This window comes from Aminipila sp. (genome assembly GCF_032051575.1).
Classification (GTDB): domain Bacteria; phylum Bacillota; class Clostridia; order Peptostreptococcales; family Anaerovoracaceae; genus Aminipila.
Window position 1 is genome coordinate 403,701 of record NZ_DAMBYD010000001.1, and the last position, 51,379, is coordinate 455,079.

The window sequence follows — 51,379 nt, forward strand, 5'->3', positions numbered from 1 at the left end:
GCAGCTAAAATTGTTGAGACAGCCAAGAAGACAGGTGCTGATGTTTCAGGCCCTATTCCGCTTCCAACAGAAAAAGAAGTGGTAACAATCTTAAGAGCAGTTCATAAGTATAAGGACAGCAGAGAGCAGTTCGAACAGAGAACTCACAAGAGATTGATTGATATCACAAACACTACACCTAAAACAGTTGATGCTTTAATGAAGCTTGACTTACCAGCTGGTGTAGATATTGAAATCAAACTTTAATAGTGATAAGGGTACTCCCCTTAGAAAGATTGCATGAGAGGGCAAAACGTTGCTTAAGCCAATCCAGGGCAATCCGCTGTAAGTAGAAAAGGAGAAAAATATGAAAACTATCTTAGGAAAGAAAATCGGAATGACTCAGATTTTCTCAGAAGCAGGAGAAGTTATTCCTGTAACAGTTATCGAAGCTGGTCCTGTAGTAGTAACTCAGGTTAAGACAAATGAAACTGACGGTTACGAAGCAGTTCAGATTGGATTCGAAGATACTAAAGCTCACAGAGTGAACAAACCGTTAACTGGTCACTTCACTAAGAATGGTCTTGGATTAAAGAAGCACCTTGCTGAATTCAGACTAGAAGATGGTGAAGCTTATGAAGTTGGACAGACTATCACAGCTGCTGATTTTGAAATCGGCAAGAAGCTAGACGTAACAGGTACTTCAAAGGGTAAAGGAACGCAGGGCAACATCAAGAGACACGGACATCAGAGAGGTCCTACAACTCATGGTTCAAAGCACAAGAGACTTGCTGGTGCATTAGCTGCAGGTACTTATCCTTCAAGAGTATTTAAGGGTAACGATGGTCCTGGTAGAATGGGTCGCGATACAGTGACTGTACAGAACGTTGTATTAGTAAAGGTTATTGAAGAAAGAAATCTTATGCTTGTAAGAGGCGCTGTACCTGGTCCTAAGGGCGGCTTGCTACGTGTTCAGTACGCAGTAAAAGGTCAGGACAAATAGATAAAAACTTCAGAAAGGAGGAAGTAGAAAATGGCAAAAGTAACTATGCTAAACATGGCAGGAGCAGAAGTTGGAAGCGTTGATTTAAATGATGCGATTTTTGGTATCGAACCAAATCAGAACGCTGTTCATGCAATAGTAAAAAATTATCTGGCTAACCAAAGACAAGGTACACAGTCAGCTAAGAATAGAGGCGAAGTTAGAGGCGGCGGCAGAAAGCCTTTCAGACAGAAGGGTACTGGTCGTCACAGACAGGGTAGTACAACAGACCCATCACAGATCGGTGGTGGTGTAGTATTCGCACCAAAACCAAGAGATTACAGATATACAGTTCCTAAGAAGCTAAAAAGACTTGCAATGAAGTCAGCGCTTTCCTCAAAGGTTGCAGAAAAGGAAATTATTGTACTTGATACATTAAACTTTGATGCTCCTAAGACAAAAGAAATGATTAAGGTGTTAGGAAATGTAAATGCTGCTAAGAAGGCATTAATTGTTATGGCTGAAAAGGACGAAAACGTTATTAGATCAGCTGCTAACATTCCAGGAGTAAGAACAGCTTTAGTAGGTACAATGAATGTGTATGAGATTATTAATTACACAAGCTTCATCGTAACTAAAGAAGCAATCAATAAAATTGAGGAGGTGTATTCATAATGAGAACTGCTTACGACGTAATTATTAAGCCGGTTATCTCCGAAACAAGTATGGATAACGCACAGGAAAAGAAATACACTTTCAAAGTTGCTACAGACACTAACAAAACTGAAGTTAAGTTAGCGATCGAAGAAATCTTTGGTGTAGAAGTAGAAAAAGTAAACATCATGAATGTTCAAGGTAAAGTTAAGAGAATGGGAAGAAACGTAGGTAGAACTGCGGCTTCAAAGAAGGCGATTGTTACTCTTACTGAAGGCAGTAAGGAAATCGAATTCTTCCAGGGTCTATAAGGAGGGACGAAAAATATGGGAATCAAAAAGTATAATCCGACCACTCCTGGATTAAGAGGAATGACGGTTTCAACATTTGAAGAAATTACAACAAGTACACCAGAAAAGTCTCTTACAGTAACTCTTAAGAAGCATTCCGGAAGAAATGTGAGAGGTAAGATTACAGTAAGACACAGAGGCGGTGGATACAGACCTAAATATAGAATCATCGACTTTAAGAGAAGTAAGGACGGTGTTCCAGCTAAGGTTGCTACAATTGAGTATGATCCAAACAGAAGCGCAAACATCGCATTAATTGTTTATGCTGATGGTGAAAAGAGATATATCATTGCTCCTAACAAACTATATGTTGGCGATGTAATCGTATCTGGCGCTGATGCGGATATTAAAGTAGGAAATGCTCTTCCACTTGCAAATATCCCAGTGGGTACAATTATTCACAACATTGAACTGAAGCATGGTAAAGGTGCTCAGCTGGTTAGATCTGCTGGTAATGGCGCTCAGCTTATGGCTAAGGAAGGCGAATATGCTCAAGTTAGACTACCTTCCGGAGAAGTTAGAAAAGTGAGAATGGAATGCAGAGCTACTATCGGTGAAGTTGGAAATGGTGAACATTCCAATATTCAAATCGGTAAAGCTGGTAGAAAGAGACACATGGGTTGGAGACCTACAGTAAGAGGTTCTGTAATGAACCCTAACGATCACCCTCATGGTGGTGGTGAAGGTAAGGCTGGTATCGGTAGAGTTAGTCCAGTTACTCCTTGGGGTAAGCCTGCTCTTGGTCTTAAGACTAGAAAGAAGAATAAGGCTTCTAATCAGTATATCGTTAAGAAAAGAAATGAAAAATAGGAAGGAGCATAGATAATGGGTAGATCACTTAAAAAGGGCCCTTTCGTAAACGCTAAGCTTTTGAAGGCTATCATGGCAATGAACGAAGCTAACGAAAAGAAAGTATTAAAGACATGGTCAAGACCATCTACAATATTCCCACAGATGGTGGGTCACACAATTGCAGTGCATGACGGTAAGAAGCACGTTCCTGTATATATCACGGAAGATATGGTAGGACACAGACTTGGAGAATTTGCTCCAACAAGAACCTACAGAGGTCACGTTGCTGACAAAACTACTAAGAAAAAATAAGTAAAGGAGATGTAAGAAGATGGAAGCAAGAGCAATTGCAAAATATGTAAGAATGTCTCCTATAAAGCTAAAGCCGATTACTGACTTAGTAAGAGGAAAAGATTTAAATGAGGCACTTACCATTTTAAAGTTCACACCTGGTAAGGGTTCTGAAATAATTGAAAAGGTTGTTAAGTCTGCCGCTGCAAACGCTGAAAACAACTTTGACATGAATCCAGATAACCTATATGTTGCTGAGGTTTATGCTCATCAGGGACCAACTCTGAAGAGATGGAGAGCTGGATCACAAGGTAGAGCATCAACAATCCTAAAGAGAAGTAGTCACATTGGCGTTACTCTTAAGGAAAAAAACTAAGATAGGAGGTTCATTGAATGGGTCAGAAAGTAAGTCCACATGGTTTAAGAGTGGGAGTTATAAAAGACTGGGATTCCAAATGGTATGCAGGCAAGAATAAGTTCGCTGATTTTCTTGTTGAAGACCAGAAGGTTAGAGAATATACAAAGAAGAAATTATATGTTGCAGGCGTTTCAAGAGTTTTAATTGAAAGAGCAGCAGCAGGAAAAATTAAGGTTATCGTATTAACTGGTAAGCCAGGTATGGTAATCGGAAGAGCTGGAGACGGTATTGACGCCCTTAAGAAGGACATCGTTAAGTTGACAGGTAAGGAAGTTGAAATCAGTATCGTTGAAATCAAGAAGGTTGAGATGGATGCACAGCTTACTGCTGAAAGCATTGCACAGGCACTAGAAAGAAGAATTTCTTTCAGAAGAGCTATGAAGCAGGCTATCGGAAGAACAATGAAGTCTGGGGCAAAGGGTATTAAGGTTCTTTGTTCAGGAAGACTTGGTGGAGCTGAAATCGCTAGAAACGAAAAGTACAGCGAAGGTAACGTTCCTCTACACACTTTAAGAGCAAATATTGACTACGGTTTTGCTGAAGCTGATACTACTTATGGTAAGATTGGTGTTAAGGTTTGGATTAACCATGGAGAAATTCTTGACAAGGGACTAAAGAGTCCAATTCCTGAAGAAAAAGAAGGAAGAAGAGATAGAAGAGACAACAGAGATGGTGATAGAAGACCTAGAAGAGACAACAGAGATGGTGATAGAAGACCTAGAAGAGACAATAGGGATGCTAAGCCAGAGCTTCCAAAGGCAGTCAATCCAAGAGTAAGAAAAACTCCAAAGGTTGAAGCTGCACCTGCAGTTGAAACTGCTGTTGAACAAAACGTAGAAGTGACTGAATAATAGATAGAAGAGCCGGGTACAAAATGCTAGGTATAAGTGATTTGTACTGTCGGCAAGAGAAAGGAGGAAGACAGCGATGTTAATGCCAAAGCGCGTTAAACGTAGAAGAGTCCACAGAGGAAGAATGAAAGGCGTTGCAACTAAGGGCAATAAAATTGCTTATGGTGAATACGGTTTAGTTTCACAAGAATGTGGTTGGATCACCTCTAACCAGATCGAGGCTGCCAGAATAGCTATGACAAGATCTATTAAGAGAGGTGGTAAAGTATATATTGATATTTTCCCACACAAGCCGGTTACAAAGAAGCCAGCTGAAGTACGTATGGGTTCCGGTAAAGGTGCTCCTGAGTATTGGGTAGCAGTTGTTAAGCCAGGTAGAGTCATGTTTGAAATAGCAGGCGTTACAGAAGAGCAGGCTAGAGAAGCTATGCGTCTTGCAATGCACAAACTACCTGTACAGTGTAAGTTTGCCATCAAAGGCCAAGAATTAGCAGAGGGTGGTGAAGCATAATGGAATTAAAGAAAATGAGAGAAATGACAGACGCTGAACTAGTTATTGAATTAAAGAAGATGAAAAATGAATTATTCAACTTAAGATTTCAGCATGTAACTGGTCAGTTAGAAAATCCTATAAAATTAAGAGAAGCTAAAAAGCAGATTGCTAAAGTTAAAACCATTATCAGAGAAAAAGAACTTCAGAAGGTTCAGGGCTAATAGAAAGGAGGATGTAATATGACTGTTGAGAGAAACAGAAGAAAGACTAAGGTCGGTATCGTGGTAAGTGATAAGATGGATAAGACTATCACTATTGCAATGGAAGACTTCGTAAGACATTCCCTTTATGGAAAAGCCGTAAAGAGAACTAAGAAAGTCAAGGCTCACGATGAAAATAACGAATGCAATATCGGAGATAAAGTAAGAATCATGGAAACAAGACCTCTATCAAAGGATAAGAGATGGAGACTTGTTAACATTATCGAGAAAGTTAAGTAAAGGAGGCACCAGATTATGATTCAGACAGAAACTAGATTAAAAGTTGCTGACAATTCAGGTGCGAAGGAACTTTTATGTATCCGTATTCTTGGTGGTACTAGCCGTAAGTGTGCGAATATTGGAGATATAATTGTTTGCGCTGTTAAAGAAGCAACACCCGGTGGCGTTGTAAAAAAAGGCGACGTTGTAAGAGCTGTAATAGTAAGAACTAAGACTGGGGCTAGAAGAAATGACGGAAGCTATGTAAAGTTCGATCAGAATGCAGCTGTAATTATTAAAGAAGATAAGAATCCAGTTGGAACTCGTATCTTCGGACCAGTAGCTAGAGAACTTAGAGATAAGAGCTTTATGAAGATAGTGTCATTGGCACCAGAAGTATTATAGGAGGTGTTCGGATGCATATTAAAAAAGGCGATACAGTGTTAATAATCACTGGTAAAGATAAAGGTAAAAAAGGCAAAGTCCTTAAGGCTATGCCAAAAGCAAATAGAGTTATTGTAGAAGGAATTAACATTCAGACTAAGCATCAGAAACAGACAAGAACTGAAAAGTCTGAAATCAAGCATGTTGAAGGTCCTATCCATGTTTCAAATGTTATGTTCTATGATACTAAAGCAAAGGCTCCTACAAGAGTTGGATACAAAGTTGAGAACGGTAAAAAAGTTAGAGTATCTAAGAAAACTGGAGCAGTAATTGATTAAGAAAGGAGGAGACGATTTTGACAGCTAGACTAAGAGAAACTTACAAGAATGAAGTATTTAAATCCATGATGGATAAGTATGGATATAAGAATGTTATGGAAGTTCCTGTACTTGAAAAGATTACAATTAACATGGGTCTTGGTGAAGCGAAGGAAAACGCTAAGATTATGGAAACTGCTGTTGAAGAATTAGCAATCATCAGTGGACAGAGACCTGTAATCACTAAATCAAAGAAATCTATCGCAAACTTCAAGGTTAGACAGGGCATGCCTGTTGGTGCAAAAGTTACTCTAAGAGGAGACAATATGTTTGAATTTGCTGATAAATTCTTCAACATCGCTCTTCCAAGAGTAAGAGACTTCAAGGGAGTTAGTAAGAACTCATTTGACGGTAGAGGTAACTACTCAATGGGTATTAAGGAACAATTAATCTTCCCTGAAATTGAGTTTGATAAGGTAGATAAGACTAAAGGTATGAATATTGTATTCACTACAACGGCAAAGACAGACGAAGAAGCTGCATCATTATTGCAGTTACTTGGATTGCCGTTTGAGAAATAGGAGGGAACCATGGCAAAGACATCTCTCAAAGTAAAACAGGCTAGAAAACCTAAGTTTTCTACTCGTGCATATACAAGATGCAAGATTTGCGGAAGACCACATTCTGTATTAAGAAAATATGGTATCTGCCGTATCTGTTTCAGAGAACTTGCTTACAAGGGAGAAATCCCAGGCGTTAGAAAAGCGAGCTGGTAATTTTAAATTGATTGCGGAGGCCCTACGGGGAACCTCGCAAGGAAAGGAGAACATTCAGAATGACAATGACAGATCCAATAGCAGATATGCTAACAAGAATCAGAAATGCCAATACTGTAGGACATACAACAGTTGATATTCCTGCATCAAAGATGAAGAAGTCAATCGCAGGTATTTTAACTGAAGAAGGATATATTAAAGGCTATGACGTTATTGAAGACGACAAGCAGGGCACTATCAAAATTCAGATGAAGTATGGTGCTGACAAGGAAAGAGTTATTAGTGGAATCAAGAAGATTTCAAAGCCAGGATTAAAGGTTTATGCTAAGGCTGACGATGTGCCAAGAGTACTAGGAGGTCTAGGTATCGCTATTATTTCAACTTCAAACGGAATAATTAGTGATAAAGAAGCAAGAAAGCTTGGAATCGGCGGAGAAGTAATCTGTTACGTTTGGTAGGAGGAATAAAAAATGTCAAGAATAGGTAAATTACCTGTTAACCTTCCTGCAGGCGTAGAGGTTAAGGTTGACAGCAACAATGTGGTTACTGTAAAGGGACCTAAGGGTCAGCTTTCAGAAGCTATTAGCAAACATATAAAAGTTGAAATTGCAGACGGAGTTGTTACAGTTACTAGAGATGGTGACAATAAGAGCTCAAGAGAACAGCATGGACTTGCAAGAACTCTTATAAACAATATGGTTATGGGAGTTACAGCTGGATACGAAAAGAAGCTTCAGCTAGTTGGTGTTGGTTACAAGGCTGAAAAGAAGGGCAAGACTCTTGTTATGAACCTTGGATATTCACACCCAGTTGAAATGGAAGATCCTGATGGAATTACTACTGAAGTTACTACCCCTACAGAGGTAATCGTAAAGGGTATTGATAAGGCTTTAGTTGGAAACTACACTGCTAATATTAGAAAGTGGAGACGTCCTGAACCATATAAGGCTAAGGGTATTCGTTATGAAGGCGAAATTATCCGTCGTAAAGAAGGAAAGACTGGTAAAAAATAAGGAAGGAGTGAAATTAAATGGCAAAAGAAAGTAAGAATGAAAGACGAGTAGCTAGACATGAAAGAGTAAGAAAACACTTACATGGAACTCCTGAAAGACCAAGACTTTGCGTTTACAGAAGCCTTAAGAACATCTCTGTACAGGTAATTGATGATGTAAATGGTGTAACACTTGCAGCAGCATCAACAACTGACAAGGAATTAAAGGCCCAGGGTGCTTATGGTGGTAACAAGGAAGCTGCTAAGTTAGTTGGAGAAGCTATTGCGAAGAGAGCATTAGCTAAAGGAATCGAAACTGTATGCTTTGACAGAGGTGGATATTTATATCACGGAAGAGTACAGGAATTAGCAGAGGCTGCACGTGAAGCAGGATTGAAATTCTAACAGGAGGAAAAAAGGAATGCGACAAAATATGATTGATGCATCCAAGCTAGACTTAAAAGAAACTATCGTTAACATTAGACGTGTTGCTAAGACTGTTAAGGGTGGTAGAAATATGAGATTCAGCGTATCCGTAGTTGTTGGTAACGGCGAAGGCTACGTTGGCGTTGGTCTTGGAAAGGCTCAGGAAATACCTGAAGCTGTAAGAAAAGCTATCGAAGATGCAAAGAAAAATTTAGTATATGTTCCAACAGTAGGAACAACAATTCCACACAGAACTCTTGGAGTATTTGGAGCAGGTAATGTTTTAATCATGCCGGCTTCTCAGGGTACTGGAGTTATCGCAGGTTCATCTGTACGTATGGTACTTGAAGCTGCTGGAATTAAGGACGTTAGAGCTAAGTCTATTGGTTCAAGTAATACAGTAAATATTGCTTACGCCACATTAGAAGGTCTTAGAAACTTAAAGACTGTTGAACAAATCAGCAGATTAAGAGGAAAGACTAAAGAAGAAATTTTAGGATAGGAGGAAGATACAATGGCTAAGAAGATTAAAGTAACTTTAACAAAGAGCACAATTGGAGCTCTTCCTCAGCATAGAAAAATTGTTGAAGCTTTAGGGTTAAAGAAGATGCACAGTTCAAACGAAATGCCTGATTGCCCACAAACTCGTGGTGCTATCAAGAAGGTTGAGCATCTTGTGACTGTAGAAGAACTGTAGGATTGGAGGTGCGGGAAATATGAAACTGCATGAATTGAGAGCAGCCGAGGGTTCAACTAAGAACCGTAAGAGAAGAGGTCGTGGTACTGCTACTGGTCAGGGTAAATCTGGCGGTAGAGGTATGAATGGCCAAAACTCTAGAAGCGGCGGCGGCGTTAGACTTGGCTTTGAAGGCGGTCAGATGCCATTATACAGAAGAATTCCAAAAAGAGGTTTTACTAATATTTGGAGAACAGAATATACAATTCTGAACGTTGATGATCTAAATAGATTTGAAGCGGGAACTGTTGTAACACCTGAACTTTTAGAAGAAGTTGGGCTAGTAAAGCAGGTTAAAGCCGGAATTAAAATTCTTGGAGAAGGTACTCTTGAAAAAGGAGTGACTGTTAAGGCTCACAAATTTAGCAAAGCTGCAATAGAAAAAATTGAGTCTGCCGGAGGAAAGGCAGAGGTGATCTAGGATGAGCATGTTTGGAACAATCGCTCATGCTTGGAAAGTTGCAGACGTTAGAAGAAAGATGGTTTTCACACTTTTAATGTTAGTAGTTTTCAGGCTGGGTTCAAATATTCCAGTTCCGGGCATTGACAGAGCAGTACTTGCTCAAGTATTTGACGGCGGGACAGGATTGTTTGCTTTGTTTGACTTATTCTCAGGAGGTTCTTTTAGTAATTTTACTATATTTGCTTTAAGTATTACTCCATATATCACTGCTTCGATTATTTTACAATTATTAACCATTGCTATTCCTTCATTAGAGCGACTTGCTAAAGAAGGAACAGAAGGTAAGAAAAAAATTGCACAGTACACTAGATATTTGACAGTTGTACTTGCATTTGTTCAAGCTATCGGCTTGTCAGTGGGTTTGTTCAAGAAGGCATTAATCAGCACTGATTTTTTCTCAGTAGCTGTTATCGTGCTTACTCTTTCAGCCGGAACTGCATTCCTAATGTGGTTAGGTGAACAGATCAATGAAAACGGTATTGGAAACGGTATTTCATTAATCATTTTTGCTGGCATTATTGCAAGAATACCAAGTGCAATTCATACAAACTGGGCTAAATTCACTGCAGGTGAATTAGGCACTCTTACTGTGATATTGTTTGCTCTTTTCGCAGTAATCGTTGTAGTGGGAATTATTGAAATCCAACAGGGACAGAGAAGAGTTCCTGTACAGTATGCAAAGAGAGTGGTTGGAAGAAAGATGTACGGCGGACAGTCGACACATATTCCGCTAAAAGTAAATCAGGCTGGTGTTATTCCAGTAATCTTCTCACTTTCATTGTTGCAGTTTCCATTAACAATAACATACTTCTTTCCTAACTCAGGTTTTACAACCTTTGTTACAAAATGGCTTTCACCTCAAGGTGATCCAGGAGTATGGATTTATGCAATATTCAATATCTTGCTAATCGTGTTCTTTACTTATTTCTATACTGCGGTTACATTTAACCCTCTTGAAGTGGCAAACAATATGAAAGCAAATGGTGGATTTATTCCTGGAATTAGACCAGGAAAGCCAACTGTTGAATATTTAAACAAAGTAATGACAAGAATTACTTTTGTAGGTGCTATGTTCTTAGCTATTATTTCTACAATGCCAACCTTACTTAGCAGCTTTACATCGATTGATGCTAGGTTTGGAGGAACATCATTGCTGATTGCAGTTGGTGTTGCACTTGACACAATGAAACAGTTAGAAAATCAGATGGTTATGAGAAACTATCAAGGATTCTTAAAATAGCACATATAATAAAATGGAGGAAAATTAAGTGAATTTAATTTTATTAGGCCCTCCGGGTGCAGGAAAAGGCACACAGGCGACCAGAATAATAGAAAAATATGGTATTCCGCATATATCTACTGGCGATATATTCAGAAAAAATATAAAAGAAGGAACTGCCCTTGGAAAGAAAGCTCAAGAGTATATGAACAAGGGCGAGCTTGTTCCTGATGATTTAGTAATAGAGATAGCGACAACCAGATTACTTGAAGATGACTGCAAGGAGGGTTTCCTTCTTGATGGTTTTCCAAGGACTGTTTATCAGGCTGAAAAATTAGATGAATTCTTAGTAGCTCATGGTAGAAAAATTGATAAAGTTTTAGATATCGCAGTTGAAAAAGAAGAGCTAATGGTTCGTTTGATTGGCAGAAGAGTTTGCAGAGCTTGTGGTGCAACTTATCATGTTGTGAATATGCCTCCTGCAAAAGAAGGTGTTTGTGATGTTTGTGGCGGTGAATTGTATCAGAGAAGTGATGATACAGAAGCAACTGTAGCAAACAGAATTGAAGTTTACAATTCACAGACCATGCCGCTAGTTGACTACTACACTGAAAAGGGAAACATTGCTCACATTGATGGAGCAGCCGGCCTTGACAACGTATTTACTGCTATTGTAAACGTTTTAGGAGAATAAGCAATGATCATCATCAAATCAGAACAAGAGATTAGCATAATGCGTGAATCGGGGAAGGTTACAGGTTACATTTTAAGGGAATTAGAAAATTTTATAAAGCCAGGTATGTCTACTATGGATGTAAATAACTTTGTAGAACAGACAATCCTTAAAAACCATATGATTCCTACTTTTAAAGGATATTGTGATTATCCCGCTGCTGCATGTGTATCTGTAAATGATGAAGTAGTTCATGGAATTCCTTCAAAAAAAAGGATACTTAAAGAAGGCGACATAGTAAGTGTGGATGTAGGCAGTACCTATAAAGGATATGTAAGCGATGCTGCCAGAACTTATGCTGTAGGAGAAATCAGTGAGGAAGCTGCAAAATTAATTCGGGTTACAAGGGAAAGTTTTTTTGAGGGATTAAAATTCTGTAAAGCAGGATACAGACTTTCAGATATATCTCATGCCATCCAAACGAAGGCTGAAGGAGAGGGCTTTTCTGTAATTAGAGATTTTGTAGGTCATGGAGTTGGAAGAAATATGCATGAAGATCCTCAGATTCCAAACTATGGGAAGCCAGGTAGAGGCCCAAAATTAGTAAGTGGTATGGTTTTTGCCATTGAACCTATGATTAATCAGGGAAGCTACGACGTAGAGGTACTTTTGGACAACTGGACAACGGTTACTCTAGATGGTAAACTGTCGGCACATTATGAAAATACTGTTGTTATTACAGATGGTGAGCCCGAGTTGCTTACCTTATAAATAAGGAAGGTGTAAATTATATTATGGCGAAAAAAGACGTCATCGAAGTATTGGGTACCGTTGTAGACGCTCAACCAAACGCGATGTTTGTAGTTAAGCTTGAAAATGGATACGAAGTACTTGCACACATTTCAGGAAAAATAAGAATGAATTTCATCAGAATTCTTCCTGGCGATAAGGTGAAGGTAGAGTTATCTCCTTATGACCTGACTCGTGGAAGAATCACATGGAGAGATAAATAATTAGGAGGTTTAAGATGAAAGTTAGAGCATCAGTTAAACCAATCTGCGAAAAGTGCAAGATAATCAAGAGAAACGGTAAAGTAATGGTTATCTGTGAAAATCCAAAGCACAAGCAGAGACAAGGTTAAAAATAAAAATTTTATTTAGAGTTTAAAATGTAATACCCCGTTTATATTACGCTGCCAAAAGGTTTTGCGTGACGGAAGATGGGAGAAGGAGGAATTTATGGCTCGTATAGCCGGAGTAGATTTACCTAGAGAAAAAAGAGTAGAAATTGGTCTTACTTACATTTATGGTATCGGTAGAAAGACATCAAATGCTATTCTTGAAAAAGCTGGTATCAGTCCTGACACAAGAGTTAAAGATTTAACTGAGGACGAGGCAGGTAAGATTAGAAAGATCATTGAACAGGAATACCCTGTAGAAGGTGATTTAAGAAGAGAAGTTTCTTTAAACATTAAGAGACTTATGGAAATTGGCTGCTACAGAGGTATCAGACATAGAAGAGGTCTTCCTGTTAGAGGACAGAAGACTAAGACAAACGCTAGAACTAGAAAAGGTCCTAAAAAGACTGTAGGTAGAAAGAAGAAGAAGTAAGGAGGTAGGAAATCATGGCTAAAGCTGTAAAGAAAACAGTTAGAAAAAAGAGAAGAGAACGTAAGAACATTGAAAAAGGCCAGGCGCATATCCAATCCACCTTTAACAATACTCTTGTAACTCTTACAGACTTAAACGGTAACGCATTATCATGGTCAAGTGCAGGTTCTCTTGGATTCAAAGGTTCAAGAAAGTCAACTCCTTTCGCAGCTCAGATGGCTGCTGAAGAAGCTGCTAAGGCTGCAATGGAACATGGTTTGAAGACAGTAGAAGTTTACGTAAAGGGACCAGGTTCCGGACGTGAAGCTGCAATCAGAGCATTACAGTCTGCAGGTCTTGAAATCAATATGATTAAGGATATTACACCAATTCCTCATAATGGTTGCAGACCACCAAAGAGAAGAAGAGTTTAATTGAAGGGAGGAGTAATTTAGAATGGCAAGATATACAGATGCTAACTGCAGGTTATGCAGAAGAGAAGGTCAGAAACTATTCTTAAAGGGCGAAAGATGTTATAGCTCAAAGTGTGCTATAGAAAAGAGAAATTACGCTCCTGGACAGCATGGTCAGAGCAGAAAGAAAATCTCTGAGTATGGTTTACAGTTAAGAGAAAAGCAAAAGGCTAAGAGATTCTACGGTATGTTAGAAACTCAGTTTAGAAATTTATTTGATAAAGCTGCTAAGAAAAAGGGAATCACTGGTGAAAACCTTTTAATTATGTTAGAATCCAGACTTGATAATGTTGTATTCAGAATGGGAATGGCATCATCAAGAAAAGAAGCTAGACAGCTAGTAACACATGGTCACTTTACTTTAAATGGTAAGAAGGTAGATATTCCTTCACTAGAAGTAAAGGCTGGAGATGTAATCAGAGTTAAGGAAAAGAGTCAGAACTCACCTAAATTCAAGGAAATGAAAGAAATGGCAATCAGCGTTCCATCATGGATAACAGTTGACATTGAGAAGCTTGAAGGTAAAGTTGTTGCTATTCCTAGAAGAGAAGATATCGATACTCCGATTGCAGAGCATCTTATCGTCGAATTATATTCCAAATAGTATCTTATTCTTAAGATATATATTGGAAGAAAAGGGAGGGTTTTTGAGTGATAGAAATCGAAAAACCAACAATAGAGTGTATATTCTCAGAAGAAGATGCGAATTATGGTAAATTTGTAGTAGAACCCCTTGAAAGAGGATATGGAACTACACTTGGAAATAGCTTAAGAAGAATTCTTCTTAGTTCACTTCCAGGTGCAGCTGTAACATCCATCAAGATTGATGGTATACTTCATGAATTTTCAACAATTCCTGGAGTAAAAGAAGATGTAACAGAGATAATATTAAATCTTAAAAAACTTGCTGTTAGACTTAACGGTGAAAATACGAAGAGAGTTATTATTAATGCTGTAGGACCAAAAGAAGTAACTGCTGCAGATATTATCGGCGATATGGAAATGGAAATCTTCAATCCCGATTTGCATATAGCAACGCTTGAAGAAAATGCAACACTGGTTATGGAAATAAACTTGGCAAGAGGCAGAGGATACGTTCCTGCTGAACAGAACAAGAATGAAAACACACCAATCGCAGTGATTCCTGTGGATTCTATATATACACCAGTTAGAAAAGTGAACTTTACAGTTGAGAACACAAGGGTTGGTCAGGTAACTGACTACGATAAGCTTAACCTAGAAATCTGGACGGACGGATCAATCACTCCAGAAGAAGGTGTGTCAATTGGAGCTAAGATTATGCAGGAACATTTGAACCTGTTTATTGAGCTTACAGATGCAACGGATTCTATGGAAATCATGGTTGAAAAGGAAGAAGACCAGAAGGAAAAGGCCCTGGAGATGACTATTGAAGAACTTGAACTTTCAGTACGTTCATTCAACTGCTTAAAGAGAGCTGCAATAAATACAGTTGAGGAACTTACCCATAAATCCGAAGAGGATATGATGAAGGTTAGAAACCTAGGTAAGAAATCCTTAGACGAAGTAAGACACAAACTTGAAGAATTAGGCCTTGGTCTTAGACCAAGTGACGAATAAGCAATAATTGGTGGCGAAGTATTTTTAATCTATTGCTATGCAACTGATTTGCCAGCAGCGAAGCAGTTGACAACGCAGTAGATTGAAAAGGTGAGTCAAGAAAGGAGAAGAGTTATGCCAGGATATAGAAAACTAGGCAGACCTACTGCTCATAGAAAAGCAATGCTTAGAAATATTGTTACTGACCTTTTTAGGGAAGGACGTATTTCTACAACTGACTGCAGAGCAAAGGAAGCTAGAAGAGAAGCTGAAAAGTTAATCACACTTGCTAAGCGTGGTGATCTTCATGCTAGAAGACAGGTTCTTGCATATGTGTACGACGAAGATGTTGCAACAAAGTTATTTGATGAAATAGCTCCAAAGTACGCTGAAAGACATGGTGGCTACACAAGAATCTTAAAATTAGGACCAAGACAGGGAGACTGCGCAGAAGTAGTATTCTTAGAGCTTGTATAATTAAGAACTGAGGGTGCGCAGGTTATTTGCGCACCCTTTTTTAACATTGAAGCCCTAACCCGATTTGCGAAAGCAAATCGTTGGTAGGTCTTATGCAAGAAACTCACAAATCTCCGATTTGTAGAGTTTTACTGCTCGTCCAGTGCTTTAGCACTGATGACGCAATTTAGGCTAGAAAATCACAAGTAGCGAAGCTGATTGTAGATTTTCATCGTGTAACATGAAGCCCTAACCCGATTTGCTAAGTCAAATGGCGGTAGGTCTTATGCAAGAAACCCACAAATCTCTGATTTGCAGAGTTTTACTGCTAGTCCAGTGCTTTAGCACTGATGACAGAATTCAGACAGAAAAAGATTAATAATTGTATAATGCTAATAAACGATAAATGTGATATTATCTCATTTTTAGATTATGATTTTGAATATAACAAGCAAAGCTTGATTGGAATAGATAAATGAAACAACAAATCATAAAGATAGAAAACTTAAAATTTTGTTATACCAGAGAAGCAGACCAAGTCTTAGTAGAGGCTATAAAAAATGTTAATCTTGAAGTTGAAAAAGGAAGCTTTGTTGCTGTAATAGGCAAAAATGGTTCGGGAAAATCAACTTTAGCTAAAAACATTAATGCATTATTACTTCCAAGTAGTGGAACGGTATATGTGAAAGGTTTTGATACAAAGAATGATGACCACCTTTGGGATATAAGACAAGCTGCAGGTATGGTATTTCAGAATCCTGATAATCAGCTGGTATCTTCAATTGTTGAGGATGATGTGGCTTTTGGTCCTGAGAACTTAGGTATTGCTCCTGAAGAAATCCGACAAAGGGTGGATTCTGCCCTTAAAGCGGTAAACATGTATGAACATAGAAAAAAAGCGCCTCACCTACTTTCTGGAGGTCAAAAGCAGAGAATTGCTATAGCCGGAGTTATAGCAATGATGCCGGACTGCATCATTTTTGATGAACCCACAGCTATGCTTGATCCAAAAGGAAGAGCTGGAGTTATGGCGATTATAAATAAATTACACAATGAAGGAATCACAGTTATTCTTATAACACATTTTATGGAAGAAGCGGCAGATGCTGATCGTGTTATAATTATGGACAAGGGAGAAATCATTCTTGATGGAGCTCCTGTAGAGATTTTCTCAGAGATAGGAAAAATCAGGGAGCTAGGACTTGATGTGCCTGTAGCTGTTGATTTGGCAGATAAATTAAGAAAAAGAGGAATTACTATTCCTAAAGAGATTATTCGAACAGAGGAAATGGTAGAGTATTTATGTCAATACAAGTAAAAAATTTGAAACATGTATATAGTGAAGGCATGCCATTTGAATCCGTGGCCTTAGATGATGTGAGTTTTGAAATAAATGACGGAGAATTTGTGGGGATTATAGGTCATACAGGCTCAGGAAAATCAACTTTAGTGCAGCATTTCAATGGATTGTTGAAACCTAAATCAGGAGCTATAATGATTAGTGGTGTTGACATCACTAATCCAGCTACATCCATGAGGGATATAAGAAAAAAAATAGGATTGGTATTTCAGTACCCAGAATATCAGCTTTTTGAGGAAACTGTAAAGCAGGATGTAGCATTTGGACCGTTAAACCTAGGACTTGATAAAGAGGAAGTAGAAGTCCGGGTAAAAGAGGCTATTGAGTTGGTGGGGCTTGATTATGAAGAAGTAGCAGAACGATCCCCTTTTGATTTATCAGGTGGTCAGAAGCGCAGAGTTGCCATAGCAGGCGTTATAGCAATGAAGCCTGAAGTACTTATTTTAGATGAACCCACAGCAGGACTTGATCCTAAAGCCCATAAAGAACTGTTTGAGGTGATTAAAAAAATTCATAAAGAGCAGAGCAGCATTTTAATTTTAGTGTCTCATAATATGCAGGACATTGCAAATCTAGCAGATAAAATTTTAGTTATGGAAAAGGGCAGACTAGCCATGTCAGGAAGCCCACGGGAAGTCTTTGCAAGGAGAGAAGAGTTAACAGCGATAGGTCTTAGTGTACCTCCAATTGCTGAATTACTATATCAGCTTCGCGATAAAGGTTTTCAAATTAATCCGGATGTTTTAAGTATGGATGAAGCTGTGGAGGAATTAGTGAAAAGATTATGATTAGAGACATCACATTAGGACAATTTTATCCAAGTAGCTCCTTTATTCACAGACTGGATCCCAGGGTAAAGATTGCAGGGACATTTATATATATAATTGCCTTATTCATTATAAATGATTTTATAGGATTTGCCATTGCAGCAGCAGCACTAGCTGTTGTAATAGGGGTTTCTAAAGTCCCATTCAGTTTTATAGCAAAGGGATTAAAACCTGTATTTCTGATTATCGTATTTACTTTTTTAATAAATATGTTTATGACAGATGGTGAAATCATATATAAAATAGGCTTTTTAAGGTTGACTAAAGAAGGTGTGTACAACGCCTGCTTTATGGGAATTAGATTAGTTTTATTAATATTTGGGTCATCCGTATTGACTTTGACTACCAAGCCTATCAGTTTAACTGATGGAATTGAATATATTTTAAATCCGTTAAAAAAAGTGGGCGTACCTGCACATGAACTGGCTATGATGATGACTATAGCACTTCGATTTATACCTACACTACTTGAGGAAACGGATAAAATTATGAAAGCGCAAATGGCAAGAGGCGCAGACTTTGAAAGTGGTAATCTTATAAATCGAGCCAAAAGTTTAGTACCACTATTAGTTCCCTTATTCATAAGCGCTTTTCGCATAGCTCAGGACTTGGCTATGGCCATGGAAGCCAGATGCTATAGAGGTGGTGAACATAGAACACGCCTGCATGAAATGAAAATGTCAGGTCGTGATTTTGGAACTTTAACAATACTTGTTTTGTTTTTGGCATTAATTATTTTCAAATCGCGTATAATGTAATGTTAATATAATAATAAAATACAAAGGATTGATTAAGTGAAGCATTTGAATCTTGTGGTGATAGCCTTATCGTTATCAGTAGTTTTAGTGTTTATTCTTATAGTGGGACCGGACTCTGAGGAAGCATTTTTACAAAAAGATGAAAAATCAGTAGTTAAAACGGAATCTTCACAGGTCAGCGCGGAAATCGAGGAGCCTATAGAAGAACAGCCACTTAAGTATGGATTTAATTTAAAGTATACCAATTATTTGGTACAAGAGCCATACACTTATGTGGTAAATGGCGAAGAACGATGTTTTCAATTTGATGTAATGCGAGAAAAAATAGCTGTTGTAGAGAAGGCAATCGGGAAATATAGGCTGACGTATATTGATAATTACAAAAATAGAAATGGCAGAGCACCCAAATACAAGGGCACCGAAGCAGATAAATTGGGTAATGATAGAAGTGCGGCAGCACCTGCTTACGCAAATATAAACGACTTAAATGAATTTGTGTATTTGACGGATGGTACTTTAGTGGAAGTACTGGAAGAAGATGAGGAATATACATTGGTTGGAGTTGTAGGCACAGATTTGGAATACTCTGTACCAAGTCAATATATTCCTGAGAATGATAACTTAAAAGGATTAAAGAAAGTAATTGCAGTAGATAGAACAAATCAAAACATTGTAACCTTTGAAAAAGAAGATATTTGGAATGTCACATCTTACAGCATGGCCACCACAGGAAAAGTTGGGAAGTATCACCAGGCAACACCTTTAGGATACTTTTATGCTATTGAGAAGAAGCCAAAATTCTTCTATGTAAAAGACGGAACTTCTCAAATAGAAGGATATGCTCCCTATGCTGTGCGTTTTACAGCAGGTGCATATATTCATGGAATATCAACAGCATATAAATATACTAAAGAAGGGACAAGAATGGATCCAGGAATAAACGAATTTTCTAGTAGTATCGGAACTGTACCACTCTCACATAAATGTGTGAGAAATTATACTTCTCATGCAAAGTTTATATATAACTGGTATGAGCATGGAAAGACTATTGTAATAGTAATTGAGTAGATGAGATTTAATAAAATCTAGATAGGAAGAAATGATGAGACAAAGAAAAGTAAAAAATGTGGAAGCACGATTAGCTGCTTTTTCAGAGTTCTCTGTGGTAGATGGGAAAAAGATGAAGGGAAACTGGAAAAATATTTTTGATAATGATAATGATATTTACATGGAGTTAGGATGCGGTAAGGGACAGTTCTCTTTGAAGCTGGCAGAAATGCATCCGGACAGGAATTACATAGCGGTTGAAGGGCAGGACACGGTACTGCTTAGAGCTTTGGAAAAAGCGGCAATAGCCCAACTCCCAAATATTAAATTTATGCAGGCCTTTGTACAGGATGTAACAGAATATTTTGAGGAGGATGAATTAGCAGGTATTTATTTAAATTTTAGTGATCCATGGCCAAAGGATAGGCATGCAAAAAGAAGGCTGACCCATACTAAATTTTTGAAAGGGTATGCAACCGTTATAAAAAATAGTGGCATTGTGGAATTTAAAACGGATAATGATGCACTATTTGAATTTTCAATTAGAGAAATAAAAGCAAATGACTATGAAATACTGGAATATAGCAGGGATATTCATAATTCTGCTTTTCCTTCAAAAGAAATTACAACGGAGTATGAGGATAAATTTAAGGAAGCTAATAAAAATATAAATTATGTAAAATTTGTTGTGTAGAAAATGTATTTACTCTTAGATGTAAAAATAGTGATAAAAAACAACTAGTTTTTTATCACTATTTTTATTGGAGATTTTAAAATAAAATGTTGAAGAACTCAAAATTTAATGTAGTCTGAAGGGTTTACTAATTTATCGTCTTTTTGCATCTCAAAATGTAAGTGAGATTCATCAGAGGATTCAAATAGACTAGTATCTCCTATGCCACCTATAATATCACCTTTTTTCACAACGTCGCCAGCTTCAACAACGGCACTGTCTGAAAGGTTTGAATAAGTTGTAATAAATCCGTTTCCATGATTAATTTTAACAGTATAACCAAGGCGATCATCTTTGTAGGTTTCCACAACCGTTCCCGCGGCAGCTGCTTGAACTCTTGAATCAAGTGGTGCAGCAATATCTATGCCGTTATGAACCATGTATTGATTTAAGGTTTTCGAATAAATTGGTAGTTCTGTGGAATACTCTAGTGTTATAAGACCGTCTACAGGTGCAACCCAAGCTGAAGAATTAGAAGAATTTTTATTTTCATTTTGAGTATTTGACTGAGGATTATCTTTACTATCCACAGTAGGAACTTGTTTTGTTACACTTCTTTCTTCTGGCTGATTGCTTTGGGGAACATTAATATTATTGTTATCTGATAAATTAATTTTGTCCAAACTTGATTTCACAGTAAAAACTGAAGCAAGGGCAACAACGCTGAAACAAAGTACCAGAGCTATAGCAGCTCTATCCATTGGCTTTTTATCTTTTATTTTATGTCGCATAATTTACACCTCCTTATTGTATTATTGCCTTATTGCAGTTTTTCATACTTTGTAGTATAATGTTTTGTAATTTTATATGAGTGAGGTGGATATATGAAAGAATTTATTATGGCCCAGCAAAATGGAAGAAGCATTCCATTAGAGGATAAAATATTTGGAATTAGTAGATTAGCGAATGAAATGATCGCTAAAAAAGGTAGAGAAGCCGTTACAAACGCTACGATTGGTGCATTGTTGGATGACCAGGGCAAATTAGTCGTTTTGTCTTCAGTGGTTGAAGTTTTAAGAAATCTAACTCCTGAAGATTATGCAGAATATGCTCCCATTGGAGGAACACCAGAATTTAAAAAATGCATAAAAGAAGCTGCTTTTGGGAAGTACAAGCCAAACTGCTTTACAGAAGCGGTTGCAACACCTGGTGGTACTGGATCAATTCGAAATACTATATCGAATTATTCTAAAATAGGAGATCAGATTTTAACTTCAGACTGGTTCTGGGCAAACTACAGCTCTATTGCAGGAGAAATAGGCAGGACTTCTACTACTTATAGTCTGTTTGATAAAGAAGGGCATTTTAATATTACAGCTTTTAAGCAAAAAGTTGACGAACTGCTTTCAAAGCAAGAAAGCCTAGTGATAATTATAAATACACCCGCTCATAATCCAACTGGATATTCACTTACACTTGAAGATTGGGATAAAGTGCTGGACACAGTAGAATTTGCGGCAAAGGAAGATAAGAAAGTTGCATTACTTGTTGATGTTGCATATATAGATTTTGCAGGTGATGGAGATAAATATAGAGAATTTATGCCTAAATTAGAGAATTTACCATCAAATATACTGCCAATAATCTCATATAGTGCTTCTAAGACGTTTACTCTTTATGGGATGAGATGCGGAGCTATGATTTGCATGACACCTGTTAAAGAAATTGCAGAAGAGTTTGTGCGTGTATGTCAATTTTCTTCCAGAGCGTCATGGTCAAACTGCACCAGAGCTTCCATGGTAGTTATATCAAAGATATATGAAGATAGTAATCTTTTGACAAAGGTAAATGAAGAAAGAGAGTTTTATTGTGATTTACTTTTGAAGAGAGGAAAAGCTTTTGAAGAAGAAGCTGCTAAGGTAGGATTAGAGATTGTTCCATTCGATGCTGGGTTCTTTGCATCCATTCCATGTGATGATCCAGATACAATTTGTAAAAAACTTCAGGAAAAAGGGATATTTGTAGTGCCACTTGCGAAGGGATTAAGAGTATCCATTGCTTCCATAACAGAAGAAGAGTGTAGAATGCTGCCAGAAAAAATTTTAGCAGCGATGAAATAGAGGCGAAAAAATGCGTACAATAATATGGTTTATATATTTCTGGATTTATCTATTGGGTATTTATCCAAAACAGCGATATTTTGAAAAACGTAGAATTGCTGGAATTCCTAAAGAAGAGGATCTTCCAGAAATTAATCAAATCGTACAAAATTGGGCAAATAGTTTATTGAAAATGGCAGGGGTAAACTGCATAGTAGAAGGCCTGGAAAATATCCCTATGGACAGGGCTGTTCTCTTTACCAGCAATCATCAAGGAAATTTTGATATTCCTTTGATGATTACTAAATTAGGCAAAACTAATTCTATAGTGGCAAAGAACAGTATGGAGAAAGTGCCCATGATATCCAATTGGATGAAATTGTTTGACTGTTTATTTATTGACCGAGAAAATGCAAGGCAATCTTTAGGTGTTTTTGCTCAAGCAGAAAAAATTATAGGAGAGGGACGTTCTGTTATAATTTTTCCAGAGGGAACTAGAAGCAGAGGAGACGAAGTTGGTGAGTTTAAAGAGGGGGCATTTAAAATAGCCACCAGAACAGGAGCACCAGTTGTACCGGTAGCTATAAATGGTTCATATAAGGTAATGGAAGCCAACGGGGTATGGATTCGTCCAGCAGAGGTCAAAATAACAGTATTACCGCCGATAGAGACGGCATCGCTGTCAAGAGAAGAAACCAAACATTTAGGAGTAAATGTTAGAAAAATGATTATGGACTGTAACAATTCACAGAACAGTAAACTTGATAACGCGAAAATAGCAGTTAGTAATTGAAAAATCAATCCTTTAGGAATTTGGGTTTCTAAAGGATTTTTTTTGATTTGTCAAGGAACAAAGAAACATCAATAGTAATATATTGTATTAAAAAGGAGGTCGTTGAATGAGATCGGTTAAGAGGCTACAAGACACTACTATTTCATTAAACCAAACGGAGTTGGTATTTGAATCAAGGATACTTTGGAGAAATTTGGCTAATTGGATTAGGGAGTATTTAGTAAGTGTATATGCGGGCTATGGTATTCAGGCAGAAGCAGAGAAAAAAATAAATGCGGTTTTTTTAGAAAATAGCAATATTATTAGATTAGTATTTGGTGAACAAAATTCTGAACGATATAATATTCTTACATCGGATTTTGTCAGTATTTTAAAATCCTTAGTCGCGGCACAAATAAATGGTGATGTTAACGCAGTAAATGAATATACAAAGCAGCTGTATGAAAATGCAGATCAGAGAGCTGCTTTTGCAGAACAAATTAATCCGTTTTGGTTAGAAAGTGAATGGAAAAGTTTATTATACCAATTTATTCAAATGACAATCGAAGAATCAACAACTTTATTAAAAAAACAATACACAAAAAATATAGTAATATATGATAGTATTTTAAAGCTCACTTCAAAAATGGGCGATTATTATTCAAAAGGAATGCTCGATTATTTGACTTATAATAATCAGCTATGACATTATAATAAATTTAAGGGATTTGGAATTTTCTTTTAATCCCTCTGATATAATTGTACAAGCTAAAAAATAGAATTCGTATATTAAGGAACATTTTACTTGTAATTTTAAACTTATTTTGATAAAATATTTATGTTAACAGGATAATCTAATATGCGGAAGTGGCTCAGGGGTAGAGCATCGCCTTGCCAAGGCGAGGGTCGCGAGTTCGAATCTCGTCTTCCGCTCCAAAATATTTGTCCAAAATAGATGTTCAGAGGTCATGCCAAAATGGTATGGCCTTTTTTCATACATTCGAACCAAATTTGTGCTGCAAGATTGTCCTATGTTAGTTTTGCGGCCTGCCGTTGGTCATTGTCATGAGTGTTTCAGTATTTCTGTCCAGCACATGTTAGTCTGATTTGGTATTGACAAAAGGAATAATATGCACTATACTGAACGTAATTTGAACATGTTCAAGAAAGGAGACTATATCATGAATGAACAGGATGCACGGCAATCAATTATAGACGCCGCAAAGGCCATTTTAGATGAAGAAGATGATATTGAAAAAATAACTGTGCGGCAGATAGCCAAACGCGCTGGTGTAGGCACAGGCTTAATTAACTATCATTTTAAGAGTAAAGATAATTTGTTAAGCATTGCCGTCGGAGATGTTATGTCAAAGACGATTTCAGGCTTTCTTCAAGGAAACCTTCAGCATGATTTAGACCCGGTCAGCAAACTGAAAGCGTTGATGAAAGAACTTTATATTGTAGCAGGTGATAAGGAAAAACTAATTCGGTTCCTTCTGACCCGTGAAATTATGGAGGGGAATATGCAGACTCCCTTATATCTGATTCCACTGTTAAGAGATATCTTTGGAACTAGTAAGAATGACATGCAGCTTAGAATAATAGCTTTACAAATTCTTAGTCCAATACAAGTGACTGCCTTAAATTGCTCTGCTTTTCTTATGTACAGCGGTATAAATCTGAATGACAGAGATCAGCGAAGTTGCTTTATCGATATGCTGATAGACAATTTATTATATAAAACTATGGGTAAAGGAGAAAAAACAAATGAAAATTGTAACAATGATTAGCTCTATCATTACCTTTCTGCTCCTACTATCAACTATGATTTGCGGCCTCTGGATGAAAGCAAATAACGTTATTGATCCAAGTTCATTCTCTTTTCATATGAATTGTGGAATTGCTTCTGTTGTTTTTTGTTTTATTACCATTGTGTTGTTGGCGGTTACTTTTCGTCAAATGAAAAAGGAAAGGTGATATTGTGCGGATATTAATTTTATATGCAACGAAGTCAGGCGCCAGTCAATATTGCGCAGATTTGCTGGCAAGGCAAATAAAAGGTTGTACCGTATGTGATTTATTAAAAACGGATCCAGATATTACACCTTTTGATATGATTATTATTGGTTCTGGCGTAAGAATGGGGAAATTTTACAAACCCGTACTGAACTTCATAAGAAAGAATGAAATTCTTCTGATGGAAAAGAAAATCGCATTTTATTTATGTAACGCGTATCCCGAGGCACTGCAAAAGGCCATTGAAAAAAATATACCTCAACAACTTGCCAAATCCGCCACTTGTATAAAATCTTTTGGCGGCAAGCCGCCTTTCAGAACCTCAAGTGATACCCACTGGCTCGTGGAGGAAAATGTCAATGCCTTTATTCATGCAATCTTTGAATCCTTGGATGAGTTAAATACAAACAGAGTGTAATATTATGGGTATTTTCTGGATTATTTGAAATACTATACATGAAATAAAATAATTCAAGGAGAGTAATGATGTCAGATCCTATAACAAATTTAAATGCATTATCTGCAAAAGCGGCTTATCAACTTACGGACGCAGTTAAAACTCCACCGCAATTTGAATCCATAACTCCGCGATGGCTTTGCAGACTGATGGAATTTAAGGCATTAAAAACAGGTGTATTCAGGCTGAATAAGGTAGCAGAAGGAAATACACCATTGGACATGCTATGTAACCGAACCGGAAATCAAGATATTCCAGAAGGTTTTGTAGATTACGTCACTGAACCAAGAGAATACATTTTAAATTCAATTTCAACAATCATTAATATAAATACCAGGGTATCTGATATTTATAATAGTCCCTATGATCAGATTCACGAACAAATCAGGTTAGCAACGGAGAGTATTCAGGAAAGACAGGAGAGTGAATTTATCAACAATAAGGAATATGGATTGCTGCATAATGTGGCAGATTCTCAACGCATTAAAACTCGTAATGGATTTCCTACACCGGACGATTTTGATGAATTAATTTCAAAAGTGTGGAAAGAACCATCGTTTTTCTTGGCCCATCCAAAAGCAATTGCTGCATTTGGAAGAGAATGTACGAAATGCGGAGTTCCCCCTGCCACTGTGAATTTATTAGATTCTCATTTTTTAACCTGGCGTGGGATTCCTATTATACCCACAGATAAGCTGTTTATTGATGATAAAAAAAATCCAAATCAGAATATGGGTAAAACCAATATTCTCCTTGTCCGAACTGGTGAAAAGAAGCAGGGCGTTATCGGTTTATATCAGACCGGTCTTCAGGGTGAGCAATCTAAAGGACTTTCGGTACGCTTTATGGGAATTGATAACAGAGGAATTGGAATTTATCTGTTATCCCTTTACTGTTCAACCGCTGTGCTGGCGGATGATGCACTAGCTGTTTTGGAAGATGTAGAAATCGGGAATTATTATGAAAATAAGTAATACGGAATGGCTTAATAATGATACACAGATTGATAATTATCTAAAAGGTCAGAATGCAAATGATAGCATCTCTATAAAAAGGATTGAACAACTTGCTAATGAATTTTTTCCAGCATTCAAAACAAGCGCTGAAAATTCTATATCAATATATGAAGATAACGATAAGGTTTTTTCTGAAGTTTTATCGCAATTAAACTTATTGCCAGAAGAATGGTCTTTACCGGATTTTCGAAAAGCTTCCTATGATACAGAGCTGATTCGGTCTGATTTTCCAATTTTATCAGAAAAAGTTGGAGGAAAAAAACTAATTTGGCTGGATAATGCCGCAACGACCCAGAAACCTAAGTGTGTTATTGACAGACTTGCTTATTTTTATGAACACGAAAACTCTAATGTTCATAGAGGCGCACATACTATGGCAGCCCGTGCTACTGACGCGTATGAAGAATCACGGAAAAAGGTACGCGATTTTCTGAATGCTTCTTCCGTTGCTGAAGTTGTATTCGTTAGGGGAGCAACTGAGGCAATTAACCTCATAGCACAGACATACGGAAAAACAAATATAAAGGAAGATGATGAAGTGCTGATCTCCTGCCTTGAACATCATGCCAATATCGTTCCTTGGCAGATATTATGCTCAGAAAAAGGTGCTCATCTGCGTGTAATTCCTATTGATGAGGATGGACAGGTTGATTTAGAGGAATATAGAAGGTTACTTGGACCAAAAACCAAAATTGTATCACTTGCCCATGTATCTAATGCACTGGGCACCATTGTACCTGTTAAGCAAATGATTAAAACTGCTCACCAATTTGGAGCTAAAGTGGTAGTAGATGGAGCTCAGGCAGTATCTCATTTGAAGGTAGATGTGCAAGAACTTGATGCGGATTTTTACGTATTTTCGGGGCATAAGTTATACGGTCCAACTGGAATTGGAGTATTGTATGGCAGGCTGGATATCTTAAATGGAATGATACCCTACCATGGGGGAGGGAACATGATTCATGATGTCACTTTTGAAAAAACACAATATCAGTCTGCGCCCCATCGATTTGAGGCCGGAACAGGAAATATAGCAGATGCAGTAGGGCTAGGTATAGCTATTGATTATATAACACAGATAGGTTTAGATACTATCTGGTCGTATGAACATTCGTTATTAGGTTATGGAGAAAAACAAATGAAGAAAGTTCCTGGATTAAAATTAATTGGAAACGCAAAGGAAAAAACAAGCATTTTATCTTTTGTGATACAAGGCATAAACAATGAACAAATTGGTCAGGCACTTAACGCAGAGGGTATTGCTGTTCGTGCAGGGCATCACTGCGCACAACCAGTTTTAAGGAGGCTAGGATTAGAAGGTACAGTACGGCCATCACTTGGTCTGTATAACACCAAAGCTGAAATTGATAAAATGGTAGAAGTTTTAATGGGGTTGCAATAATCTTGTTTTAAAATTTAAAATGACATAATTTAAAACAAACTCTCTTAGTGGGTTTGTTTTTTTACCTTTTTTTGATATACTACAAATAGTAAAAAATTAATGGGGAAGGAATTTTAGATTATGCATAATGAGGATGAAGCGTCCCAAAAAATTGGCGCTATTGAAAAAACCTTACATATACTGAATGCCTTTACAGATAAACCATATATGTATTCTGCAAAGGAATTAAGTGAGAAGTCAGGGTTCAGTAAACCTACAGTGCACCGAATATTAAATACTCTCGAGGAAGAAAATTACGTGAGACGTAATTATGAAGGGAAATATACGATTGGGTACAGGGCATACCAGATGGGGATGGTGTATGCTAATAATATGGATATATATATGGAAATACGAAGGGTTATTGAACATATAGCCAGTGCTACGGGGGAACAAGTTGGGTATGCAGTACTAGAAGGAACAGATGTTGTTAGTATGTACGAATCTCAAATGCAGGATTCCCGGATAAGATATATGGCAGGGGCAATTTATCCAATTAATAGCGGATGTTATGGTAAGGTGCTTATGGCTTTTTCCCATACAGATGAAGAATTGAGCGAAATAGTTCCCAATTTAGTGTTAAAATATGTATCTCCAGGAGCCATTATGGATCATCAAAAATTGTTAGAAGAGTATAGAGCAATAAAAGAACGTGGATATGGAGAAAGTGAAGATGAGTATTTAGATGGAACGGTGGGATTGGGTGTTCCAGTTTTTAAACAGGATGGAAGTCTTGCAGGATGTATAGCCTTAGGTGCTATTAAGTCTTTAAAATTCCATAATGAAAAAAAACATTATTTAGATGAAATTTTTAAGGGAGTGTCTGAATTAAAAACGATTTTGTTGTAATAAATATACACAATAACTATATATTATTAAAAACTGTAGTTTAGCCAAAAGCAGCTAAACTGCAGTTTTTTTATTAGTTAAAATTTTACTTCCGAATTTTCTAAAAATTGTTGACCATAACAAAAAGTGGTGATATACTGTTGTAAAGTTTTATAAAAGTCCATATTGCAAAATAAGGTCCATATTATGGACTGAAAACGATAACCTGCAAGGTCTTTATAAAATGTAAATTAACTTTGAAAGTAGGAAAAACTATGTTAGACATACTTATTTCTGGAGGAATCCATCCTGATTATCAAAAAGAACAAATGGTTCAAAATGATATAGGTATAAAAGATGGAAAAGTTGTTGAAATTGGTCATATTACAAGTGATGCAAAAAAAATAATTGATGCAAGAGGGCAGATTGTATCACCAGGATTTATTGACATTCACATGCATGAAGAGGACTTTATCCATGAAGGTGAGAAGTTTGTTATTGCTGAAATGATGCTGAAAATGGGTGTTACTACTTGCCTTGGTGGAAATTGCGGTGTCCAGCATCAGAATCTAGAATTGTTTAAAAACACAATAAACAAAATTGGAGGATCACCAGTAAATTATCTTATGTTAGTAGGATACAATTCATTTAGAAATAAAATTGGAGTGAATACATATACAAAAGCGGATAAGGAACAACAGAAGAAGCTTTTGGAAATTATGAAACAGGAAATTGATGAAGGAGCTTATGGTTTTTCCTTTGGCATTGAATATGACCCGGGTATGGACGTGGATGAAATAATGAACATTCTAGGAAATTTTAATGATAAAAATTTATTGGTTTCAGTTCATTACAGGTCGGATTCTACCAAAGCTATTCATGCAATAAAAGAAATGATTAGTATTGCAGATAAATCACATATGAAGTTTCAGATTTCTCATTTAAGCAGTTGTTCTGCTATGGGTCAAATGAAAGAAGCACTTGATTTGATTAATCATGAGATTGAAAAGAATCCTAAAATTAATTATGATACCTATCCATATAGTGCATTTTCAACAGAAATTGGTTCCACTGTATTCGATGATGGATGTTTTGAAACTTGGGGGAAATCATATGATAGTATTCTTCTAACGGATGGAGCGTTTAAAAACAAATTCTGTGATAAAAATTTATTTGAAAAAATAAGAAAAGAAAATCCAGAGATGTTAGTAGTAGCATTTGTTATGAATGAAGATGAAATTGCAGAAGCAATTGCCAATCCATATGGAATGATAGCCAGTGATGGCATTATTAATAATGGTAATGGGCATCCTAGAGCGGCTGGTACTTTCCCAAGAGTACTAGGTAAATATGTTAGGGAGGATAAGGTAATATCCTTGCTGGATGCTTTAAGAAAAATCACCCTTGAGCCGGCTAAGCGGTTAGAGCTTAGTACGAAGGGGCAGGTTTTTGAAGGATGTGATGCAGACATTACCATATTTAATCCAGAAACAATAAAAGATGGCGCAGATTTTTCAGACTTAAATATACCGCCTGTGGGTTTAGGTTATGTAATAGTAAACGGTATAATTGCGGTAGACCACAATAATATTATAAATAATCAAGCAGGAAGATTTATTTCATATAAATAATGACCTATGACGTAAAAAAGTCATAATGGAAATTATATATTATCAGTTTATTAAGGAGGAAGTAAAAATGGAAGAGAAGAAGAAATTGAAGGTGCCCCATGTATATGTATTGCTAATAGCCATTATTTTAGTTTGTTCGGCGCTAACGTACATAATCCCTGCTGGAAATTATGACATGATGACTATTCAGACAGAGGATGGAACTAGTAGAGAAGTCGTTGACCCATCTACTTACCACAGTACCGAAAGTTCCCCCGTAAATGTAATGGGATTTTTAACCTCTATTCCTAGAGGAATGAATGAAGCAGCAGGAATAATATTTTTTATATTTATCGTAGGCGGTAGTTTTGGAGTTTTGCAGGACACCGGGGCTATAGAAGCAGGGTTAGGTAGATTAACCCGAATTTTTTCAGGCAAAGAAACGCTGCTTATTCCAGTTATAATGGCCGCTTTTGCCTTTGGGGGCGCTGTTATTGGTATGGCGGAAGAAACCTTACCTTTTATACCCATAATGGTAAGTTTGTGCATTGCCTTGGGATTTGACTCCATAACAGGTACAGCTATGGTACTAATGGGAGCAGGTGCAGGGTTTGCGGGTGCTTTTATGAATCCATTTACGGTTGGTGTTGCTCAGGGTATAGCAGAATTACCGCTTTTTTCTGGACTACAATTTAGACTTGTTGTATTTGTTGTAATGGTGGGTATTGCAATAACCTTTGTGATGCGCTATGCAAGTAAGATTAAAAAAAATCCTCAGCTTAGCTCGATGTATGAAATCGACAGACAGAGGGAAGATAACCTGGATCTTGATAATCTGCATGAATTTGGTGGCAGAGAAAAATTAATACTTTTAGTATTTGTTGCTTCAATTGCCTTACTAATTTATGGAGTTATAAAATATGAATGGTATTTCAACGAAATCTCAGCATTATTCTTAGGAATGGCTATCATTGTAGCACTAATAGGAAAGTTAGGACTAAATGGTTTTGCAGAGTCACTTGGTAAAGGTATGGCAGGAGTGGCAGCGGGAGCTTTAATAGTAGGTTTTGCAAGAGGCATTTTAGTTGTTTTAACAGACGGAAATATTATTCATACTATTTTATATTCTTCTGCAAGTTTGCTTTCCACATTACCGTCTGCAGTTACTGCGGTAGGTATGTATATTTTCCAATGTTTATTAAATTTTATCATTCCTTCCGGAAGTGGTCAGGCAGCGGTATCTATTCCAATTATGGCTCCTTTATCAGATATAGTAGGAGTAACAAGACAGACAGCGGTGCTTGCATTCCAGCTTGGTGATGGTATATCAAATATCTTTACACCTACTTCGGGATATTTTATGGCAGGTCTTGCACTTGCTAAAATCCCTTGGACTAAGTGGGCTAAATGGATTTTACCAGCAATTATGCTTTGGTACTTAGCTGGTGCTATATTTGTTATCATTGCACAGATGATACACTTTGGACCTTTCTAAGTGTAATATAAATGAAACTTAGATAAGTTGTTTATGAAGGGGAATGACATGGAAAATTATGAGCAATTAAAAAAACAAGCCTATTCAAATATTGAATCTTATAAAAAATTATGCAATGATTTAAATGATTATTTGGCGGATAATCCTGAAATTTCAGGAGCGGAATTTGAATCTTCACGTAAAATTGTAGAAATTCTAAGAGAACAGGGATATGAGGTGGAGTTTCCATTTGTAGGATATGAAACAGCATTTAAGGCCACATATGGGGAGGGAAAGCATCGCCGTAAAATTGCAATTATGACAGAATATGATGCATTACCTGGCATCGGGCATGCCTGTGGACATTGTACGAGTGCAGCTATTAGCATACTTGCCGGATTAAGCCTTAAAGAAATGCAGGATGCATTAGATGCAGATATAGATATAATAGGGACTCCTATTGAAGAAACAGAGGGGGCAAAATGCACCATGGTAAAGAACGGTGTATTTAATCAATATGATATGGCCGTGATGGTTCATTTGTTTGGCGAAAACCTTTTAGCCCCCAGACTTCAGGCATTGGATTCATTTATTTATGAGTTTCATGGCAAAGCTGCTCATGCATCGGCAGCTCCTTGGGAGGGAAATAACGCACTGAATGGGGTTCAGCTAATGTTTCATGCCATAGATATGCTAAGACAACATGTTAAACCAGATGTAAGAATCCATGGTGTGGTAAGGGATGGCGGTCTTGCACCTAATATTGTTCCAGAAACTGCATCAGCAGAGTTCTATATAAGGTCTATGAGCAGAGAATATTTAAATGAATTAGTGAAGAAAATAGATGATTGCGCCAGAGGAGCAGCTATAGCAACTCAGACTACTTTTGAAAAGACACCTACTGCAGAGTCCTATGATAATTTAAAGGGAAATCATACAGGTCTGGCAGTACTTGCAGAAATCTATGAAGAATTGGAACTTGAAATAGGTGATACAGAAAGAGTCTTCGGATCATCAGATGCAGGGAATGTAAGTATGGTCTGTCCAACTTTCCATCCTATTTTACAAATAGTAGATTCAACAGTGGCCATTCATACAAGAGAGTTTGCAAAGGCGGTGAAGTCACCTTGGGCTTATGACGGAATTATCAATGGAGCCAAAATATTAATCCTTCAAGTTTTAAAAATTTTCACAGATAAAAAGAAGTTTGAATCTATGAAAGAAGATTTCTTGAAATAGATATAGTAACAGTAAAAGAAACCATATAGCAAAATATGGTTTCTTTTACTGTGTAATAATGTATAATATTATAGGGGTGCTTTTGTATGAGGCTTAGCTATAGTAACTTTTTTAATAAATTAGAAGAGACAGATGCTATAAAATCCATTCGTAACGGCTTAGTTATGGTGATTCCAATCCTTATGCTGGGATCTTTTTCTTTGCTGTTTAAAAGTTTGCCAATAGCACAGTATCAGCAGTTTTTAAAGAATTTTGGTGAAGGCATTTTGGTTGATTTGTTTTCAACCATTTATAATGCGACGTTTGGAATGCTTTCATTGTATATGGTTCTCTCTATAAGTATCAGCTTAAACAGGGTAAAAGATATGAAGGGGGGATCAATAGGAGCTCCATTGACTGCATTAACATGCTTTATACTCATAAGTGGAATTCTAATAGAAGATTCCTCATCTGTTACAGACAATTTTGGTATAGACAGTATGTTTACAGCCATCTTTATCTCTCTTACTTCTACCTATATGTACTTCTTTTTAAAAAAAATCATAGATCATAAATTAAAACTTCTTATAAGTGGTGTAGATACAGTTTTTAATGATACGGTTTCTATTATTTTTCCATTTATATTTGTTGTCCTGATATATTCAGTATTGGACATGTTTATTGTACACAACTTTAATGTGAGTAGCTTTAATGCGTTTTTAATAGGCATAAGCAATAACGCGCTTTCTCATCTTAGCTGTTCCTTAGGCAGTGCAATTTGCTTTGTTTTTATATCAACTTTGCTTTGGTTTTTTGGCATACATGGCAGTGATGCACTTGAAAGTGTTAATCAAAATTTATTTCTCCCAGCAATGCAAGATAACGTGAACCATTTAATAATGGGAATGCCTGCAACAGAGATTTTCTCAAAAACATTTTTTGATGTATTTATTTTAATGGGAGGCTGCGGGTCATCTTTGTGCCTCCTGGCGGCACTCTTACTTTTCAGTAAGAGGAAGAAAAACAGAAATTTAGCTAAATTATCGGTATTTCCAATGATTTTTAATATAAATGAATTGATGATATTTGGACTACCAGTGGCTTTTAATTATTTGTTATTCATACCGTTTATGTTAACGCCATTAGTATGCTTATTTACAGCATATATTGCCATGAAAACAGGGATAGTACCTATCCCCACGGTACAAGTGGAATGGACTACCCCTATCTTTCTTGGAGGGTATCTTGCTACAGGATCTGTGAGAGGATGTGCACTTCAACTGTTTAATTTGATAGTGGGAATATTTATTTACAAACCCTATGTATGTGCTTATGATCAAGAGATATTAAAAGCAGGATATAAAAATCTTGAGTCATTAATTACACTTTTTAAGAATAATGAAAAAAATAATGTGCCAATGGTTTTAACAGATATGTCGGATTCGGTTGGGACAGTGGCTAAACTACTGGCGGCACATTTAAAAAATACAATTGATGAAAAGAAAATTGATATGCATTATCAGCCTCAGCATGATAATAAGGAACACTGTATAGGGGCAGAAGCTTTATTAAGATGGAAGCATCCTGTATTTGGTATAATTTATCCTCCGCTTATAATAAAACTTGCAGAAGAGGCACAGATATTAGAAGAATTAGAAGAATGTATATTTGAAGTTGTGGCACAGCATATAGAACAAATCAACCATAAGGCACAAAGAAAATATACGATTTGTGTTAATGTTTCACCTCAGACTATACAGAGACAATCATTCATTGAGTTTTTAAGACAATTTACAATAATAAATAAAATTAAAAAGCATCAGATTTGTATAGAGATAACGGAACAGGATACATTAATGTTAAATGAAAATCTGCATAAGATTCTTGTTGAAATACATGAAATGGGGTATTTACTAGCCATAGATGATTTTTCTATGGGGTCTACATCAATAAAATACCTTCAGAATAATCGATTTGACTTAGTTAAGTTAGATGGAAGTCTGGTTAAAGAAATAGATTCAAATATCAGAAGCAGAAATATTGTGTCTTCTATCATATATCTGGCGGATTCACTAGGATTTTCTGTGCTTGCTGAATATGTAGAAAGCAGGGAAAAACAAATAGCTTTAGAACGTATAGGCTGTCTGAAATACCAGGGATATTTATATAGTCCAGCAATACCCATCGAAAATTTCATAGATTACTTAAAAAAGAATTAATATAACTTAGACATTTGTAATAAATTTAATTACAAATGTCTTTTTTTATATGGTTTGTGTATTTATGAGTAAAGGGAGACTTTAAGAAAATGAATATCAAACAAATTGCAAAAGAAGCTGGAGTATCAGTAGCTACAGTTTCCAGAGTATTAAATCATCCGGAAACTGTAGCACCAGATACAAAAGAAAAAATTGAGAAGATAATGGTTGAAGAGGGGTATACGCCAAATTGGTTTGCACGAGGGCTTAATTTTAATAAAACAAAGACTATAGGGTTAATGATTCCTCATATTTTAAATCCTGCTAATATGGAAATTGTAAAAGGGGTTGAAGATGTGGCCCATCAAAAAGGCTACATTACTTTTATGTGCAATGTAGAAAATGATGTAAAAAAGGAGAAGCAGTATTTAGAAAGTCTCATTCATAGAAAAGTGGATGGCATAGTTCTGATTTCGTCCAATTTAGATGCAGCCCTGATAGAAAACACTTACAATCACGGTGTACCAGTAGTCATGATAGGAGAAAATAAAGATAAACCTAATGTGCCAGGTGTACGTATTGATTGTTTTGATGCCGCATATAAGGCAATAAGTTATCTGGTTGAAATGGGCCATAGTAAAATAGCAATCCTATATGGAGATACGCCTAGAATTGAAAATATAAGAAAAGTTGAAGGCTATAAAAAAGCTTTGGAAGATGCAGCAATCGATATAAATGAAAATTATATTTTAAAGACAGCCAATGACATAGAAGGAGGATACATAGGGGGCAAAAAGTTTGCAGAGATGAAGGACATCCCGCAGGCCATTTTTGCTACCAGTGATTCTATAGCATTTGGGGTAATTGATGCAATGAAAGATTACAAGATAAAAATACCAGAACAAATTTCTGTAATGGGGTTTGATGATATAAAAATGTCCAATCTTATAGAACCGAAGCTTACCACAGTAGTTAAACCTCACCACAAATTAGGTGTAGTTGGGGCAAGGCTGCTATTTGACATTATTGAAAGTATGAGATTAGAAGACCAGGAGGCAATGGACAAACAACGTAACACGGAAATACTTCTTCAAGCTAAAATAAAAATCAGGAAATCTTGCGGACATACTGACAGACTGCAAGAAATGTTTCCATGCAAGTGAGAGAATGGAATGGAGGCTCAGATGAGAACCGATTTTTTAGGGTTAAAAATGAAAAATCCAGTTTTGCTGGCAGCAGGCCCTTGGAGCAGGGATGGGAAAAGCATAAGAAAAGGTATAGAAGCCGGCGCTGGCGCAGTGGTAACTGAAACAATCATAACAGATTCACTGACAGATATATGTCCAAGAACTGCATATGATGGATTTGGGTTACAAAATATAAAATTGTATAGTGACATACAAGTAGAAGGCTGGCAGGAGGATATGGATTATGCCAAGGAAGCGGGAGGGATTGTTATAGCAAGCATCTCCGCAAGTACGCCTTCAGAATTGGCTTATTTAGCATCAAAAATGGAATTGTTTGGGGCGGATGCACTTGAAATAAGTCTATCAAATCCTATGTGGGAGTCACTAGAAATAGTTGCCTCTGATCCAGAAGCTATTCAACAGATGACAAGGGAAGTTGTATCTAATGTAAAAATTCCAGTTATCGTAAAGCTTTCTCAAAATGTTACAAATATATCAAGAGTAGCAAAAGCAGCAAAAGAAGGGGGAGCTTCAGCGGTCAGTGCTATTAATACCATAAGGTGCATTCTAGGTGTAGACTTAGAAAAATGTGAACCTACACTTAGTACTTATGGGGGGTATTCAGGAGCTCCAATCAGACCACTTGGACTAGCGTCAGTGGCAACAGTTGCGCAAGCGGTAGATTTACCCATCTGCGGTATAGGAGGGATAGAAACTTATGAACATGTGCTGGAATACATATTGCTAGGAGCTTCAGCAGTACAAGTAGGAACAGCCGTAATGCTGAATGGATATGGCAAAATTACAGAGATTATTTCTGGTCTTGAAAATTGGGGGGAAAAAAGAAATATTACTCAGGTGAGCCAGATAAGGGGAAAAGCATTAAAAAATTTAAAGTCATTTGATGAAATGAAAGTCGGTCCGGCAAATTGTGTTGCAGATCAGAAGGGATGCATGACAGATTGTAACAAATGCTTAAATGTATGCGTTTATGGAGCAATAGAAAAAAAGAGAGAAAATGTAAATATAAACAAAAGTTTGTGTGAAGGTTGTGGATTGTGCAGTTCTGTCTGCCCTCAAAAGAAGTTGTCCTTAATGTGGTAATTTTAAAGGGAGGTTTATTTAAAACCAAACTTTAAATATTATAATATTCTGAAAATGAATCCGGCTGAATATACTGTAACTGGTTACATCAAATGAATGTTATATATAGGGTTAAGTATAATAGCTTTTATAATTATGGATTAAAAGGGGGATGACAAAGTTGAGTAAAGTAGTTAAGGGTAAGTATACTTCAGAAGCTGTATGTGGATTTACCCATAGAACAGCAATGGCAGAAGCAGCAAGATGCTTGTTGTGCCATGACGCACCCTGCAGTAAAGGATGCCCTGCAGGAACAAATCCAGCTAAGTTTATACGTTCCATAAGATTTAGGAATGTAAAGGGTGCAGCAGAAACTATTCGGGAAAATAACCCATTAGGTGGCACTTGTGCAAGAATATGCCCGTATGACAGACTTTGCGAAGAAGCTTGCAGCAGATGTGGTATAGATAGACCAATAGAAATAGGCAGACTGCAAAGATATGCCATTGAACAAGAGCAAATTTTTGGTATGTGTACATTAAAAGCATTAGAAATTAAAAAAGAAGGAAAGATTGCCTGTATTGGTGCAGGGCCTGCATCGCTTGTCTGCTCTGCAGAGCTTGCGAAAGCAGGATATCAAGTAACGATATTTGAAAAAGAACGAAAAGCAGGAGGGGTTCTTACTTATGGAATAGTTCCAAGCAGATTGCCACAGGAAGTTGTGGACTATGATATCGAACAAATTCAAAAGTTAGGAGTGAACTTTGAATTTGGGAAGAGTGTGGAACTATCTGAGCTAAGCGAATTCGATGCTGTTTTTGTGGGCATAGGATTATGGGAACCAAACCTTCCAAGAATGGAGGGTACAGATTTAAAAGGTGTATATTGTGCCTTAGATTATTTGAAAGCAGCAAGAACTGATAAAGAAAATTTTGACCAAGGTAAAAAGGTTGTAATCGTAGGTGGTGGAGATGTGGCAGTGGACTGCGCTGTTACGGCTAAACTATTAGGTGCAGAAGAGGTTCGTATTGTTTATAGAAGAACTTTGGAGGAAGCCCCAGGTAACATGGCAGAGTTTCAATATGCACTCTCTCTTGGTATCGGGCTAACAACAAATATGGCGCCGGTGAAAGTAAAAGGATGCACCTGTGTAGAATTTGCAAAATTTAAAGGAAGAGATAATCTTTCAGAACTAAAAATTTCTTGTGATACAATTGTATTTGCAATTGGACAGCAGGGCGCAGATATTAGTAAGGACTTGGAGGCTGCTCATGTTTTTGCAGCAGGAGATATTGTTAATGGTGGAAAGACTGTTGTGGAAGCGGTGGCAGAGGGAAAAGAATCAGCAGCATCTATTATTGAGTATATGGAAAAGAAAGGAGTGAAGTAAAATGGCAGTTAAGAAAGATCTATCAATAAATTATTTAGGTGTACATTGTATGAATCCATTTTTCCTTTCATCTTCACCCGTAGGCAGCAATTACGATATGGTTGCCAAGTGCTTTGAAACTGGCTGGGGCGGTGTATTTTACAAGACCATTGGTATCTTTGTGGCTGATGAATGTTCCCCAAGATTTGACCAGACAAATAAAGAGGGATTACCTTGGCTTGGATTTAAAAACATGGAGCAGATTTCTGATAAGCCTACCGAGATAAATTTTGAAAATATGATGAGGTTAAAAAGAGATTATCCAGACCATGTAATGGTGGCATCCATTATGGGATCCAGTGAGGAGGAATGGAGAGAACTTGCTAAAATGTGTGACCAGGCAGGTGCAGATCTTATAGAAGGAAATTTCTCTTGTCCGCAAATGACATCTCATGCTATGGGTTCTGACGTAGGAACCAATCCAGAACTTGTAAAGTCATACTGTGAAGCTGTAGTAGGTGTTACAAAAACGCCTTTTATCGCTAAGATGACACCCAATATTACAAACATGGAAATACCTGCACTGGCAGCATTAGAGGGCGGAGCATTAGGAATATCGGCTATTAATACGATAAAATCTATTACAAATATAGATTTCGAAAATATGACGGCAATGCCTGTAGTAAATGGTAAATCTTCTATTTCTGGGTACTCAGGTGCTGCTATAAGACCAATAGCGCTTAGGTTCATTGCTCAGCTTATGCAGAATGAAGGAATAGGGAAGAGTGAAATTTCAGGCATAGGCGGTATTGAAACATGGAAGGACTGTGTTGAATTTTTACTACTTGGATGCAGAAATATTCAGGTTACTACAGCTATCATGCAGTATGGATATAGAATAGTAGAAGATATGATAAGTGGCGTTAGTCATTTTATGGATGAACACGGATATAATAAATTAGAAGATTTTATTGGTCTGGCACTTCCGAACATTATTCCGGCGGAGAAGTTGAATAGAGATTTTAAACTGATTCCTAAGCTTGACGATGAGAAATGCATAGGCTGTGGAAGATGTTACATTTCGTGTTATGATGGTGCGCATCAGGCGATTGACTGGAACGAGGAGAAGCGACGTCCTGAAATAAACGATAATTGTGTTGGCTGTCACTTATGCTTAAATGTGTGTCCTGTTCAGGGCTGCATTTCACCAGGGGAAATTAAGTGGAAGGAAGGGCGAAATCAGACAGATATTCAGCTAAAAGAAATCTATGAATAATTGAAAATAATAGCTTAATTAAAGGGGGTATATAATGTATAGATGTGATGTAAACAGAATGAAAGAAAAAATCAGGACTTTTAGTACTTTCGGAGATGCCGGCCACGGCGGTATTACAAGATATTCTCTATCACCAGAGGCAGTTCAGGCTAGAGAATACTTTATAGAAAGAATGGAAGCTATCGGTGCAATTATTGAAATTGATGATGTAGCGTGCATGTATGCTACATTACCAGGCAGTGATCCAGAGGCTAAGCGGATTGTTATGGGTTCCCATTGTGACTCGGTAAAAAATGGTGGAAATTACGATGGTATTTTAGGGGTAATGGGAGCAATGGAAGTTTTAGAGACCGTTGCCGCTAATAATATTCCCCATAAGCACCCATTAACCGCAATGATTTGGACCAATGAAGAGGGATCATTGTATCCCCCTGCTATGATGGTTTCGGGAATAATCTGCAATGATTACCTTCCTGGTGAAATTGCTAAGAATTTTAGATATGAGAACATGCTAGCGTCAAAGAGCGTGCTGGACCCTTCAATGACCTTTGGGCAGGCATTAGAGAATAGTGGATTTAAGGGCGATCGAGAAAGTAGAATCAGCCCGGATCATTATAAATGTATGTTTGAGTTACATATAGAGCAGGGCCCTATTCTTGAAGATGCCGGAAATGAAGTTGGGGTTGTAGATTGTGTACTGGGAATGTTTAACTATCGAATTAAATTTTATGGGCAGGCAGCTCATGCAGGAACTTTTCCTATGCAAAAGAGACGGGATGCATTATATGCAGCTTCCAAGGCACTATGCTACTTACATGAAGAAATTGATAAGCTGGGTAGACCTGAGCTGGTTTATACTACTGGAGAAATTTTATGCCACCCATGCGTACATACTGTAATTCCAGATTTTGTAGATTTTTCTATTGATGTAAGACACGAAGACCCTAAGGTTCTGGAACAGGTGCTTGCTATAGTTAAGAGTCTACCTGAAAAGGAATGGGCTGGATGTAAGTGTCAGGTACAGGAAGCTTGGGCCAGAGATACTGTATATTGGGATAAAATGCTTGTGGCCTATGTTAAGGAGGCAGCAGAAGAAGCAGAGATAAAACATCAGTATATTCACTCTGGGGCAGGGCATGATGCACAATTCTGCTCCTATATGATTCCGACTACCATGATTTTTGTCGTAAGCAAGGACGGTTTGTCTCACTGTGAGCCTGAATATTCTACACCAGAACAATGTACAAATGGAGCAACAGTTATGCTTAACGCTGTGCTTAAAGCTGATAATGATTAAACAAATTATGCAACCTAATATAGCATAATAGTATTTAAAACTGCTTGACCAACAACAAAAGAAGCCTCTGCTTAATTGGAGGCCTCTTTTTTTTATTGTCTAATAAGTACGTTAGATTTTAGGGGATTTCAGCATAAATACAAGGGGGGAATTAATAGAAAATTTAAAAAACTTGGGTTGATTTTTTGTCGCCCTATGTTATGCTAAGTACATAGGTATATTGTGGAACCGTATAGCAAAGAAGAAGTTTATTTTTTTCAAGTCATATGTATACAGTATCCACGATATATTGTAGTAATAATATTTGTAGGAGGAAAGGTAAATGGATAACATTCGGGAAAATAATTGTACTTCTGCGCCAAATAAAAAAAATATTGACGAAATGATTAAATTGATTACTGAAATCTTGCCGGGAGGAGATTGCGGAGGCTATGGAGGCTGTAATTACCAGAGCTGCCATGCATGCGCAATGGCAATTGCAGAGGGAGCATCTGTAGCCTTATGCCCAGCTTGTTCGGCGGATGATGTTGGTGCCATCGCGGAAATTATGGGCGTTGAAACGGAACCAGTAACAGATAAAATTGCCTTTATACGGTGTGTAGGAGAAGCGGCAGGTAAAAAAAGATTTACAAGCAGTTCTAGTTGTGATACGGCTGTAAAAAAAGGATTTTTAAAAGGGGAATGTGAATATGGCTGTATAGGAATTGGCTCCTGTATAGAAAGGTGTAAATTTGATGCAATGTCATTGGTAGATGGTGTTGTGAAAATAGATAAAGAGAAATGTAATGGATGTGGTGCTTGTGTAGGAATGTGCCCGCAGGAGTTAATTATCATGATTCCAAGAGAAGCAACCAATTTTATCCCTTGTGCATCCAAAGCTGATGAAGAAACAACAAGAAAAATATGCGGCAGTGGGTGTATCGGATGTGGCGATTGTGAAGAAGCCTGTCCTGAAAGTGCTATTACTATAATTGATAACTGTGCAGTTATTGATTATGACAAATGTGTTGGCTGTGTAGCATGTACTGTTAAATGTCGTAAGAAGATTATTGTGGATGAGCTTCATGATTTAACAAAGCTAAAGGATAAAATTGCTTTTGTGAGATGCAGAGGCGGCAAGAAAGCAAATGCTAAGTTTAAGGCTTTAGGCGTTGAAACTTGTGCGGATGCTTCAAAGATTAGAAGTGCAGCTATGGATATCTGTCAGATTGGCTGCGTAGGTCTTGGTGCTTGTACAAAGGTATGTCGCTATGATGCAATTGCAGTGGTTGATGGAACAGCTCATGTGGATCCTGATAAGTGTGTTGGATGTTTGGATTGTGTGGCAGCCTGTCCAAATGAACTAATTGTTGAAGTTCCATATGTTGGAGGCAAACTGGTTGCGTGCGCATCTACATATAACTGTGATGAAAAACTAAGAGTTTGCGGAGAAGGATGTATCGGCTGTGGTGACTGTGCTTCTAACTGTCCAAATGGGGCAATTACCATAAAGGATTTACACGCCGTAGTTGATAGCAGTCTCTGTGAAAATTGTTCAATATGCTCATACATGTGCTCAAGAACTGCTCTTGTGGAAATGGTAGTTCCAGAAGCTAATTATCTGCAAAGAAAAGCATTGGGCATATGATGAAAGGAAGTGATTTTGTGAGAATGTTAAAAACAATGGATGGTAATACTGCAGCAGCACACGTAGCGTATGCATTTTCAGAAGTGGCCGCAATTTACCCTATAACGCCGTCTTCAGTTATGGCTGAAAATATAGATGAATGGGCTTCAGAGGGCAGAAAGAATATATTTGGAGAACAAGTAAAGGTTCTTGAAATGCAATCAGAAGGTGGAGCGGCTGGCGCAGTGCACGGTTCGCTGGCAGCGGGAGCGTATACGAGTACATTTACGGCTTCACAGGGATTACTTTTAATGATTCCTAATATGTATAAGCTGGCAGGCGAGGAAACCCCTGCAGTTTTACATGTAGCAGCAAGGGCTTTAGCCTCACATGCACTATCCATTTTTGGTGATCATTCAGATGTAATGGGCTGTCGTTCAACTGGATTTGCAATGCTTGCTTCAAATAACCCGCAGGAAGTTATGGATTTAGCTTCCGTTGCACATCTTTCAGCAATCGCTGGTAAAGTTCCTATGCTACACTTTTTTGATGGATTTAGAACAAGTCATGAACAGCAAAAAATAGAAATCTGGGATTATAGTGATTTAAGATCAATGGTAGACTGGGGGGCTGTTGCGGACTTCCGTCGCAGAGCCAATCATCCAATGCATCCGCATAGCCAGGGATCAGCAGAACAACCAGAGACTTTCTTCCAGCATAGAGAAGCCAGCAATAAACGCTATGAAGAAACCATAGATATTGTGGCTGAGTATATGAACAAGATAAATGAAAAAATTGGAACTGATTATAAACCATTTAATTATTATGGGGCAGAGGATGCAACAGAAATAATTATTGCTATGGGTTCTGTTTGTGATGCAACAGAGGAAATTGTTGACTACTTAAATGGGCAGGGTAAAAAGGTTGGAATTGTAAAAGTTCATCTCTATCGTCCTTTCTCCCCTAAGTATCTTCTTAATGTTCTGCCCGAGACAGTTAAGAGAATAGCTGTATTGGATAGAACGAAAGAACCTGGATCAATTGGAGAGCCTTTATATCTTGATGTTGTAGCTGCCTTGAGAGGTACAGTATTTGAAAAGGCTACAATCGTAGGTGGGCGATATGGATTAGGTTCAAAAGATATTCAACCTGGAGATATTTTAGCAGTATATGAAAATCTTTGGGTATCAGAACCTAAAAACCAGTTTACCATTTCGATTAAAGATGATATTACTTATCTTTCATTGCCAGTCTCAAAGAATCCAGATACAACAGCAGAAGGAACTGTATCCTGCAAATTCTGGGGACTTGGTGCCGATGGAACTGTTGGCGCTAATAAAAATAGCATTAAGATTATCGGTGATTATACAGATAAGAAGGTACAGGCGTACTTCCAGTATGATTCTAAGAAGTCGGGAGGTATTACAATAAGTCACCTTCGATTTGGAGATAAGCAGATTAAATCCACATATTATGTTAAGCAGGCAAATTTTGTCGCATGCCACAACCATTCCTATATGAAAAAGTATGATATTGTTCAGGATGTTAAACCAGGGGGCTTCTTCCTGCTTAACTGCCCATGGAGTGATGAAGAACTGAATGAGCATATTCCAGCAGCAGCAAAACGGTATATTGCAAAGAATAACGTACAATTCTATACCTGTGATGCTGTAGGTATTGCCATGAATATAGGCTTAGGCGCACGAAGAACGAATACGGTTCTTCAGGCAGCATTTTTCAAGCTTGCCAATATTATTCCTATTGAAAAAGCAGTAGGATATATGAAAGATGCCATCAGAAAAACCTATGGCATTAAGGGAGAAAAAATTGTAAATATGAACCTGCAAGCGGTTGATGCAGGTATAAAAAATATTCATAAGGTTGAAATCCCTACAGGGTGGGTAAATGCTGAGGATACATTTGATGAAGAGCTTATTGAAGGCCGTAATCAGGTTCATACAGATTACATAAAAGAGATCCTTAAACCAACGAATGCAATGCGTGGCGATTCAATTCCTGTTTCCAAATTTATGGACTCCGTTGCCGGTTTTATACCAGCGGGTACTGCGGCTTTTGAAAAACGTGGTATTGCAGTGGAAGTGCCTAAATGGTTGCCAGAAAACTGTATGCAGTGCAATTGGTGTTCTTATTCGTGCCCACATGGTGTTATCCGCCCATTTGTAATGAATGAAGCGGAAGCAGAGGCTTCTGGTGCAAAAGCTATCAAGATGAAAGGGTGCGATGACAAGCTGTTTACAATTGCCATTTCCGCACTTGACTGTACTGGTTGTGGTTCTTGTGCAAGTGTTTGCCCTGCAAGAAATAAAGCTTTGGAAATGGTAACTGCTGAAGAAGGAACGGAAGAGGCCCAGAAAGTCTTTAATTATGCAGTGAAACATGTTACAGAAAAAGAAATTCCATTTAAAGAAGATACGGTAAAGGGAACCCAGTTTAAGAAGCCTTTGCTGGAGTTCTCAGGAGCATGTCCTGGCTGTGGAGAATCTCCTTATGCTAAATTAGTAACTCAATTATTTGGTGACAGGATGTTTATTGCAAATGCAACAGGCTGTTCATCAATATGGGGATGTAGTGCCCCAAGTACACCATATACTGTAAATAAAGAAGGAAGAGGACCTGCATGGTCAAACTCCTTGTTTGAAGATAATGCGGAGTTTGGTCTTGGTATGACCGTTTCAATGAAGGCTCGTCGAAATGAAATGAAGTCTGCAGTTACAAGGCTTGCGGAAGAACCTAATTTTAGGGAAGCTGCATGGGCTTGGATAAAAGGTATGGATAATGTTGAGGCTGCCGAGGAGGCAGGTAGTACGCTTCTTGAATTGTGCAAGTCAAATAAAGATAATGAAGATGCAAAATATGTTATAGAAAATTCAGATATGCTTCCTAAACCATCCATGTGGATGTTTGGCGGTGATGGATGGGCCTATGACATTGGATATGGCGGGCTTGATCATGTTATCGCATCAGGTGAAAATGTGAACATACTGGTATTTGATACAGAAGTATATTCCAATACAGGTGGTCAGGCTTCAAAAGCAACTCCTGTAGGCGCAGTAGCACAGTTCGCTTCCAATGGAAAAGCTATTAGGAAGAAAAATCTTGCGCAGATTGCTATGTCCTATGGATATGTTTATGTAGCTCAGGTTGCCATGGGTGCAAACCCAGAACAAACGTTGAAAGCAATAAGAGAAGCAGAAAGTTACAATGGTCCATCTCTTGTTATTGCGTATGCGCCTTGTATTAATCACGGTGTTAAGGCAGGTATGAACAAATCAATGCTCGAAATGAAAAAAGCTGTTCGTGCAGGATATTGGAACTTATTAAGGTATAACCCTGAATTGACAGCAGAGGGAAAGAACCCTCTTTCGGTTGATAGCTCAGTTCCTACTGAAAGCTACAACGAGTTTATCATGGGAGAGGTTCGTTATAACTCTCTAACATTAAAATTCCCAGAAAGAGCAAAGAAGTTATTTGCTGAGGCAGAGGATATAGCTGTAGACAGATATAATTCTCTTGTTAAGCAGAAGAAAAGCTTAGAACCAGAAGAAGGAGGGGAATATAAAAATGTATAAGATAGTAGAAAAACGACGTTTAAATTCAACCATTACATGGCTTGAAATTGAAGCACCTTTAGTAGCCAGAAAAGCACAGCCTGGACAATTTATTATTTTACGTACAGATGAGTATGGTGAAAGAATTCCACTGACTATGGCTGGTCATAATTCAGAGAAGGGCACGGTTGAAATTATTTATCAGGCGGTAGGTAAAACAACTTTACTACTTGACCAATTTGAAGTAGGGGATGAATTAGCTGATGTTGTTGGACCACTTGGAAAACCCACTGAGATGGAAGGTCTGAAAAGAGTCGCAGTTGTGGGAGGTGGTACTGGTAATGCTTTGGCATATCCTATTGCAAAAGGTATGCATGATGCTGGCATTGAAGTTGACATGATCGCTGGCTTCCAGACAAAGGATGTAGTGATTTTGGAAGATGAATTCAGTGCAGGGACTACAAAACTTTATATTACCACTGATGATGGGTCTTATGGAGAAAAAGGCTTTACAACGGATAAACTAAAACAACTTATTGAAGAAGGAAATCAATATGATGAAATTGTTGCAGTTGGCCCTCCAATTATGATGAAATTTATTTGTCAGCTTACAAAAAAATATGGCATCAAGACTGTAGTTTCTCTCACAGCTTATATGGTCGATGGAACGGGTATGTGCGGTGGTTGTCGTGTGATTATTGGAGGCGAGAGCAAGTTCGTTTGTGTAGATGGACCGGAGTTTGACGGACAGGATGTAAATTGGGATGAGCTTATTCAGCGTAATTCTTTCTATAAAGAGCAGGAAAAGAAGGATACGGCACATATATGCCGTTTGACAGGAGGTGTTCGTTACCATGATTAATTTGGTTAAAATAAAGAACCCGATGCCTGAACAGGATCCTATGGTTCGTAATAAAAATTTTAAAGAAGTATCTATTGGATATACAGAAGATATGGCAATTAATGAAGCAATGAGATGTTTGCATTGCCGCAAGAAGCCTTGTACAACAGGATGTCCTGTAAAAGTACGTATTCCAGAATTTATAGCAAAGGTTGCAATAGGTGAATTTGAGGAAGCATATCAGATTATAAGCACAACAAGCTCCTTACCTGCTATTTGTGGCCGCGTATGCCCACAGGAAAACCAGTGTGAAGGCAAGTGTGTACAAGGAGTTAAAGGCCAGCCTGTAGCAATTGGACGTTTGGAACGCTTCGTAGCTGACTGGCATAGAGAACATTGCACCGATGAAATCATTGAAAAAGCAGAGGGCAATGGACATAAAGTTGCCGTTGTAGGTTCGGGGCCGGCTGGTCTTGCTTGTGCAGGCGATTTAATCACAAAGGGCTATGAGGTTACTGTGTTTGAAAGTCTACATAAAGAAGGAGGGGTTCTGGCATATGGTATTCCGGAATTTCGACTGCCAAAAGCCATCGTGGCGGATGAAGTTTCTAAACTAGAAGCTAAAGGGGTTCAATTTATTAATAATGCAGTTGTTGGTATGTCCATGACTGTAGATGAATTATTTGAGGATGGATATGAAGCTGTGTTTGTAGGAACAGGTGCAGGTCTACCACAATTTATGAATATTCCAGGCGAAAACTTGCTAGGAGTTTATTCAGCAAATGAGTATTTAACTCGCATTAATTTGATGAAGGCTTATAAGCCAGAATATGATACGCCTATACAGATATCAAAACGAGTAGCTGTAATTGGAGGAGGCAATGTAGCCATGGATGCAGCCCGCTGTGCAAAACGAATGGGTGCTGAAGAGGTTTATATTGTATACCGCCGCTCTATGGATGAAATACCTGCCCGTAAGGAGGAAATTCACCATGCTATGGAAGAGGGGATTAAGTTTCAAATGTTGACTAATCCAGTAGCAATCAAGGGCACAGATCGTGCTTACGTTTGTGGTTTAGAGTGTGTTGAGATGGAGTTGGGAGAACCGGATGCTTCAGGAAGAAGACGACCGGTTGAAAAGAAAGGCTCCAATTTTATCCTGGATGTAGATGCTGTTATTATGGCCATTGGGACCAGACTTAATAAACTTATTCTGGATACAACAGAAAATCTGAAAGCAAATGCTAAAGGTGGTATAGGTGCAGACGAAAAAACCGGAGCAACAAGTCATACGGGTATATTTGCTGGCGGTGATGCAGTAACGGGTGCAGCAACAGTTATTCTGGCAATGGGAGCTGGTAAAAATGCGGCTGAAAGTATTGATAAGTTTTTTGAAGATAATTAAGTAATCGAAATTAAGGTGTTTTTTGTTAGAAAAAGGGGTATAATTGAATTGTCAATACATTCAGATAATATTTATTGCTAGGAGGTCTAGGAAATGAAGATTCAATTTTGTGGAGCGGCATCAGGAGTCACAGGATCATGCCATTTAATTACAACGGAAAAACATAAAATCTTATTGGACTGTGGGCAGTTTCAAGGTGGAAAGGCTATGGAAGCCATGAACTTTGAACCTTTTCCTTTTGATCCAGCAGAAATTGATTACGTTATATTAAGTCACGCACATATTGACCATTGTGGAAGAATTCCCCTTCTTGTAAAAAGAGGGTTTAAGGGAGAAATTTATTGTACAGATGCAACTGCTGATTTAGTTGAGGTAATGCTTAAAGATAGTGGATACATACATGAAAAAGAAGCAGAATGGAAAAATCGTAAGGCTGAGCGGGCTGGCAAGGCTTTTGTTGAACCTTTGTATACTTTCAATGATGCTGTGGATTCCCTAAAATATATAAAACCAGTTCTTTATGACCAGTTAGTAGAGTTAAACGAGGAAATGAAGATTGTGTTTAATGATGCAGGTCACATTTTAGGTTCGGCAATTACGGAGCTTTGGGTGGAAGAAAATGGAAACGTTTCAAAAATCGTGTTTTCTGGTGATTTAGGAGTGATGAATAGGCCGATTTTAAGAAATCCTACAATAATTAAAAAGGCTGATTATGTGATTATGGAAAGCACATACGGAAATAGGCTCCATCCAGAGAACTCAACCAGCATTGATGAGATGATAAAGATTGTATTAAAAACTATTCAACGAGGCGGTACTGTTGTTATACCATCTTTTGCTGTAGGCAGAACTCAGGAATTGATTTATCAGTTTAATCGTTTTTACCAAGACAATTCAGAAATTAAAAAACAGTTAGAAAACTTGATGGTTTATGTTGACAGTCCTATGGCGACAACAGCAACGGAGGTTTTTAGAAGAAATGCTCAAGTATTTGATGAAGAAACAAAAGAATATATTTTAAAGGGAGATAATCCACTTGATTTTAAAAATTTAAAATTTACAAGGTCTACGGAAGATTCTATGTTTTTAAACATGGATAAACATCCAAAAGTAATTATTTCTGCCAGTGGAATGTGTGAAGCCGGAAGAATCAGACATCATTTAAAGCATAATCTTTGGAACTCAAAATCCAGTATTATATTTGTGGGTTACCAGGCAGAAGGCACCTTGGGAAGAATGCTTGTAGACGGAGTAAAGGATGTAACTCTATTTGGTGAAGATATTCACGTAAATGCAGAAATCCACAATCTTGAAGGATTTTCTGGGCATGCTGACAGGAATGGTCTGTTATCCTGGCTTGCAGGTTTTACAGAAAAACCTAGCGAAATCTTTTTAGTTCATGGTGAAACAGAATCTAAGCATGATTTTGCACAAACAATAAAAAGTGAGCTGGGGTATGATGCTACAGTGGTAGATGGTGTGTCCGAGTTTGTACTTGAAAATCATAAGATTGTTAACAAGGAACAGGCCTTAAGAGAGGCTGTAAATCAAGAAGGTGTAGTAAACATAAAGAAACGTATTTCTGACATTCATTATGATCTGGAAAAGATTTTATATAACACTCAGCTTGCTATGGATGAGGAATTATCTCCTCAGAGAATTGCAGAAATAAATAATATTGTATTAGAATTAGAAAAAATGTCATTAAATTTAGGTTCTGCGGTTACAAAGCAAGATCATACAGAACCATGTTGTGCAGAGACAATTTAAAAATATTAGTTTTTAAGCACTTAATTTAAACTAAATTAAAATCCGCTATATTTCATAAAAAAATGAGGTATAGTGGATTTTTTTACTTTTAATCGTGCCAATAGATGCACACTGGGCATAAAAAGTGTGCCTTATTTGCCCAATTTCACTTGTTAATATTAAGACAAAGCTGCCCATATGTGCCATAAATGTCTCAAAATTAACAATCACCTGAAAATTAAATAAATAACAAAAATTTAAAAGAAAAGTTGTAGATATGTAAATTCAATGTTCTAAGTTATAAATATGAAATCTAGTTATAGAAAAGTAAGTATACTGGCATGTGAATTGCTTTATATAAGGGCAAAAGAACAGCATCATAGGTTGATTAAGGTGAGGAACATAAATGCTTGCAACAAACCTTGATTATATAAAGTAATTATATTTATGTTTATTGGAATTATTAGAAGGAGGATTTTTTATGTTAATGACAGGAGCTCAGTATATTGAGAGTTTAAGAAAGTTAAATACCAGAGTCTACATGTTTGGTGAAAAGATTGAGAATTGGGTAGATCATCCAATGATTAAACCTTCCATCAACTGTGTGGCTATGACTTATGAACTGGCCCAGGATCCTCAATATGCAGATTTGATGACTACTACATCAAGTTTAACAGGAGAGACCATAAATAGATTTGCTCATCTACATCAGAGCACAGATGACTTAAGAAAAAAGGTAAAGATGCAGAGACTGTGCGGACAGAAAACAGCGTCATGTTTCCAGAGATGTGTAGGAATGGATGCGTTTAATGCAGTATTCTCCACTACATATG

General features: G+C 37.5%; 61 protein-coding genes and 1 tRNA gene (1 of these 62 running past the window's edge). 61 read left to right on the forward strand and 1 reads right to left on the reverse strand.

Annotation, left to right across the window (positions count from 1 at the left end; translation table 11 throughout):
* The 36 genes from rpsJ to trmB all read left to right on the forward strand — a co-directional run.
* Positions 1 to 246, forward strand: partial view of a 30S ribosomal protein S10 gene (rpsJ, locus tag RTW14_RS01895; protein WP_163065292.1) — the 3' portion only. The gene continues 66 nt to the left of window position 1, outside the view; 246 of the gene's 312 nt are visible here — the last part of the coding sequence; its start codon lies beyond the left edge, outside the window; the stop codon is at positions 244 to 246.
* Between the two features lie 100 nt (positions 247 to 346).
* A complete protein-coding gene (rplC, locus tag RTW14_RS01900; protein ID WP_312647788.1) occupies positions 347 to 982 on the forward strand; it encodes a 50S ribosomal protein L3 in 636 nt (211 codons plus the stop codon).
* Between the two features lie 30 nt (positions 983 to 1,012).
* A complete protein-coding gene (rplD, locus tag RTW14_RS01905) occupies positions 1,013 to 1,636 on the forward strand; it encodes a 50S ribosomal protein L4 (RefSeq protein WP_312647790.1) in 624 nt (207 codons plus the stop codon).
* Entirely contained in the window at positions 1,636 to 1,926 is a 291-nt protein-coding gene (rplW, locus tag RTW14_RS01910; protein WP_312647791.1) for a 50S ribosomal protein L23, read from the forward strand. The genes rplD and rplW overlap by 1 nt, the downstream gene beginning before the upstream one ends.
* A 15-nt stretch (positions 1,927 to 1,941) precedes the next feature.
* Positions 1,942 to 2,775 (forward strand): 50S ribosomal protein L2, encoded by an 834-nt coding sequence (gene rplB / locus RTW14_RS01915; protein WP_312647793.1) that lies wholly within the window; start codon positions 1,942 to 1,944, stop codon positions 2,773 to 2,775.
* A 15-nt stretch (positions 2,776 to 2,790) separates the two neighbouring features.
* On the forward strand, positions 2,791 to 3,069 hold the full coding sequence (gene rpsS, locus RTW14_RS01920) for a 30S ribosomal protein S19 (RefSeq protein ID WP_206582536.1): 279 nt from the start codon (positions 2,791 to 2,793) through the stop codon (positions 3,067 to 3,069).
* Positions 3,070 to 3,088: 19 nt separating this feature from the next.
* Complete coding sequence (gene rplV / locus RTW14_RS01925) at positions 3,089 to 3,424, forward strand: 50S ribosomal protein L22 (RefSeq protein ID WP_312647798.1); 336 nt, start codon at positions 3,089 to 3,091, stop codon at positions 3,422 to 3,424.
* A 17-nt stretch (positions 3,425 to 3,441) separates the two neighbouring features.
* Entirely contained in the window at positions 3,442 to 4,317 is an 876-nt protein-coding gene (gene rpsC / locus RTW14_RS01930; protein ID WP_312647799.1) for a 30S ribosomal protein S3, read from the forward strand.
* Positions 4,318 to 4,393: 76 nt separating this feature from the next.
* Positions 4,394 to 4,828, forward strand: coding sequence for a 50S ribosomal protein L16 (gene rplP, locus RTW14_RS01935; RefSeq protein ID WP_312647800.1), 435 nt, complete (start codon positions 4,394 to 4,396; stop codon positions 4,826 to 4,828).
* A complete protein-coding gene (gene rpmC, locus RTW14_RS01940; protein ID WP_312647802.1) occupies positions 4,828 to 5,031 on the forward strand; it encodes a 50S ribosomal protein L29 in 204 nt (67 codons plus the stop codon). Before rplP ends, rpmC begins: the two co-directional genes overlap by 1 nt.
* Before the next feature lie 18 nt (positions 5,032 to 5,049).
* Positions 5,050 to 5,310 (forward strand): 30S ribosomal protein S17, encoded by a 261-nt coding sequence (gene rpsQ, locus RTW14_RS01945; protein WP_312647804.1) that lies wholly within the window; start codon positions 5,050 to 5,052, stop codon positions 5,308 to 5,310.
* A gap of 15 nt (positions 5,311 to 5,325) precedes the next feature.
* Positions 5,326 to 5,694 (forward strand): 50S ribosomal protein L14, encoded by a 369-nt coding sequence (gene rplN, locus RTW14_RS01950; RefSeq protein ID WP_312647806.1) that lies wholly within the window; start codon positions 5,326 to 5,328, stop codon positions 5,692 to 5,694.
* Between the two features lie 11 nt (positions 5,695 to 5,705).
* Positions 5,706 to 6,011, forward strand: coding sequence for a 50S ribosomal protein L24 (gene rplX, locus RTW14_RS01955; RefSeq protein WP_312647808.1), 306 nt, complete (start codon positions 5,706 to 5,708; stop codon positions 6,009 to 6,011).
* 17 nt (positions 6,012 to 6,028) lie between these two features.
* A complete protein-coding gene (gene rplE, locus RTW14_RS01960) occupies positions 6,029 to 6,571 on the forward strand; it encodes a 50S ribosomal protein L5 (RefSeq protein ID WP_312647809.1) in 543 nt (180 codons plus the stop codon).
* 9 nt (positions 6,572 to 6,580) lie between these two features.
* Complete coding sequence (locus RTW14_RS01965; protein WP_206582527.1) at positions 6,581 to 6,766, forward strand: type Z 30S ribosomal protein S14; 186 nt, start codon at positions 6,581 to 6,583, stop codon at positions 6,764 to 6,766.
* A 59-nt stretch (positions 6,767 to 6,825) separates the two neighbouring features.
* Complete coding sequence (gene rpsH / locus RTW14_RS01970) at positions 6,826 to 7,224, forward strand: 30S ribosomal protein S8 (RefSeq protein WP_312647812.1); 399 nt, start codon at positions 6,826 to 6,828, stop codon at positions 7,222 to 7,224.
* Between the two features lie 12 nt (positions 7,225 to 7,236).
* Entirely contained in the window at positions 7,237 to 7,779 is a 543-nt protein-coding gene (rplF, locus tag RTW14_RS01975) for a 50S ribosomal protein L6 (protein ID WP_312647813.1), read from the forward strand.
* Positions 7,780 to 7,796: 17 nt separating this feature from the next.
* Positions 7,797 to 8,162: a 50S ribosomal protein L18 gene (rplR, locus tag RTW14_RS01980; protein ID WP_312647815.1), complete on the forward strand. Its 366-nt coding sequence runs from the start codon at positions 7,797 to 7,799 to the stop codon at positions 8,160 to 8,162.
* Between the two features lie 16 nt (positions 8,163 to 8,178).
* On the forward strand, positions 8,179 to 8,685 hold the full coding sequence (gene rpsE / locus RTW14_RS01985; protein WP_312647816.1) for a 30S ribosomal protein S5: 507 nt from the start codon (positions 8,179 to 8,181) through the stop codon (positions 8,683 to 8,685).
* Between the two features lie 12 nt (positions 8,686 to 8,697).
* Positions 8,698 to 8,880: a 50S ribosomal protein L30 gene (rpmD, locus tag RTW14_RS01990; protein WP_312647818.1), complete on the forward strand. Its 183-nt coding sequence runs from the start codon at positions 8,698 to 8,700 to the stop codon at positions 8,878 to 8,880.
* A 19-nt stretch (positions 8,881 to 8,899) separates the two neighbouring features.
* Positions 8,900 to 9,340 carry a 50S ribosomal protein L15 gene (gene rplO / locus RTW14_RS01995; protein ID WP_312647820.1) on the forward strand — a complete coding sequence of 147 codons (441 nt, stop codon included), beginning with the start codon at positions 8,900 to 8,902 and terminating at the stop codon, positions 9,338 to 9,340.
* 7 nt (positions 9,341 to 9,347) lie between these two features.
* Entirely contained in the window at positions 9,348 to 10,622 is a 1,275-nt protein-coding gene (secY, locus tag RTW14_RS02000; RefSeq protein WP_312647895.1) for a preprotein translocase subunit SecY, read from the forward strand.
* Positions 10,623 to 10,650: 28 nt separating this feature from the next.
* Entirely contained in the window at positions 10,651 to 11,295 is a 645-nt protein-coding gene (locus RTW14_RS02005; protein ID WP_312647822.1) for an adenylate kinase, read from the forward strand.
* 3 nt (positions 11,296 to 11,298) lie between these two features.
* Entirely contained in the window at positions 11,299 to 12,045 is a 747-nt protein-coding gene (gene map / locus RTW14_RS02010) for a type I methionyl aminopeptidase (protein WP_312647824.1), read from the forward strand.
* 23 nt (positions 12,046 to 12,068) lie between these two features.
* The gene (gene infA, locus RTW14_RS02015; protein ID WP_162361655.1) at positions 12,069 to 12,287 is read left to right on the forward strand and encodes a translation initiation factor IF-1; all 219 of its coding nucleotides are present in this window, start codon (positions 12,069 to 12,071) and stop codon (positions 12,285 to 12,287) included.
* Positions 12,288 to 12,301: 14 nt separating this feature from the next.
* Entirely contained in the window at positions 12,302 to 12,415 is a 114-nt protein-coding gene (gene rpmJ, locus RTW14_RS02020; protein ID WP_163412391.1) for a 50S ribosomal protein L36, read from the forward strand.
* 97 nt (positions 12,416 to 12,512) lie between these two features.
* Positions 12,513 to 12,884 (forward strand): 30S ribosomal protein S13, encoded by a 372-nt coding sequence (gene rpsM, locus RTW14_RS02025; protein ID WP_312647833.1) that lies wholly within the window; start codon positions 12,513 to 12,515, stop codon positions 12,882 to 12,884.
* A 14-nt stretch (positions 12,885 to 12,898) separates the two neighbouring features.
* Positions 12,899 to 13,297, forward strand: a complete 399-nt coding sequence (rpsK, locus tag RTW14_RS02030) for a 30S ribosomal protein S11 (RefSeq protein WP_312647834.1) — start codon at positions 12,899 to 12,901, stop codon at positions 13,295 to 13,297.
* Between the two features lie 22 nt (positions 13,298 to 13,319).
* Positions 13,320 to 13,940: a 30S ribosomal protein S4 gene (gene rpsD, locus RTW14_RS02035; protein WP_312647836.1), complete on the forward strand. Its 621-nt coding sequence runs from the start codon at positions 13,320 to 13,322 to the stop codon at positions 13,938 to 13,940.
* A 47-nt stretch (positions 13,941 to 13,987) separates the two neighbouring features.
* Positions 13,988 to 14,935 carry a DNA-directed RNA polymerase subunit alpha gene (locus RTW14_RS02040; RefSeq protein ID WP_312647838.1) on the forward strand — a complete coding sequence of 316 codons (948 nt, stop codon included), beginning with the start codon at positions 13,988 to 13,990 and terminating at the stop codon, positions 14,933 to 14,935.
* A 114-nt stretch (positions 14,936 to 15,049) separates the two neighbouring features.
* Positions 15,050 to 15,391, forward strand: a complete 342-nt coding sequence (gene rplQ, locus RTW14_RS02045) for a 50S ribosomal protein L17 (RefSeq protein ID WP_312647840.1) — start codon at positions 15,050 to 15,052, stop codon at positions 15,389 to 15,391.
* Positions 15,392 to 15,845: 454 nt separating this feature from the next.
* A complete protein-coding gene (locus tag RTW14_RS02050) occupies positions 15,846 to 16,688 on the forward strand; it encodes an energy-coupling factor transporter ATPase (RefSeq protein ID WP_312647841.1) in 843 nt (280 codons plus the stop codon).
* Positions 16,673 to 17,518: an energy-coupling factor transporter ATPase gene (locus RTW14_RS02055; RefSeq protein ID WP_312647842.1), complete on the forward strand. Its 846-nt coding sequence runs from the start codon at positions 16,673 to 16,675 to the stop codon at positions 17,516 to 17,518. Before RTW14_RS02050 ends, RTW14_RS02055 begins: the two co-directional genes overlap by 16 nt.
* Positions 17,515 to 18,315: an energy-coupling factor transporter transmembrane component T family protein gene (locus tag RTW14_RS02060; protein ID WP_312647843.1), complete on the forward strand. Its 801-nt coding sequence runs from the start codon at positions 17,515 to 17,517 to the stop codon at positions 18,313 to 18,315. Before RTW14_RS02055 ends, RTW14_RS02060 begins: the two co-directional genes overlap by 4 nt.
* Positions 18,316 to 18,351: 36 nt before the next feature.
* A complete protein-coding gene (locus RTW14_RS02065) occupies positions 18,352 to 19,383 on the forward strand; it encodes a L,D-transpeptidase (RefSeq protein WP_312647844.1) in 1,032 nt (343 codons plus the stop codon).
* 34 nt (positions 19,384 to 19,417) lie between these two features.
* Complete coding sequence (gene trmB / locus RTW14_RS02070; RefSeq protein WP_312647846.1) at positions 19,418 to 20,056, forward strand: tRNA (guanosine(46)-N7)-methyltransferase TrmB; 639 nt, start codon at positions 19,418 to 19,420, stop codon at positions 20,054 to 20,056.
* Between the two features lie 98 nt (positions 20,057 to 20,154).
* Here trmB and RTW14_RS02075 read toward each other — a convergent pair whose 3' ends face one another.
* Positions 20,155 to 20,826 carry a M23 family metallopeptidase gene (locus tag RTW14_RS02075; protein WP_312647848.1) on the reverse strand — a complete coding sequence of 224 codons (672 nt, stop codon included), beginning with the start codon at positions 20,824 to 20,826 and terminating at the stop codon, positions 20,155 to 20,157.
* Positions 20,827 to 20,919: 93 nt separating this feature from the next.
* Here RTW14_RS02075 and RTW14_RS02080 point away from each other — a divergent pair, with 93 nt between their 5' ends.
* The 25 genes from RTW14_RS02080 to RTW14_RS02200 form a co-directional block, all read left to right on the forward strand.
* On the forward strand, positions 20,920 to 22,155 hold the full coding sequence (locus tag RTW14_RS02080; RefSeq protein ID WP_312647849.1) for a pyridoxal phosphate-dependent aminotransferase: 1,236 nt from the start codon (positions 20,920 to 20,922) through the stop codon (positions 22,153 to 22,155).
* Positions 22,156 to 22,165: 10 nt separating this feature from the next.
* Positions 22,166 to 22,927 (forward strand): lysophospholipid acyltransferase family protein, encoded by a 762-nt coding sequence (locus RTW14_RS02085; protein ID WP_312647850.1) that lies wholly within the window; start codon positions 22,166 to 22,168, stop codon positions 22,925 to 22,927.
* Positions 22,928 to 23,033: 106 nt separating this feature from the next.
* On the forward strand, positions 23,034 to 23,612 hold the full coding sequence (locus RTW14_RS02090) for a hypothetical protein (RefSeq protein ID WP_312647851.1): 579 nt from the start codon (positions 23,034 to 23,036) through the stop codon (positions 23,610 to 23,612).
* Between the two features lie 155 nt (positions 23,613 to 23,767).
* A tRNA-Gly gene (locus RTW14_RS02095) sits at positions 23,768 to 23,842 on the forward strand.
* A 245-nt stretch (positions 23,843 to 24,087) separates the two neighbouring features.
* Positions 24,088 to 24,696 (forward strand): TetR/AcrR family transcriptional regulator, encoded by a 609-nt coding sequence (locus tag RTW14_RS02100; RefSeq protein WP_312647853.1) that lies wholly within the window; start codon positions 24,088 to 24,090, stop codon positions 24,694 to 24,696.
* The gene (locus RTW14_RS02105) at positions 24,674 to 24,883 is read left to right on the forward strand and encodes a hypothetical protein (RefSeq protein ID WP_312647854.1); all 210 of its coding nucleotides are present in this window, start codon (positions 24,674 to 24,676) and stop codon (positions 24,881 to 24,883) included. The genes RTW14_RS02100 and RTW14_RS02105 overlap by 23 nt, the downstream gene beginning before the upstream one ends.
* 4 nt (positions 24,884 to 24,887) lie before the next feature.
* On the forward strand, positions 24,888 to 25,340 hold the full coding sequence (locus RTW14_RS02110; protein ID WP_312647855.1) for a flavodoxin domain-containing protein: 453 nt from the start codon (positions 24,888 to 24,890) through the stop codon (positions 25,338 to 25,340).
* A gap of 68 nt (positions 25,341 to 25,408) precedes the next feature.
* The gene (locus RTW14_RS02115) at positions 25,409 to 26,353 is read left to right on the forward strand and encodes a family 2A encapsulin nanocompartment shell protein (RefSeq protein WP_312647856.1); all 945 of its coding nucleotides are present in this window, start codon (positions 25,409 to 25,411) and stop codon (positions 26,351 to 26,353) included.
* On the forward strand, positions 26,340 to 27,797 hold the full coding sequence (locus RTW14_RS02120; RefSeq protein ID WP_312647858.1) for a cysteine desulfurase: 1,458 nt from the start codon (positions 26,340 to 26,342) through the stop codon (positions 27,795 to 27,797). The genes RTW14_RS02115 and RTW14_RS02120 overlap by 14 nt, the downstream gene beginning before the upstream one ends.
* A 120-nt stretch (positions 27,798 to 27,917) precedes the next feature.
* On the forward strand, positions 27,918 to 28,685 hold the full coding sequence (locus RTW14_RS02125; protein ID WP_312647860.1) for an IclR family transcriptional regulator: 768 nt from the start codon (positions 27,918 to 27,920) through the stop codon (positions 28,683 to 28,685).
* Positions 28,686 to 28,939: 254 nt separating this feature from the next.
* Positions 28,940 to 30,295, forward strand: a complete 1,356-nt coding sequence (locus RTW14_RS02130) for an amidohydrolase family protein (RefSeq protein ID WP_312647862.1) — start codon at positions 28,940 to 28,942, stop codon at positions 30,293 to 30,295.
* A 67-nt stretch (positions 30,296 to 30,362) separates the two neighbouring features.
* Complete coding sequence (locus RTW14_RS02135; RefSeq protein ID WP_312647864.1) at positions 30,363 to 31,769, forward strand: YfcC family protein; 1,407 nt, start codon at positions 30,363 to 30,365, stop codon at positions 31,767 to 31,769.
* Positions 31,770 to 31,817: 48 nt separating this feature from the next.
* The gene (locus RTW14_RS02140; RefSeq protein WP_312647865.1) at positions 31,818 to 32,987 is read left to right on the forward strand and encodes a M20 family metallopeptidase; all 1,170 of its coding nucleotides are present in this window, start codon (positions 31,818 to 31,820) and stop codon (positions 32,985 to 32,987) included.
* An 86-nt stretch (positions 32,988 to 33,073) separates the two neighbouring features.
* Positions 33,074 to 35,185 (forward strand): PTS sugar transporter subunit IIC/EAL domain-containing protein, encoded by a 2,112-nt coding sequence (locus RTW14_RS02145; protein ID WP_312647867.1) that lies wholly within the window; start codon positions 33,074 to 33,076, stop codon positions 35,183 to 35,185.
* Between the two features lie 89 nt (positions 35,186 to 35,274).
* A complete protein-coding gene (locus RTW14_RS02150) occupies positions 35,275 to 36,327 on the forward strand; it encodes a LacI family DNA-binding transcriptional regulator (protein ID WP_312647868.1) in 1,053 nt (350 codons plus the stop codon).
* A gap of 21 nt (positions 36,328 to 36,348) precedes the next feature.
* A complete protein-coding gene (locus RTW14_RS02155) occupies positions 36,349 to 37,455 on the forward strand; it encodes a 4Fe-4S binding protein (protein ID WP_312647869.1) in 1,107 nt (368 codons plus the stop codon).
* A gap of 151 nt (positions 37,456 to 37,606) precedes the next feature.
* Positions 37,607 to 38,824: an FAD-dependent oxidoreductase gene (locus RTW14_RS02160; RefSeq protein ID WP_442871558.1), complete on the forward strand. Its 1,218-nt coding sequence runs from the start codon at positions 37,607 to 37,609 to the stop codon at positions 38,822 to 38,824.
* Between the two features lies 1 nt (position 38,825).
* Positions 38,826 to 40,079 (forward strand): NAD-dependent dihydropyrimidine dehydrogenase subunit PreA, encoded by a 1,254-nt coding sequence (gene preA / locus RTW14_RS02165; protein WP_312647873.1) that lies wholly within the window; start codon positions 38,826 to 38,828, stop codon positions 40,077 to 40,079.
* Between the two features lie 34 nt (positions 40,080 to 40,113).
* A complete protein-coding gene (locus RTW14_RS02170) occupies positions 40,114 to 41,376 on the forward strand; it encodes a Zn-dependent hydrolase (protein ID WP_312647875.1) in 1,263 nt (420 codons plus the stop codon).
* 322 nt (positions 41,377 to 41,698) lie between these two features.
* The gene (locus RTW14_RS02175; protein WP_312647877.1) at positions 41,699 to 43,003 is read left to right on the forward strand and encodes a 4Fe-4S binding protein; all 1,305 of its coding nucleotides are present in this window, start codon (positions 41,699 to 41,701) and stop codon (positions 43,001 to 43,003) included.
* A 23-nt stretch (positions 43,004 to 43,026) separates the two neighbouring features.
* Positions 43,027 to 46,572 (forward strand): pyruvate:ferredoxin (flavodoxin) oxidoreductase, encoded by a 3,546-nt coding sequence (nifJ, locus tag RTW14_RS02180; RefSeq protein ID WP_312647897.1) that lies wholly within the window; start codon positions 43,027 to 43,029, stop codon positions 46,570 to 46,572.
* Positions 46,565 to 47,413: a sulfide/dihydroorotate dehydrogenase-like FAD/NAD-binding protein gene (locus RTW14_RS02185; protein ID WP_312647879.1), complete on the forward strand. Its 849-nt coding sequence runs from the start codon at positions 46,565 to 46,567 to the stop codon at positions 47,411 to 47,413. The genes nifJ and RTW14_RS02185 overlap by 8 nt, the downstream gene beginning before the upstream one ends.
* On the forward strand, positions 47,406 to 48,797 hold the full coding sequence (gltA, locus tag RTW14_RS02190) for an NADPH-dependent glutamate synthase (protein ID WP_312647881.1): 1,392 nt from the start codon (positions 47,406 to 47,408) through the stop codon (positions 48,795 to 48,797). Before RTW14_RS02185 ends, gltA begins: the two co-directional genes overlap by 8 nt.
* Positions 48,798 to 48,890: 93 nt before the next feature.
* On the forward strand, positions 48,891 to 50,567 hold the full coding sequence (locus tag RTW14_RS02195; protein WP_312647883.1) for an MBL fold metallo-hydrolase: 1,677 nt from the start codon (positions 48,891 to 48,893) through the stop codon (positions 50,565 to 50,567).
* A 460-nt stretch (positions 50,568 to 51,027) separates the two neighbouring features.
* Positions 51,028 to 51,379, forward strand: a 352-nt coding sequence (locus RTW14_RS02200) for a 4-hydroxyphenylacetate 3-hydroxylase N-terminal domain-containing protein (protein ID WP_312647885.1), incomplete at its 3' end; no start/stop codon positions are given.

Excerpts from the sequence above, each read along its gene's own strand:
- rpmJ (WP_163412391.1), top strand. The coding sequence starts at position 12,302 with ATGAAAGTTAGAGCATCAGTTAAACCAATCTGCGAAAAGTGCAAGATA.
- RTW14_RS02195 (WP_312647883.1), top strand. The coding sequence starts at position 48,891 with ATGAAGATTCAATTTTGTGGAGCGGCATCAGGAGTCACAGGATCATGC.
- rpmC (WP_312647802.1), top strand. The coding sequence starts at position 4,828 with ATGGAATTAAAGAAAATGAGAGAAATGACAGACGCTGAACTAGTTATT.
- RTW14_RS02170 (WP_312647875.1), top strand. The coding sequence starts at position 40,114 with ATGTATAGATGTGATGTAAACAGAATGAAAGAAAAAATCAGGACTTTT.
- rplO (WP_312647820.1), top strand. The coding sequence starts at position 8,900 with ATGAAACTGCATGAATTGAGAGCAGCCGAGGGTTCAACTAAGAACCGT.
- RTW14_RS02055 (WP_312647842.1), top strand. The coding sequence starts at position 16,673 with ATGTCAATACAAGTAAAAAATTTGAAACATGTATATAGTGAAGGCATG.
- RTW14_RS02075 (WP_312647848.1), bottom strand. The coding sequence starts at position 20,826 with ATGCGACATAAAATAAAAGATAAAAAGCCAATGGATAGAGCTGCTATA.
- rplX (WP_312647808.1), top strand. The coding sequence starts at position 5,706 with ATGCATATTAAAAAAGGCGATACAGTGTTAATAATCACTGGTAAAGAT.
- RTW14_RS02085 (WP_312647850.1), top strand. The coding sequence starts at position 22,166 with ATGCGTACAATAATATGGTTTATATATTTCTGGATTTATCTATTGGGT.
- rpsQ (WP_312647804.1), top strand. The coding sequence starts at position 5,050 with ATGACTGTTGAGAGAAACAGAAGAAAGACTAAGGTCGGTATCGTGGTA.
- RTW14_RS02150 (WP_312647868.1), top strand. The coding sequence starts at position 35,275 with ATGAATATCAAACAAATTGCAAAAGAAGCTGGAGTATCAGTAGCTACA.
- secY (WP_312647895.1), top strand. The coding sequence starts at position 9,348 with ATGTTTGGAACAATCGCTCATGCTTGGAAAGTTGCAGACGTTAGAAGA.
- RTW14_RS02060 (WP_312647843.1), top strand. The coding sequence starts at position 17,515 with ATGATTAGAGACATCACATTAGGACAATTTTATCCAAGTAGCTCCTTT.
- rpmD (WP_312647818.1), top strand. The coding sequence starts at position 8,698 with ATGGCTAAGAAGATTAAAGTAACTTTAACAAAGAGCACAATTGGAGCT.
- rplP (WP_312647800.1), top strand. The coding sequence starts at position 4,394 with ATGTTAATGCCAAAGCGCGTTAAACGTAGAAGAGTCCACAGAGGAAGA.
- RTW14_RS02145 (WP_312647867.1), top strand. The coding sequence starts at position 33,074 with ATGAGGCTTAGCTATAGTAACTTTTTTAATAAATTAGAAGAGACAGAT.
- rpsD (WP_312647836.1), top strand. The coding sequence starts at position 13,320 with ATGGCAAGATATACAGATGCTAACTGCAGGTTATGCAGAAGAGAAGGT.
- preA (WP_312647873.1), top strand. The coding sequence starts at position 38,826 with ATGGCAGTTAAGAAAGATCTATCAATAAATTATTTAGGTGTACATTGT.
- RTW14_RS02080 (WP_312647849.1), top strand. The coding sequence starts at position 20,920 with ATGAAAGAATTTATTATGGCCCAGCAAAATGGAAGAAGCATTCCATTA.
- rpsS (WP_206582536.1), top strand. The coding sequence starts at position 2,791 with ATGGGTAGATCACTTAAAAAGGGCCCTTTCGTAAACGCTAAGCTTTTG.
- gltA (WP_312647881.1), top strand. The coding sequence starts at position 47,406 with ATGATTAATTTGGTTAAAATAAAGAACCCGATGCCTGAACAGGATCCT.
- RTW14_RS01965 (WP_206582527.1), top strand. The coding sequence starts at position 6,581 with ATGGCAAAGACATCTCTCAAAGTAAAACAGGCTAGAAAACCTAAGTTT.
- RTW14_RS02185 (WP_312647879.1), top strand. The coding sequence starts at position 46,565 with ATGTATAAGATAGTAGAAAAACGACGTTTAAATTCAACCATTACATGG.
- trmB (WP_312647846.1), top strand. The coding sequence starts at position 19,418 with ATGAGACAAAGAAAAGTAAAAAATGTGGAAGCACGATTAGCTGCTTTT.
- RTW14_RS02135 (WP_312647864.1), top strand. The coding sequence starts at position 30,363 with ATGGAAGAGAAGAAGAAATTGAAGGTGCCCCATGTATATGTATTGCTA.
- RTW14_RS02090 (WP_312647851.1), top strand. The coding sequence starts at position 23,034 with ATGAGATCGGTTAAGAGGCTACAAGACACTACTATTTCATTAAACCAA.
- rpsE (WP_312647816.1), top strand. The coding sequence starts at position 8,179 with ATGCGACAAAATATGATTGATGCATCCAAGCTAGACTTAAAAGAAACT.
- rplB (WP_312647793.1), top strand. The coding sequence starts at position 1,942 with ATGGGAATCAAAAAGTATAATCCGACCACTCCTGGATTAAGAGGAATG.
- rplC (WP_312647788.1), top strand. The coding sequence starts at position 347 with ATGAAAACTATCTTAGGAAAGAAAATCGGAATGACTCAGATTTTCTCA.
- RTW14_RS02100 (WP_312647853.1), top strand. The coding sequence starts at position 24,088 with ATGAATGAACAGGATGCACGGCAATCAATTATAGACGCCGCAAAGGCC.
- rpsK (WP_312647834.1), top strand. The coding sequence starts at position 12,899 with ATGGCTAAAGCTGTAAAGAAAACAGTTAGAAAAAAGAGAAGAGAACGT.
- RTW14_RS02105 (WP_312647854.1), top strand. The coding sequence starts at position 24,674 with ATGAAAATTGTAACAATGATTAGCTCTATCATTACCTTTCTGCTCCTA.
- RTW14_RS02125 (WP_312647860.1), top strand. The coding sequence starts at position 27,918 with ATGCATAATGAGGATGAAGCGTCCCAAAAAATTGGCGCTATTGAAAAA.
- rplV (WP_312647798.1), top strand. The coding sequence starts at position 3,089 with ATGGAAGCAAGAGCAATTGCAAAATATGTAAGAATGTCTCCTATAAAG.
- rpsH (WP_312647812.1), top strand. The coding sequence starts at position 6,826 with ATGACAATGACAGATCCAATAGCAGATATGCTAACAAGAATCAGAAAT.
- rplD (WP_312647790.1), top strand. The coding sequence starts at position 1,013 with ATGGCAAAAGTAACTATGCTAAACATGGCAGGAGCAGAAGTTGGAAGC.
- RTW14_RS02130 (WP_312647862.1), top strand. The coding sequence starts at position 28,940 with ATGTTAGACATACTTATTTCTGGAGGAATCCATCCTGATTATCAAAAA.
- RTW14_RS02155 (WP_312647869.1), top strand. The coding sequence starts at position 36,349 with ATGAGAACCGATTTTTTAGGGTTAAAAATGAAAAATCCAGTTTTGCTG.
- RTW14_RS02160 (WP_442871558.1), top strand. The coding sequence starts at position 37,607 with ATGACAAAGTTGAGTAAAGTAGTTAAGGGTAAGTATACTTCAGAAGCT.
- rplR (WP_312647815.1), top strand. The coding sequence starts at position 7,797 with ATGGCAAAAGAAAGTAAGAATGAAAGACGAGTAGCTAGACATGAAAGA.
- rpsM (WP_312647833.1), top strand. The coding sequence starts at position 12,513 with ATGGCTCGTATAGCCGGAGTAGATTTACCTAGAGAAAAAAGAGTAGAA.
- rplN (WP_312647806.1), top strand. The coding sequence starts at position 5,326 with ATGATTCAGACAGAAACTAGATTAAAAGTTGCTGACAATTCAGGTGCG.
- map (WP_312647824.1), top strand. The coding sequence starts at position 11,299 with ATGATCATCATCAAATCAGAACAAGAGATTAGCATAATGCGTGAATCG.
- RTW14_RS02115 (WP_312647856.1), top strand. The coding sequence starts at position 25,409 with ATGTCAGATCCTATAACAAATTTAAATGCATTATCTGCAAAAGCGGCT.
- rplQ (WP_312647840.1), top strand. The coding sequence starts at position 15,050 with ATGCCAGGATATAGAAAACTAGGCAGACCTACTGCTCATAGAAAAGCA.
- rpsC (WP_312647799.1), top strand. The coding sequence starts at position 3,442 with ATGGGTCAGAAAGTAAGTCCACATGGTTTAAGAGTGGGAGTTATAAAA.
- rplF (WP_312647813.1), top strand. The coding sequence starts at position 7,237 with ATGTCAAGAATAGGTAAATTACCTGTTAACCTTCCTGCAGGCGTAGAG.
- RTW14_RS02175 (WP_312647877.1), top strand. The coding sequence starts at position 41,699 with ATGGATAACATTCGGGAAAATAATTGTACTTCTGCGCCAAATAAAAAA.
- RTW14_RS02120 (WP_312647858.1), top strand. The coding sequence starts at position 26,340 with ATGAAAATAAGTAATACGGAATGGCTTAATAATGATACACAGATTGAT.
- rplW (WP_312647791.1), top strand. The coding sequence starts at position 1,636 with ATGAGAACTGCTTACGACGTAATTATTAAGCCGGTTATCTCCGAAACA.
- infA (WP_162361655.1), top strand. The coding sequence starts at position 12,069 with ATGGCGAAAAAAGACGTCATCGAAGTATTGGGTACCGTTGTAGACGCT.
- nifJ (WP_312647897.1), top strand. The coding sequence starts at position 43,027 with ATGTTAAAAACAATGGATGGTAATACTGCAGCAGCACACGTAGCGTAT.
- RTW14_RS02050 (WP_312647841.1), top strand. The coding sequence starts at position 15,846 with ATGAAACAACAAATCATAAAGATAGAAAACTTAAAATTTTGTTATACC.
- RTW14_RS02140 (WP_312647865.1), top strand. The coding sequence starts at position 31,818 with ATGGAAAATTATGAGCAATTAAAAAAACAAGCCTATTCAAATATTGAA.